This window comes from Pseudomonas sp. CP-1 (genome assembly GCF_021213715.1).
Taxonomy (GTDB): Bacteria; Pseudomonadota; Gammaproteobacteria; order Pseudomonadales; family Pseudomonadaceae; genus Pseudomonas; species Pseudomonas aeruginosa.
Genome location: NZ_JAJQKY010000013.1, coordinates 1 through 55,839, shown reverse-complemented (window position 1 = coordinate 55,839; position 55,839 = coordinate 1). Strand labels below are relative to the sequence as shown.

Annotated in this window: 53 protein-coding genes (1 of these 53 only partly in view); 32 read left to right on the top strand and 21 right to left on the bottom strand. The window is 67.9% G+C overall.

The annotated features are described in order from the left end of the window. The 6 genes in view from glgX to glgA are tightly spaced (at most 12 nt apart) and all read right to left on the bottom strand, a layout consistent with a single transcriptional unit that may run on beyond the window. On the bottom strand, nt 1-2,020 hold the 5' portion of the coding sequence (gene glgX / locus LT948_RS22930; RefSeq protein WP_003132147.1) for a glycogen debranching protein GlgX. The gene continues 131 nt to the left of window position 1, outside the view; only the first 2,020 of its 2,151 coding nucleotides appear in the window; it begins with the start codon at nt 2,018-2,020; its stop codon lies beyond the left edge, outside the window. Nucleotides 2,021-2,032: 12 nt separating this feature from the next. Beyond that, complete coding sequence (locus tag LT948_RS22925; protein ID WP_003088948.1) at nt 2,033-2,338, bottom strand: DUF2934 domain-containing protein; 306 nt, start codon at nt 2,336-2,338, stop codon at nt 2,033-2,035. Next, nucleotides 2,335-5,115, bottom strand: coding sequence for a malto-oligosyltrehalose synthase (locus tag LT948_RS22920; protein ID WP_218816326.1), 2,781 nt, complete (start codon nt 5,113-5,115; stop codon nt 2,335-2,337). The genes LT948_RS22925 and LT948_RS22920 overlap by 4 nt, the downstream gene beginning before the upstream one ends. Further along, nucleotides 5,108-7,162, bottom strand: coding sequence for a 4-alpha-glucanotransferase (malQ, locus tag LT948_RS22915; protein WP_033993713.1), 2,055 nt, complete (start codon nt 7,160-7,162; stop codon nt 5,108-5,110). Before malQ ends, LT948_RS22920 begins: the two co-directional genes overlap by 8 nt. Beyond that, entirely contained in the window at nt 7,155-8,906 is a 1,752-nt protein-coding gene (gene treZ, locus LT948_RS22910; protein WP_003132140.1) for a malto-oligosyltrehalose trehalohydrolase, read from the bottom strand. The genes malQ and treZ overlap by 8 nt, the downstream gene beginning before the upstream one ends. After that, nucleotides 8,906-10,447, bottom strand: coding sequence for a glycogen synthase GlgA (gene glgA / locus LT948_RS22905; protein WP_023657445.1), 1,542 nt, complete (start codon nt 10,445-10,447; stop codon nt 8,906-8,908). Before glgA ends, treZ begins: the two co-directional genes overlap by 1 nt. A gap of 367 nt (nt 10,448-10,814) precedes the next feature. On the opposite strand from glgA, the gene LT948_RS22900 reads away from it, so the two are divergent. From LT948_RS22900 to LT948_RS22865, 8 genes are all read left to right on the top strand, one after another. Next, nucleotides 10,815-11,180, top strand: coding sequence for a DUF3509 domain-containing protein (locus tag LT948_RS22900; protein WP_003088957.1), 366 nt, complete (start codon nt 10,815-10,817; stop codon nt 11,178-11,180). A 328-nt stretch (nt 11,181-11,508) separates the two neighbouring features. Next, complete coding sequence (locus LT948_RS22895) at nt 11,509-12,606, top strand: DUF3182 family protein (protein ID WP_073657400.1); 1,098 nt, start codon at nt 11,509-11,511, stop codon at nt 12,604-12,606. After that, nucleotides 12,603-13,379 carry an alpha/beta hydrolase family protein gene (locus tag LT948_RS22890; RefSeq protein ID WP_003110771.1) on the top strand — a complete coding sequence of 259 codons (777 nt, stop codon included), beginning with the start codon at nt 12,603-12,605 and terminating at the stop codon, nt 13,377-13,379. The genes LT948_RS22895 and LT948_RS22890 overlap by 4 nt, the downstream gene beginning before the upstream one ends. A gap of 125 nt (nt 13,380-13,504) precedes the next feature. Further along, nucleotides 13,505-13,957 carry a ferritin-like domain-containing protein gene (locus tag LT948_RS22885; RefSeq protein ID WP_003088965.1) on the top strand — a complete coding sequence of 151 codons (453 nt, stop codon included), beginning with the start codon at nt 13,505-13,507 and terminating at the stop codon, nt 13,955-13,957. Between the two features lie 201 nt (nt 13,958-14,158). Beyond that, nucleotides 14,159-14,629: a hemerythrin domain-containing protein gene (locus LT948_RS22880; protein ID WP_003088967.1), complete on the top strand. Its 471-nt coding sequence runs from the start codon at nt 14,159-14,161 to the stop codon at nt 14,627-14,629. A 3-nt stretch (nt 14,630-14,632) separates the two neighbouring features. Then, nucleotides 14,633-15,709, top strand: coding sequence for a M42 family metallopeptidase (locus LT948_RS22875; RefSeq protein WP_003088971.1), 1,077 nt, complete (start codon nt 14,633-14,635; stop codon nt 15,707-15,709). A gap of 26 nt (nt 15,710-15,735) precedes the next feature. Beyond that, nucleotides 15,736-16,086, top strand: coding sequence for a YgaP family membrane protein (locus LT948_RS22870; RefSeq protein WP_003088973.1), 351 nt, complete (start codon nt 15,736-15,738; stop codon nt 16,084-16,086). A gap of 55 nt (nt 16,087-16,141) precedes the next feature. After that, nucleotides 16,142-16,363, top strand: coding sequence for a hypothetical protein (locus tag LT948_RS22865; RefSeq protein ID WP_003088976.1), 222 nt, complete (start codon nt 16,142-16,144; stop codon nt 16,361-16,363). A gap of 31 nt (nt 16,364-16,394) precedes the next feature. Here the strand turns inward: LT948_RS22865 and LT948_RS22860 are convergent, their stop codons facing one another. The 3 genes from LT948_RS22860 to LT948_RS22850 form a co-directional block, all read right to left on the bottom strand. Then, on the bottom strand, nt 16,395-16,703 hold the full coding sequence (locus tag LT948_RS22860; RefSeq protein WP_073657401.1) for a hypothetical protein: 309 nt from the start codon (nt 16,701-16,703) through the stop codon (nt 16,395-16,397). 284 nt (nt 16,704-16,987) lie between these two features. Continuing rightward, nucleotides 16,988-17,335 carry a hypothetical protein gene (locus LT948_RS22855; RefSeq protein WP_003110770.1) on the bottom strand — a complete coding sequence of 116 codons (348 nt, stop codon included), beginning with the start codon at nt 17,333-17,335 and terminating at the stop codon, nt 16,988-16,990. 12 nt (nt 17,336-17,347) lie between these two features. Next, nucleotides 17,348-17,938 (bottom strand): hypothetical protein, encoded by a 591-nt coding sequence (locus tag LT948_RS22850; RefSeq protein ID WP_003088985.1) that lies wholly within the window; start codon nt 17,936-17,938, stop codon nt 17,348-17,350. Nucleotides 17,939-18,167: 229 nt separating this feature from the next. On the opposite strand from LT948_RS22850, the gene LT948_RS22845 reads away from it, so the two are divergent. Further along, complete coding sequence (locus LT948_RS22845; protein ID WP_003162797.1) at nt 18,168-20,120, top strand: hybrid sensor histidine kinase/response regulator; 1,953 nt, start codon at nt 18,168-18,170, stop codon at nt 20,118-20,120. A 3-nt stretch (nt 20,121-20,123) separates the two neighbouring features. Here the strand turns inward: LT948_RS22845 and LT948_RS22840 are convergent, their stop codons facing one another. Continuing rightward, the gene (locus tag LT948_RS22840; protein ID WP_003123473.1) at nt 20,124-20,732 is read right to left on the bottom strand and encodes a Yip1 family protein; all 609 of its coding nucleotides are present in this window, start codon (nt 20,730-20,732) and stop codon (nt 20,124-20,126) included. A gap of 161 nt (nt 20,733-20,893) precedes the next feature. Between LT948_RS22840 and LT948_RS22835 the strand changes: the two genes are divergently transcribed. Next, nucleotides 20,894-21,115 (top strand): hypothetical protein, encoded by a 222-nt coding sequence (locus LT948_RS22835; RefSeq protein ID WP_009876384.1) that lies wholly within the window; start codon nt 20,894-20,896, stop codon nt 21,113-21,115. On the opposite strand, the gene LT948_RS22830 is transcribed toward LT948_RS22835, so the two are convergent. Next, nucleotides 21,099-22,049: a methyltransferase gene (locus LT948_RS22830; protein WP_009876385.1), complete on the bottom strand. Its 951-nt coding sequence runs from the start codon at nt 22,047-22,049 to the stop codon at nt 21,099-21,101. The genes LT948_RS22835 and LT948_RS22830 overlap by 17 nt on opposite strands. Continuing rightward, a complete protein-coding gene (locus tag LT948_RS22825; protein WP_073657403.1) occupies nt 22,033-23,409 on the bottom strand; it encodes an iron-containing redox enzyme family protein in 1,377 nt (458 codons plus the stop codon). The genes LT948_RS22830 and LT948_RS22825 overlap by 17 nt, the downstream gene beginning before the upstream one ends. A gap of 185 nt (nt 23,410-23,594) precedes the next feature. Between LT948_RS22825 and LT948_RS22820 the strand changes: the two genes are divergently transcribed. From LT948_RS22820 to LT948_RS22810, 3 genes are all read left to right on the top strand, one after another. After that, nucleotides 23,595-24,809: a carboxylate-amine ligase gene (locus LT948_RS22820; protein WP_003132111.1), complete on the top strand. Its 1,215-nt coding sequence runs from the start codon at nt 23,595-23,597 to the stop codon at nt 24,807-24,809. 27 nt (nt 24,810-24,836) lie between these two features. Then, a complete protein-coding gene (locus LT948_RS22815; RefSeq protein WP_003089012.1) occupies nt 24,837-25,259 on the top strand; it encodes a low affinity iron permease family protein in 423 nt (140 codons plus the stop codon). A gap of 156 nt (nt 25,260-25,415) precedes the next feature. Next, on the top strand, nt 25,416-25,970 hold the full coding sequence (locus LT948_RS22810) for a ClpP family protease (protein WP_003089015.1): 555 nt from the start codon (nt 25,416-25,418) through the stop codon (nt 25,968-25,970). A gap of 105 nt (nt 25,971-26,075) precedes the next feature. Here LT948_RS22810 and exoY read toward each other — a convergent pair whose 3' ends face one another. Then, complete coding sequence (exoY, locus tag LT948_RS22805) at nt 26,076-27,212, bottom strand: type III secretion system adenylate cyclase effector ExoY (protein ID WP_023097635.1); 1,137 nt, start codon at nt 27,210-27,212, stop codon at nt 26,076-26,078. A 381-nt stretch (nt 27,213-27,593) separates the two neighbouring features. On the opposite strand from exoY, the gene hcnA reads away from it, so the two are divergent. The 9 genes from hcnA (at nt 27,594) to LT948_RS22760 (ending at nt 36,376) form a co-directional block, all read left to right on the top strand. Further along, nucleotides 27,594-27,908, top strand: a complete 315-nt coding sequence (hcnA, locus tag LT948_RS22800) for a cyanide-forming glycine dehydrogenase subunit HcnA (protein WP_003132108.1) — start codon at nt 27,594-27,596, stop codon at nt 27,906-27,908. Next, on the top strand, nt 27,905-29,299 hold the full coding sequence (hcnB, locus tag LT948_RS22795; protein WP_073657404.1) for a cyanide-forming glycine dehydrogenase subunit HcnB: 1,395 nt from the start codon (nt 27,905-27,907) through the stop codon (nt 29,297-29,299). Before hcnA ends, hcnB begins: the two co-directional genes overlap by 4 nt. A gap of 2 nt (nt 29,300-29,301) precedes the next feature. Next, nucleotides 29,302-30,555, top strand: coding sequence for a cyanide-forming glycine dehydrogenase subunit HcnC (hcnC, locus tag LT948_RS22790; protein WP_031756010.1), 1,254 nt, complete (start codon nt 29,302-29,304; stop codon nt 30,553-30,555). A gap of 152 nt (nt 30,556-30,707) precedes the next feature. Then, on the top strand, nt 30,708-31,292 hold the full coding sequence (locus tag LT948_RS22785; protein WP_003132102.1) for a TetR/AcrR family transcriptional regulator: 585 nt from the start codon (nt 30,708-30,710) through the stop codon (nt 31,290-31,292). 130 nt (nt 31,293-31,422) lie between these two features. Further along, entirely contained in the window at nt 31,423-32,460 is a 1,038-nt protein-coding gene (locus tag LT948_RS22780; protein WP_031686626.1) for an NADP-dependent oxidoreductase, read from the top strand. Continuing rightward, nucleotides 32,457-32,801, top strand: coding sequence for a putative quinol monooxygenase (locus tag LT948_RS22775; protein WP_031640608.1), 345 nt, complete (start codon nt 32,457-32,459; stop codon nt 32,799-32,801). Before LT948_RS22780 ends, LT948_RS22775 begins: the two co-directional genes overlap by 4 nt. A 5-nt stretch (nt 32,802-32,806) precedes the next feature. Further along, a complete protein-coding gene (locus tag LT948_RS22770; protein WP_073657405.1) occupies nt 32,807-33,682 on the top strand; it encodes an NAD(P)-dependent oxidoreductase in 876 nt (291 codons plus the stop codon). Nucleotides 33,683-33,770: 88 nt separating this feature from the next. Then, a complete protein-coding gene (locus tag LT948_RS22765; protein ID WP_073657406.1) occupies nt 33,771-35,366 on the top strand; it encodes an EAL domain-containing protein in 1,596 nt (531 codons plus the stop codon). Between the two features lie 125 nt (nt 35,367-35,491). Next, the gene (locus LT948_RS22760; protein WP_003132094.1) at nt 35,492-36,376 is read left to right on the top strand and encodes a DUF1911 domain-containing protein; all 885 of its coding nucleotides are present in this window, start codon (nt 35,492-35,494) and stop codon (nt 36,374-36,376) included. A gap of 15 nt (nt 36,377-36,391) precedes the next feature. Here the strand turns inward: LT948_RS22760 and LT948_RS22755 are convergent, their stop codons facing one another. From LT948_RS22755 to LT948_RS22720, 8 genes are all read right to left on the bottom strand, one after another. Next, nucleotides 36,392-37,069 (bottom strand): amino acid ABC transporter permease, encoded by a 678-nt coding sequence (locus LT948_RS22755; RefSeq protein ID WP_003089043.1) that lies wholly within the window; start codon nt 37,067-37,069, stop codon nt 36,392-36,394. Between the two features lies 1 nt (nt 37,070). After that, nucleotides 37,071-37,787 (bottom strand): amino acid ABC transporter permease, encoded by a 717-nt coding sequence (locus LT948_RS22750; RefSeq protein WP_003110997.1) that lies wholly within the window; start codon nt 37,785-37,787, stop codon nt 37,071-37,073. A gap of 80 nt (nt 37,788-37,867) precedes the next feature. Continuing rightward, nucleotides 37,868-38,674 carry an ABC transporter substrate-binding protein gene (locus LT948_RS22745; protein ID WP_003124678.1) on the bottom strand — a complete coding sequence of 269 codons (807 nt, stop codon included), beginning with the start codon at nt 38,672-38,674 and terminating at the stop codon, nt 37,868-37,870. Between the two features lie 297 nt (nt 38,675-38,971). Next, the gene (locus LT948_RS22740) at nt 38,972-39,448 is read right to left on the bottom strand and encodes a hypothetical protein (RefSeq protein WP_003089049.1); all 477 of its coding nucleotides are present in this window, start codon (nt 39,446-39,448) and stop codon (nt 38,972-38,974) included. 81 nt (nt 39,449-39,529) lie between these two features. Next, entirely contained in the window at nt 39,530-40,477 is a 948-nt protein-coding gene (locus LT948_RS22735) for a LysR family transcriptional regulator (RefSeq protein ID WP_003089050.1), read from the bottom strand. 67 nt (nt 40,478-40,544) lie between these two features. Further along, on the bottom strand, nt 40,545-42,065 hold the full coding sequence (locus LT948_RS22730; RefSeq protein ID WP_003089051.1) for a tripartite tricarboxylate transporter permease: 1,521 nt from the start codon (nt 42,063-42,065) through the stop codon (nt 40,545-40,547). Continuing rightward, the gene (locus LT948_RS22725) at nt 42,062-42,592 is read right to left on the bottom strand and encodes a tripartite tricarboxylate transporter TctB family protein (RefSeq protein WP_073657407.1); all 531 of its coding nucleotides are present in this window, start codon (nt 42,590-42,592) and stop codon (nt 42,062-42,064) included. The genes LT948_RS22730 and LT948_RS22725 overlap by 4 nt, the downstream gene beginning before the upstream one ends. A 27-nt stretch (nt 42,593-42,619) precedes the next feature. Continuing rightward, nucleotides 42,620-43,633 carry a Bug family tripartite tricarboxylate transporter substrate binding protein gene (locus tag LT948_RS22720; RefSeq protein ID WP_016254174.1) on the bottom strand — a complete coding sequence of 338 codons (1,014 nt, stop codon included), beginning with the start codon at nt 43,631-43,633 and terminating at the stop codon, nt 42,620-42,622. A 266-nt stretch (nt 43,634-43,899) separates the two neighbouring features. Between LT948_RS22720 and LT948_RS22715 the strand changes: the two genes are divergently transcribed. The 10 genes from LT948_RS22715 to LT948_RS22670 all read left to right on the top strand — a co-directional run. Beyond that, the gene (locus LT948_RS22715; protein ID WP_009315749.1) at nt 43,900-45,225 is read left to right on the top strand and encodes an MFS transporter; all 1,326 of its coding nucleotides are present in this window, start codon (nt 43,900-43,902) and stop codon (nt 45,223-45,225) included. Then, entirely contained in the window at nt 45,218-46,177 is a 960-nt protein-coding gene (locus tag LT948_RS22710) for an amidohydrolase family protein (protein WP_033995514.1), read from the top strand. Before LT948_RS22715 ends, LT948_RS22710 begins: the two co-directional genes overlap by 8 nt. Next, the gene (locus LT948_RS22705; RefSeq protein WP_023126000.1) at nt 46,174-47,187 is read left to right on the top strand and encodes a 4-hydroxythreonine-4-phosphate dehydrogenase PdxA; all 1,014 of its coding nucleotides are present in this window, start codon (nt 46,174-46,176) and stop codon (nt 47,185-47,187) included. Before LT948_RS22710 ends, LT948_RS22705 begins: the two co-directional genes overlap by 4 nt. A 172-nt stretch (nt 47,188-47,359) precedes the next feature. Continuing rightward, nucleotides 47,360-48,610, top strand: coding sequence for an OprD family porin (locus tag LT948_RS22700; RefSeq protein WP_023125999.1), 1,251 nt, complete (start codon nt 47,360-47,362; stop codon nt 48,608-48,610). Nucleotides 48,611-48,798: 188 nt separating this feature from the next. Further along, complete coding sequence (locus LT948_RS22695; protein WP_023091831.1) at nt 48,799-50,121, top strand: MFS transporter; 1,323 nt, start codon at nt 48,799-48,801, stop codon at nt 50,119-50,121. A 30-nt stretch (nt 50,122-50,151) separates the two neighbouring features. Continuing rightward, nucleotides 50,152-51,327 (top strand): L-lyxonate dehydratase, encoded by a 1,176-nt coding sequence (locus LT948_RS22690; RefSeq protein ID WP_003111006.1) that lies wholly within the window; start codon nt 50,152-50,154, stop codon nt 51,325-51,327. A gap of 27 nt (nt 51,328-51,354) precedes the next feature. Next, nucleotides 51,355-52,350, top strand: a complete 996-nt coding sequence (gene araD1 / locus LT948_RS22685; RefSeq protein ID WP_023125997.1) for an AraD1 family protein — start codon at nt 51,355-51,357, stop codon at nt 52,348-52,350. A gap of 128 nt (nt 52,351-52,478) precedes the next feature. Further along, nucleotides 52,479-54,062, top strand: a complete 1,584-nt coding sequence (locus LT948_RS22680; RefSeq protein WP_033995513.1) for an aldehyde dehydrogenase (NADP(+)) — start codon at nt 52,479-52,481, stop codon at nt 54,060-54,062. Between the two features lie 661 nt (nt 54,063-54,723). After that, on the top strand, nt 54,724-55,344 hold the full coding sequence (locus LT948_RS22675; RefSeq protein WP_003144230.1) for a paraquat-inducible protein A: 621 nt from the start codon (nt 54,724-54,726) through the stop codon (nt 55,342-55,344). After that, nucleotides 55,337-55,839, top strand: a 503-nt coding sequence (locus LT948_RS22670; RefSeq protein ID WP_232197121.1) for an MlaD family protein, incomplete at its 3' end; no start/stop codon positions are given. The genes LT948_RS22675 and LT948_RS22670, both read left to right, overlap by 8 nt.

Below are 55,839 nucleotides of genomic sequence, written 5' to 3'. Positions count from 1 at the left end.
AGGACCAGCCGCTGCCTTCGGCCACCTCGGGAAGACGGAAGGACACCGCGTCGTGGTAGGCATTGAGGATCAGCAGCAGGGTGGCATCCTCACCGCTGCGCAGGATCCCGGTGGGTTGCGCGCGGCCATCGAGGAGCACGCCGAGACAGCGGGCGTGCTCGTCGTGCCAGTGTTCCTCGGTCATCTCCTCGCCGCCGGGCGCCAGCCAGGTGACGTCCTTGACCCCCAGCGCCTCGTTGTACTCGCCGACCAGGAAGCGCCCCCTGCGCAGGATCGGATAGCGTTGGCGCAGGGCCAGCAGGCGCTGGGTGAAGGCCAGCAGCGAACGGCCCTCGTCGTCCAGCCGCCAGTCGATCCAGCCCAGTTCGTTGTCCTGGCAATAGACATTGTTGTTGCCCTGCTGGGTGCGGCTGAACTCGTCGCCGGCGACCAGCATCGGGGTGCCCTGGGACAGCAGCAGGGTGGACAGCAGGTTGCGCATCTGGCGCAGGCGCAGGGCGCGGATCTCCGGGTCGTCGGTGGGGCCCTCGCAGCCGTGGTTCCAGGACAGGTTGTGGTCGCTGCCGTCGGCGTTGTTCTCGCCGTTGGCCTCGTTGTGCTTGTGATCGTAGGAAACCACGTCGCGCAGGGTGAAACCGTCGTGGGCGGTGACGAAGTTCACCGACGCGTAGGGCCGCCGTCCACGCTGGTCGTAGAGATCGCCGGAGGCGGTTAGGCGTCGCGCCAGTTCCGGCAGCATGCCGTCGTCGCCGCGCCAGTAGGCGCGCACGCAATCGCGGAAACGGTCGTTCCATTCCGCCCAGCCGGGCGGGAAGCCGCCTACCTGGTAGCCGCCGGGGCCGCAATCCCAGGGTTCGGCGATCAGCTTGCACTTGCTCAGCACCGGGTCCTGGCGGCAGGCGACGAGGAAGCCGTGGCGCTCGTCGAAACCGTCCGGATGGCGGCCGAGGATGGTCGCCAGGTCGAAGCGGAAGCCGTCCACGCGCATCTCTGTGGCCCAGTAGCGCAGCGAGTCGGTGACCATCTGCAACACGCAGGGGTGGCTGAGGTCGAGGGTGTTGCCGGTGCCGGAATCGTTGATGTAGTAGCGGCGCTGGTCGGGCATCAGGCGGTAGTACGAGGCGTTGTCGATGCCACGCATGCACAGGGTCGGACCCAGCTCGTTGCCTTCCGCGGTGTGGTTGTAGACCACGTCGAGGATCAGCTCCAGCCCGGCGTCGTGGAGGTGCGCGACCATCTCCTTGAACTCGTTGACCTGGCCGCTGGCGAGGTAGGCCGGGTGCGGGGCGAAGAAGGCGATGCTGTTGTAGCCCCAGTAGTTGCTCATGCCGTTTTCCAGCAGGTGCTTGTCGTCGACGAAGCCGTGGATCGGCAGCAGCTCGACGCTGGTCACCCCGAGCCGGCGGATGTGCGCCAGCAGGTCGGCGTTCATCAGCCCGGCGAAGGTCCCGCGAACCGCCTCCGGGACCTGCGGATGGCGCATGCTGAGCCCGCGCAGGTGGGCTTCGTAGATCACCGTGCGGTCCCAGGGGACGCGTACCGGCGGGCGCTCGGCCCAGGTGAAGGCCGGATCGATGACCTTCGACTTGGGCACGAAGGGCGCGCTGTCGCGCTCGTCGAAGCTGAGGTCGGCGTCGGCCGAGCCGATGGTGTAGCCGAACAACGCCTCGGACCAGCGCAGGCGGCCGACCAACTGCTTGGCGTAGGGATCGAGGAGCAATTTGTTGGGATTGAAGCGGTGGCCGGCATCCGGCTCGTAGGGACCGTGCACCCGGTAGCCGTAGATCTGCCCCGGGTGGGCGTCGGGCAGGTAGCCGTGCCAGATCTCGTCGGTGTACTCGGGCAATTCGATGCGCTCGATCTCCTTTTCCCCGCGCGCGTCGAACAGGCACAGCTCGACCTTGGTCGCGTGGGCCGAGAACAGCGCGAAATTGACGCCGAGGCCGTCCCAGGTGGCGCCAAGGGGGAAGGGGTGCCCTTCGCTGATCCGCGAAGGGGCGGGGCTACGCTTTCTGCTCATGCACTGGACTCCTCATTCGCCCGCTTCGGGCTTGCGGCGGCTGCGCGGCTTGGCCGCCGCCGGTTTTTCGCTGGCGGGCCGCGCCGGGGACGTGGCCCTCGGCTTGCGCGGCTTGGCGGCCGGCGCTTGCAGCAGGGCCGGGGTTTCCTTGGCGGCCTTGGCCCGACCGCGGGTCTTCTTCGGTGCCGCTGCGGCGGCTTCCGCTTCGGCCAGTTGCCGGGCCATGGCCCAGTGGCGTTCGGCCTGGCCGTCGGGGCAGCCCTCGGATTCCCAGATCTGGTAGGCGAACTCTCGTATGCGTTTTTCGTCGGCGCTCATGGGGTGTCCTCCTGGGCGAGGCGGTAAAGCAGGTTGACGGGAAAGTCGGCGAGCACTTCGGACAGGCTCAGGTGCCCGTCGCTGGGCAGCGGCATGGTGGAAAACAGGCCGCTGTAGGTGCATTCGGAGAGACTCGGCGGCAGCAGCAGGCAGGTGTCGCCCCAGGCCTCGGCCGGCACCTGCGGCTGCGTGGCGTGGCCGAGCAGGGCGCAGGCCAGGCGCGGGACCACCACCAGCAGGCAACCGTGACGACTGCGCCGGGCGAAGGCCAGGACCCGCTCGGCATGCTCGCCGCTGACCTCCAGGGGCAGGTAGTCGCCGTCGCGGAACAGGCCCGGCTGCATCCGCCGCAGCCCCAGCACGCGGGCGATCAGGGTCTGCTTGATGCGACCGTCGCGCCAGTGCTCCAGCAGTTCCGGGAAGGGCGTCGGCGCGGCCAGGGCGGCGGCGTGCCGGGCGAAGTCCACCGGCCTCCGGTTGTCCGGGTCGACCAGGCTGAAGTCCCAGTCCTCGCGCCCCTGGTAGAGATCGGGGATACCCGGGCAGGTCAGGCGCAGCAGGCATTGGGCGAGGCCATTCAGGGCCCCGGCCGGCATCAGTCGCGCCGCCGCGTTGCCCAGCGACTGGCGCAGGGCCTGGGCCAGTGGCGCGCGCAGGAGTTGTTCCAGATAGTCGGCGCAGGCGCGCTCGTAGTCTTCGTCGGGCGCGGTCCAGCGCGTGCGCAGCTTGGCTTCGCGCAAGGCCTTGCATTGCCATTCGCGCATCCGCGCGAGGAACGCTTGGTCCAGGGCGGCGCCGTCGCAAGGCGCGTCGAGCGGCCAACTGCCGAGCAGGGCCTGGAACAGGATCAGCTCGTCGCCGGGACTCGGCGCCGGCCCCTCGGCGAGGTCGCGGCGTAACGGCGTGGCCAGGCTTTGCCAGTGCTCGACGTTACGCGCGAACCAGGGCGCCAGTTCACTGAGCGCCGCAAGACGGGCGCGGGCGTCCTCGCCGCGCTTGTGGTCATGGCTGGCGGTGGCCAGCAGGGCGCGCGGGCTGGCCAGGCGCCTGGCTTCGCAGGCGGCATGGAATTCCTCGGCGGAAGCGGCGAAGCGCTGCGGGTCGAAGCCGACGTCGTTGCGCGAGAGCAGGGCCGCCGAGCGATAGCAGGCGGTATCCTCCACGGCCTTGGCGGCGGTCGGCGAACTCAACTGCTGGAAGCGCGCCAGCAACTCGCCGCGCAGGCGCCGCAGCGGACCGGGCGGCAGCTCGCGCAGCGGCTGCCCGCCGAGCCAGCGTTCGAGATGGTCGAGGACCGCCCGGTCGGCTTCGTCGAGATCCTCGCGGGCCGCCTCTGCGGCATAGCGGAACACCTCGCGATCCTGCACCGAGCGACCGCAGGCCCCGGCGTAGGTACGGTAGACCGGAAAGCGCGCGAGCAACTGGAACAGCGCGCGGCGGATACCGCCCAGGGTCAGGTCGCGGCTGGCCAGGTCGGCCCGCGCCACCCGCAAAAGACCCTGGGCGAGGTTCTCCAGGTCACCGGCGAGGCTTCCCGCCAGGACCAGTTGGCGAGCCTGGTAGACCTCGTCGAGAAACGCCTCCGGGCGTCCGCTGACCCGCTGCCAGAGTTCGCGCAACGGTCGTTCGCCGCGCGGATCGTGCTGCAACAGGCTGACCTGGTTCATGAAGTCGTAGCCGGTGGTGCCGTCGCACAGCCAATCCTCGGGCAGGCGCTCCTCGCCACCGAGGATCTTCTCAACGTACAGCAGCATCGGCGCGCCGCCGCGACGGGCGCGGATCCGCTCGCTGCGGCGGCGCAGGCGTCGGCAATAGCCGCGCGGATCGGCCAGGCCGTCGACGTGATCGATGCGCAGGCCATCGAGCAGACCGTCCTCGAGCAACTGGAAGACCTTGCCGTGCACGGCCTCGAACACCTCGCCGCGCTCGACCCGCAGGCCGACCAGTTCGCTGATGTCGAAGAAACGGCGCCAGTTGATGTCGTCCGCCGCGGTGCGCCAGCTGGCCAGGCGGTAGTGCTGCGCCTCGAGCAGGCGGTGCAGGCGTTGGCGAGCCTCCTCGTGGCGTTCCTGGAGCTTGCCCAGCGTGCGCTCCAGGGCGGCGCGCGGAGCGCTCTCGGCGAGCGCAGCCGCCAGTCGACGCTGCATCTCGCGCAAGGTCTCGCGGTCCTGCTGGCACTCGCGGAAACCGCCGGCCAGGTCTGACAGGCGCGGCTCGCCGCTGTCTTCCAGCAGCTCCGGGTAGCTGCCCGGCCAGAGGGGGAAGCGCTGCTCGCCGTGGCTCGCCAGCAGGCGGCCGGCCTCGCGGTCCAGGCTCAGGCCGATCTCCCCGGCAGCCAGGACCTCGCCGTAGTCGCTGCGCAGGAACGGCAGCAGCACCTGGCCGCGCAACGCGGCGTCGTGGGATTCCCACTGGATGTCGAAGAAACTCGCGTAGGGACTCTCGCGCCCCCATTCGAGCACGTCCTGCCACCAGGGATTGGCGCCGCCGCCGATGCCCATGTGGTTCGGCACTATGTCCATGAGCAGGCCCATGCCGCGTTGCCGCAGCCCCTGGATCAGGCGCAGCAGCGCCGGCTCGCCGCCCAGTTCCGGATTGATCCGGGTCGGGTCGACCACGTCGTAGCCGTGGCTGGAGCCGGGCCGCGCGCGGAACAGCGGCGAGGCGTAGAGATGGCTGATGCCCAGGTCGGCGAAATAGTCCAGCCAGGGCAGGGCATCGTCGAGGGTGAAGCCGGCGTGGAATTGCAGGCGCAGGGTAGCGCGGGGCTCAATCATGGGCGGCCTCCTCGGCATCCCGGCGGCTGCGTTCGAGCAGGCGCAGGCGCCGGTCGACCTGCGGCGTTCCGAGCATCTGCGCGGCGTTTTCCGGCCAGCGCCGCCGCCAGTTCGGGTGGGCGTCGCCGGGGCCGGGCAGGTTCGGCTGCTCCAGGCTGCCCAGGGCGTCCTCCAGGGGCAGTAGCACCAACGGCGCGGGGGTTGCCCCGACATAGCCGATGCAGGCGTCCAGCGGCACTTCGGCGGCGGGGTCGGGATCGACCGGCGGTTCGAGGCTGGCGGCCAGCGCCCGGCGCTCCTCGGCGCGCAGTTCCAGGTCGGCCGCGCATTCCTCGGCGCTGCGGTGTCCGGCGCGGCCGCGCCAGTGGATGTCCTGGCCCCGCCACCAGCCGGACAGGCTCGGCAGGTCGTGGGTGCTGGTGGTGGCCATGGCGTCCGCCGGCCATTGCGCCGGGGGCACGAAGCGTTCGCCGCGCCGCTCGAAGAGCAGCACGCGGGTACCCAGCACCTGGCGGCGTGCCAGTTCCTCGCGCAGGCCTTCGGGCACGGTGCCGAGGTCCTCGCCGATGACCAGCGCCGAGGCGCGACTGGCCTCCAGCGCCAGCAGGCGCAGCAGCTCGCGTTGCGGGTAGCGCAGGTAGGCGCCGGCGTGGGGCGGCTGGCCGCGCGGGATCAGCCAGAGACGTTGCAGGCCCATCACGTGGTCGATGCGTAGCCCTCCGGGCCAGGCCAGGTTGGCCCGCAGCATCTCGCGGAATGCCCGGTAGCCGTGGCGGCGCAGGCCTTCGGGATTGAACGCGGAAACGCCCCAGTCCTGTCCGGACTGGTTGAGGATGTCCGGCGGCGCGCCGACATTCACTTCGGCGAGCAGCTCTTCCTGCCGCGACCAGGCCTGGCTGCCGCCGCCGTCGGCGCCCACCGCCAGGTCGGCGACCAGACCGATGGCCATCCCGGCCTCGCGCGCCTGGCGCTGGGCATGTTGCAGGCAACGTTGGGTCAGCCACTGGCCGAAGGCGCGGAAGTCCACTTCCTCGGCGTGATCGGCGCAGAATGCGGCCACCGCCGGCTCGCCGGGGCGGCGCAGCGGCTCCGGCCAGCGTCGCCAGTCGGGGCCAGCGCCCAGGTGCGCCTGCAGGGTCTCGAAGCGGCAGTGGTGCAGCAGCGCCTCGCCGGCTTCGCGGCGGAATTCGGCGAGGTCGTGGCGCAAGGGACTGGCGCGCTCGGTGAAGTCGCGGTGGAGTTGGCGCAGCAGGCGCATGCGCAGGTCCGCCGCCGCTGTCCAGTCGATCAGCTCCAGGCTCTCCAGGCGGGCCATCTCCGCGGCCAGGCCGGCGCGACGGATCGCCTGTTCCACCGCCGCCGCGCCGAGAATGCTCGCCGGCGCGGCGTGCAGGACATTGAAGAACAGCCGGCTGGACGGCGAGTAGGGGCTGTAGGCATGTCCGTTGGCCTCGGCGAGGGCGTGCAGCGGGCTGATCGCCAGCGCGTCGGCGCCATGCCGCGCGGCGCTGCGCAGCAGGTCCTCGAGGGCGGCGCTGTCGCCCAGGCCGCCGTCGCCGGGGCGGCGCAGGGCATAGACCTGGGCGGCCAGACCCCAGCGACGCGAGCGACCCGGGGCGAGGCTGGCCAGGGACGGACAGCTCGGCGGCGCCATCGCCACCGCCCATTCCCGCTGCTCCAGCGACAGCTGCGCATAGCCGCTGCGGGCCTGCGCCGGCAGGCGGCCTTCGGCGTCCAGGCGCAGGGCGATCCGCGTGCCGTCCTCGTAGACCAGTTCGCCCGGGGTGCCGGCGGGGCCGAGCGCTTGCTCCAGCGGCTGGCCGCATTCGCCGACCAGCAGTCCGAGGTTGGCGCTGTCCTCGCGCAGCCGGGCCAGCGCGGCCAGGCTCTGTTCGATCTGTTGCGGACTCTGCGCCGGATAGCCGAGTGCTTCCAGCAGGCCGCGCTGGACCTCCGGGTCGACCCGCTGCGGCCGTCCGTTGGCGTCCTGCCAGTCGAGTTGCAGGCCCACGGCGGCGGCCAGTTCGGCCAGGCGTGCGTCACTCATGGGCGGGCTCCAGGCTGACCGCGATGCTGCGGGGACTTAGGCGGCCGCGGCGATACTCGGCACAGGCGAGGTTGTCGAGGAACAGCACCTGGGTGGCGGCCGCCGGCGGCTCGACTTCCGCTTCGAGCGGAGAAGGGTTGAAGTCGATTCGCCAGTCACTGCCGTCACCGAGTCGCCAGCGCGCCGACAGCGCGGCGCCGGCGATGGTGGTCACGCCCAGCGAACGGGCGCCGCGCAGGCGCGGGATCAGGTGTTCGTGACGGATTTCCAGCAGTTGCCGGTAGAAGCCGCGCCAGGCCGGGTCGCAATCGGCCAGGCCGGGACGCGAGCGCTCGAAGGTCTCCACCGCGTTGGGATCGGGGAGCGAAGCCAGGGTGGCGCCGTCGCCGAAGCGGCCGAACTCGCCGAACTCCTTGCGTCGTCCCTCGCGGACCGCGTCCGCCAGTTCGCCCTGGTGATCGGTGAAATACAGGAACGGTTCGCGCGCGGCGCATTCCTCGCCCATGAACAGCAGCGGGATCATCGGCGCGAGCAGTTGCAGCGCTATCGCCAGGCGCAACGCCTGGGGTTCGGCGAGAACGCTGAGACGCTCGCCGAAGGCGCGGTTGCCGACCTGGTCGTGGTTTTGCAGGAACAGCACGAAGGCGTCCGGCGCCAGGTCGGCACTCGGTTCGCCGCGCGGCCGGCCGTGGCGGTTGGCTTCGCCCTGGTAGACGAAGCCTTCGGCCAGGCAGCGCGCCAGGCACCGCAGCGGCTCGGGGTAGTCCTGGTAGTAGCCGTCGTTCTCGCCGGTGAGCAGGACGTGCAGCGCATGGTGGCCATCGTCGTTCCACTGTGCGTCGTAGCCCTGGCGCAGCAGGCTGGCGCGGTTGTCGTCGTTCTCCAGGACCAGGTGCAGATGGCGCTCGGGGCCGGCGGCGCCGCGCAGGCGGCGGGCCATCTCGACGAGGAACGCGCTATCGGGAATCGCGTGCACGGCATCGAAGCGCAGGCCGTCGATGCGATAGTCGAGCAGCCACATCAGGGCGTTTTCATAGAAGAACTCGCGGACTTCGCCGCGACGGAAATCGATGGCCTGGCCCCAGGGCGTCTGCCGGTCGTCGCGAAAGAACGCGGCGGCGTACTGGGCGAGGTAGTTGCCGTCCGGGCCGAAGTGGTTGTAGATCACGTCGACGAAGACCATCAGGCCCATGCCGTGTGCGCTGTCGATCAGATGTTTGAGCTGCTCGGGCGTGCCGTAGGCCGACGCCGGGGCGAACGGCAGCACGCCGTCGTAGCCCCAGTTGCGGCGACCGGGAAACTCGCCCAGCGGCATCAGCTCCACGGCGGTCACGCCCAGTTCCACCAAGCGCGGAAGGAAGCGCTCGACCTCGGCGTAGGAGCCGAACAGGCCGACGTGCAGCTCGTAGATCACCGCTTCGTGCCAGGGCCGCCCGCGCCACTCGTCGACGCGCCAGGCGTAGGCGTCATGGTCCAGCACCTGGCTGTGGCCATGCACGCCGTCGGGCTGGAACTGCGAGGCCGGGTCCGGCACCCCGGGGCGGCCATCGATGCGGTAGCGGTAGCGGGTGCCGGGCGGACAGGGCAGGGTCGCCTCGAACCAGCCGCTGTCGCTGCCTTCCAGCGGCCAGTCGCGGCCGTCGGCGGTCTCGACCCGGACCTCGCGGGCGTCCGGAGCCCAGAGGCCGAAGCAGGTTCGGCCGTTGCCTTGGAACTGGGCGCCGAAGCGGCGCCGGATCGCCATCATTGGCGTACCCCGCGCAGGGCCGGAGCGGTATTCCTCAACAGGCGCCGGTACAGGCGGTTGTAAGGCTCCACCGAGTCGCTCCAGAACATCGGCGCGGCCATCGCCTTGCAGCGCATGGCGTTGAGCAGCGAGGGACAGTGGTAGACGTTGATCGCGCGCATCACCGCGTCGAGGTAGCTCTGCGCGGTTTCCTCACGGAACAGGAAGCCGGTGACCCCGTCGACGATGGTATCGGCGAGGCCGCCGGTGCAGCGCGCGATCGGCAGCGAGCCGAAACATTGCGCATAGAGCTGACTGAGCCCGCAGGGCTCGTAGCGCGAGGGCATGAGCAGGAAGTCGCTGCCGGCGTAGATACGGCGGGCCTCGGTCTCGTCGAAACCGATATGCACGCCGACCTGGCCGGGATGACGCCGGGCGAGCTCGAGCATGGCCTTCTCCAGGTTCGGCTCGCCACGGCCGATGCTGACCAGGCGGCCGCCGGCCTGGAGCAGGGCATCGCTGATCTCCAGGGTCAGGTCGATGCCTTTCTGCTGCACCAGGCGCGAGACCACCGCGAACAGCGGCCCCTTGCCCGGCTCCAGGCCGAAACGCTCCTCCACGTAGCGCGTGTTGGCGCGCTTGCCGGCCCATTGGCGGGCGCTGAAGCCGGCCACCAGGTGTGGATCGCAGTGCGGCTGCCAGCTATCGTCGATACCGTTGACGATGCCGCTGAGCTGACGCTTCTCGACCTTGCACTTGAGGATGCCGTGCAGGCCGCAGCCGTATTCCGGGGTAGTGATTTCCTGGGCGTAGGTCTCGCTCACCGTGGTGATGTGGTGGGCATGGGCGATGCCGGCCTTGAGGAACGACAGGCGCCCGTGGAATTCCATGCTTTCGTGGCTCAGCGCTTCGTCGGGAAGACCCAGCTCGGCGCTGCATTGCAGGTCGCAGAGGCCCTGGTAGGCGAGGTTGTGGATGGTGAACAGGCTCGGCGTGCGCACGCCGTTCCAGGCCATGTAGGCCGGGGTCAGCGCCGACGGCCAGTCATTGGCGTGCACCAGGCCCGGCTGCCAGCCCTGGGCGCCGCGGCCGCCGGCGATCTCGGCGGCGGCCAGGCACAGGCGGGCGAAGCGCAGGTGGTTGTCCGGCCAGTCATTGCCCTGGTCGTCCATGTATGGCGTGCCCTCGCGCTCGTAGAGCAGCGGGCAGAGCACCAGCATGACTTCCAGGCCGTCGTCGAGGGTCACCAGGCCGATCTCGCAGGGCGGGATCGCCGCCTGGCCGGGCAGGCTGCCGATGATCCGCAGGTCGCGGCAGCGCTCCAGCACCTGGCGGTAGCCGGGCAACAGGACCCGCACCGAATGCTCGCGCTTGAGCACCCGCGGCAGCGCGGCGGAAAAGTCGCCGAGTCCGCCGACCTTGACGAAGTCGCTTAGCTCGGCGGTGACGAAGAGTATCCGATCCCTCTGTTGCGGCGGGTCCTGCGGGTGCAGCAGCGACGGAAAAGCGGTCAGTACCGCGGGTTCTTCCAGGCAAGCGCCTGCAACAGAATGTCCCATGTCATCCTCCGGTCGTACGTTGTCCTTGGCGTTGGTCGGTCGGACTCCGTCGCGCCGTGGCATGGGCGAAGTCCTTGCTAGGGGTGACCGGAGGGGAGCGGCGGAAGTTTAGTTTTTTTTACCGGCGGCTCGGCTTGCGAGAGGCCTCGCCAGGGGGTTGCAGGCGAGACGACGGGCGCGGCGGGTTGCCGAATGCAAGGCTTGCCGGGGGCTTTCTTGCAAAATGCAAATATCAATTCGCCGGCTTGTTTTTCAACTTATTGATTTATAAGAATTTTATTTTCCAGAGAAATTGGTACGCCTTCTGCTCGGCAGAGATACGCCTGATTACCGGCGTCAAAGAATCTGATGAGACAGGAGGCCAGCAATGCTAGAGACCGATGAAAACCTGGTTGAGTACCTGGAAGAGCATTTCAAGGATGTGCGCGTCAGTTGCCAACCTCGGCCTGACGGCGCGTTGCTGGTGACCTTGCGTAACGACCAGGGCAAGCGCCTGGTGAGCCGGGCGATCTCCGACCAGGAGCAGAGCAACCCGCTGTTGCTGAACCAGGTGCTGGAGCGTATCCGCCGGGACCTGATCATCGACCAGGGGCCGCTGCAGATCCGCGACAGCGACTATTTCCGCAAGCGTATCGACCTGCTCACGTTCCGCGATAGCGACAACCAGCATCTCACCCACCGCAAGGTCCTGGTCGCCGGCGGCAAGCTGCGCACCATGAGCCTGGCTCGCTGAGCCGGCTGTTTCAGCGCCGGGGCGGCCAGGCGCCGACCCGGCCTTCCGACGCATGGTCCGAACCAAATCCGCTCTCGTACCCTCCATCTAGAACTCATACCAACGATGGAGGCGGACATGCGTTTTTCCATTTCTGCATCATCGGGTGCGCCAGCGACGAGTCCACGCAACCCATCCGGGGACCCGGACGAATACCCGGTTCCTGACCACGAAAGCCACGTCCCCCAGGAGTTCCCGGAAGAAGTTCCGATGGAACGGCCCGACGAAGAGTCCCTCTCGCCCATACCGGAGCCCTGAACGCCGGGTCTCCATCCAGGAGGAGCGGAACATGAGCGCAGACCCTCGGCAGAGACTGGTGGTGGCCCATAGCGTCGATCCCGCGGCCGCCGAACATGAAGTGCAGGGCAACCTGGCCCTGGCGCGCTGGCTGGCGGAAGTCCAGAAGCTGGAGTTCGGCGGCCGCTACGAACCCGAATTGCACCAGCGAGGCCCCCTCTACCTGGTCCCGACCCGCACCCTGGTCGGCAGGGAGACCGCCGTGCGCCTGGGCGTGAACAGTGACGAAGATCTGCTCGGCGGTTTCGTCGAGCACGCGCTCATCGCCGGCAAGGCCATCGTCCATCCGCTGCCGCGCGGCGGCGTGGCGCCGGAAGGCTGGAACCCGCTGTTCGCGGAGAAGGTCCGCGACGTCGTGCTCAACGGCGTCAGCGTCTTCAGCCTGGCCGACGCACACCGCGCCGGCGCCCGCCTGCTCGCCGAAGGACCGGTGCGGGCCAAGCTGGCGGAGGCCTGTGGCGGCCTCGGCCAGTACGTGGCGCACGACCTCGACGAACTGGACGGCTGGCTCGGCGGGCTGGAGGAGCGCCAGTTGGCGCAGGGCCTGGTACTGGAAGCCAACCTGGACGGGGTCGTTACCCATAGCGTCGGCCAGCTCCGGGTCAACGGCTTCCTGCTGAGCTACCACGGTCAGCAGCACCAGACCCGCAACGCGCGCGGCGAACTGGTCTACGCCGGCTCTGACTTGCTGGTGGCGCGCGGTGGCTATGCCGAGCTGCTGACCCTGGACCTGGCCCGCGAGGTGCGCCAGGCCATCGAGTACGCGCGGATCTTCGACACCGCCGCGGCGATCTTCTTCCCCGGCTGCTTCGCCTCGCGGCGCAACTACGACATTGCCCAGGGCCGGGACGGCAACGGTCGGGAGCGCTTCGGCGTGCTCGAGCAGTCCTGGCGGGTCGGCGGCGCGAGCAGCGCCGAGATCGCCGCGCTGGAGGCCTTCCGCGCCGACCCGGGACTGCCCGCGGTGCGCGCCGCGTCGTTCGAGATCCACGAAGACAAGCGCCTGCCGGACAACAGCCGGGTGATCTATCGCGGCCCCGACGAACACGGCGACTTCCTGCTCAAATATGCGATGACGGGGGAGGCATGACGGCGAACAGCGAACGCATCCGCATCGGGGTCGGCGACGACCGGATCGAAGGCACCTTCCTCAGCCCCCGGGCGAAGGTCCCCGGCGTGCTCTTCGTGCACGGCTGGGGCGGCAGCCAGCAGCGCGACCTGAAGCGCGCCCAGGGCATCGCCGGGCTCGGCTGCGTGTGCCTGACCTTCGACCTGCGCGGCCACGGCGCGGAAAGCGGGCGCCAGGCGCTGGTGACGCGCGAGGACAACCTGCAGGACCTGCTCGCCGCCTACGACCGGCTGGTGGCCCACCCGGCCATCGACAGCCAGGCGATCGCGGTGGTCGGCACCAGCTATGGCGGCTACCTGGCGGCGATCCTCAGCCAGTTGCGCGCGGTGCGCTGGCTGGCCTTGCGGGTACCGGCGATCTACCGCGACGAGGACTGGCTGACGCCCAAGCTGCTGCTCGACCGCGAGGACCTCATCGAGTATCGCGGCAGCCTGATCCCGGCCGCCAGCAACCGAGCCCTGCAGGCCTGCGCGGGATTCCGCGGCGATGTGCTGCTGGTGGAGTCGGAGTTCGACAGCTATGTGCCGCACTCGACCATCATGAGTTTCCGCGCCGCCTTCCAGCAGACCCATTCGCTGACCCACCGGATCATCGACCACGCCGACCATGCGCTCAGCAGCGAGGCGGCGCAGGACGCCTATACCTCGATCCTGGTGGACTGGATCACCGAGATGGTGGTCGGCGAACGTCTCAGCATCACCCCGGCCTACGCCACCATCCATCCGGCTTTCTGAACGCTCCGCGACGGCGAGCCTCCCACCTTCCGTGGGCGCTGGTTGCTGCCCACGTTCCGTGCCGGCAGGCGCCGGCGCCGACAGACGCGAGAACTCCCGGACAGCTCCGGGCCAAGGAGAGCGAAATGAACCAGACCAACCTCGACGACACCCTCGACGTACTCAACGACCTGCTGCAAACCAGCAAGGATGGCGAGGCCGGCTTCCAGGCCTGCGCCGAAGACCTGCGCGATCCGCAGTTGAAGGCGGCGATGCTGGAGCAGAGCCGCGACTGCGCCGCGGCTGCCGACGAGCTGGAGCGGATCGTCCTGGAACTGGGTGGCAAACCCAAGGACAGCACCAGTTTCGCCGGTGACCTGCATCGGCGCTGGGTCGACCTGAAGTCACTGGTCACCGGCAAGGACGAAGAGGCGGTGCTCAACGAATGCGAGCGCGGCGAGGATGTCGCCAAGCAGCGTTACCAGGCGGCGCTGGAAAAACCGCTGCCGGCGGAGATCCACCAGGTGATCGAGCGCCAGTACCAGGGCGTGCTCCGTCACCACGACCGGGTCCGCGCCCTGCGCGACGCCCGCGCCTGAGGCCCGGTGCCGCGAGGGGAATGCCATGAGGCGGTCCCGGGCCTTGCTGCGCGACGGCCAGGAACCGCGCTCATTGCGGATCTCCGCGTTTCCGCTGATCGAGGCGACCGCCCGTCCTCGTGACTGAACTCGGCGGAGGAGCGCGTGCTCAGCCAGAGAGAGTGCCGGAGCACTCGGATAACAAACCGATGAGGAGCGACCATGAACGCCATCGAATTGCTGGTCCATGACCACGAGACCGTGAAGAAACTGCTCAACGAACTCAGCGAGACCACCGAACGGGCGCTGAAGAAGCGCAGCGAGCTGCTGGGCAGGCTGGAGCTGGAACTGGTGCTGCACACCGCCATCGAGGAAGACATCCTCTATCCGGCGATCAGGGACAGCGGCGGCAAGGAAGAGCTGAAGATGTACTACGAGGCCAAGGAGGAACACCGCACGGTGGACTCCCTGGTCCTTCCCGACCTCAAGCGCACCCGCCCGGACACCGTGCAGTTCGCCGGCCGGGTCAAGGTGCTCAAGGAACTCCTGGAGCACCACATCGAGGAGGAGGAGGGCGAGCTGTTCCCGCGCGCCCGGCAATTGCTCGACGCCGCCGCCCTCAAGCAACTCGGCCAGGCCATGCAGCAGCACAAGAAAGAGCTGAAGGCGCGCCTGGAAAAACGGGCGGCCTGAGGCATGCGCGAAGAAGACCGCGCCTTGCTCGAGGAACTGCTGCTGGCACGTGGCCCCGGTGGCCAGGAAGACGAGGTCAGGGCCATCTGCCAGCGGGAACTCGAGGGCTGTTGCGACGAGGTCGGCAGCGATGCCGCCGGCAACCTGGTCGCGCGCATCAGCCCGCCGCACCTGCCGCGCGAGCAGGCGCGGCGGGCCGCGGTGCGGCTGCTCGCGCACCTCGACGAGATCGCCATGATCGTCAAGCGCGTCGAGGCCGACGGTACCCTGCGCGTAGTGGCGCTCGGCGGCGCCCAGCCGGTGAGCTTCGGCGTCTGTCCGGTACAGATCCTGGCCGGCGAGGCGGTACTCGACGGCGTGCTGTCCTACGGCAGCATGCATGCTACCGGCGAGTCGCCGCAGGGCTCCGACGTGCTCTCGGGCGCGGTGCACTGGCGCGACGTACACGTGGTCACCCGGCGCAGCGCCGAGGAACTGGCGAATCTGGGCGTGCGACCGGGTACCCGCGTGGTGCTCAACCGTCTGTGGCGGCGCCCGTTGTACTTCCAGGATTGCGTCGCCGCGCACTTCCTCGACGACCGCGCACCGCTGCTCGCCGTGCTCGGCGTGGCTCGCGAGATCGCCCGGCGCCGCGACGAGTTGCACGGCGACCTCTACCTGGTGCTCACCACCATGGAGGAGGAGAGTAACGCCGGCGCGCTGTTCGCCGCGCGCCGACTGCCGGGCGACATCAGCATCGCGGTAGAAGTCGGCCCAACGGTAGCCGAATACGGCACCCGGCTGTGCCGCGACCCGATCGTCAACAGCGGCGACTCCAAGGGTTATTACAGCCGCCATGTCACCGACCGCCTGTTGCGGGCCGCCGAACGCTGCCAGTACCAGCCGCAGGCGGCGCTGCTGGTGGACTTCGCCTCGGACGCCAGCGCGCTGCTGAGCCACGGCGAGGCCGCGCAGGTCGGCTGCATCGGCATTCCGACCGAGAACACCCACGGTTTCGAGATCGTCCTGGAAGAGGGCATCGAGGCTTGCCGGCGGACGCTGGTCGAGTTCCTCGTGCAACCGCCGGACGACGAAGCCTGACCGATAACCGAAGCAAGGAGAATTCCATGAACGAATACCTGCCGACTTCGACGGCCAATGGCCTGCCGCACAACCTGCAGCGCGGCGAGCGACTCGCTTCCATCGGCGCCGGACTGGTCCTGGCCGGCTTCGGCCTGGCCCGCGGTGGCTTGCCCGGCGCCTGCAAGGCGGTCGCCGGCGGCCTGCTGGTCAGCCGCGGGTTGAGTGGGCATTGCCATGTCAAGGGCCTGCTCAATGAACCGCGGGAAGAGTTGCAGTTGCTGCGCGAAGAGGTGCAGCACCTGACCCGCCGCCTGCAGCGCCTGCAGGAGCGCCAGCGCGACGACTCGCGGCAGGACGCTGCGCTGGACGCCGAGCTGCCGCCGAACCTGCCGTGATAGCCATGGGCCCTGCGCCTGGCGCAGGGCCCACCGAAGAGAGGAGGGCGAGACGATGGCCAGCCAGCTGTTCCTGATCAGCTACATCCTCGACGACCAGCCGATGACCTGCGAATTGCACAGCGAGGCGGAAACCCTCAGCCGCGAGGAGGCCCGCCGCCACTTGGAGGCACTGCATCGACCGCACGACGCCGAGGCGATCAGCGATATCCAGGTCAGCAAGGTGGAACGTACCCATGAACCGGGCACCACGCCGGGACACTACCAGCAGCCCTGACGGCGGGAGGGAAAAAGAAGGGGGGAGGGGCTCAGCCGGTGCCGGTCTGGAGTTCCGCCTCGAACTCGCCGAAGCGCGTGATTTCCTCGCGCAGGTTGAGGATGAAGGCGCTGAGGTCGCTGAAGCTGCTGCTCTTCAGGAAGTCACTGTTGGGCACGATGTAGAGCGCGCCGTGGGGACCACCCACGCGGCAACTGATGGTCACCGTGAAGTCGGGGTTCAGTTGGCACTGGCAGTCGTGGTCGCGCAGTTCCTCCTCGAGGATCTTCTTCAGGTACAGGTAGGAAAGGTTCATCTGGCCAGCTCTCCCCGGTTTGCGCAACGCAAGAAAAAAATCCACTCCGTCCCTGGAGCGGGATTAGCCTGAATCAGAGAGAAACCGTCGATACATGCCAACGGTACGGATAACTATAGGTGCCGCGAGGCCGAAATGCCGGCAACATCCAGAATCTGCGGGATAAGCTGCATCCCGCATGGCGCGCGGGATGCAGAATGCAAGAGATCGTGCAGAACGCTGATGCCGGAATGCAATCATCGCGGGTGAAAAGCCCGTTCGGCACTCCTTATAAGCATCTGGAAAATTCGCAACGCCATCGGGTTATATGTGTTTTCTCGATATCTCCGCTACGAACCTCGCCGATTCACCGGCGAAGAAGCCGATCTTTTTTGCCGGGTTTCCCGCATCGCCCGCCGCAATCCCCTTGCCACCCCGTAACCGAGCAGGCAGCCGAGCAGGGTAGCGCCGACCTGCAAGACCAACCCCAGGGCATTGGCCAGGCTCGGCGAGCGTGCGAGTACGCCGGCTTCGGGCCAGAACGCCAGCCATACCGCGACGAAGGCGAGCACCAGGTCGTACCAGGCGCCGCTGACCCCGCCCGGGCGGTAGCCGCGAACGAAAACGATGAAGGCGCTGAAGGCCAGGGCCAGCAGCAAGGTGCCGAAGGCCTGGCTGAGGGTATCGGGGCCGGACATGGCGGGTTCTCCTCAGGGCGCCAGGCGCAGGCACTGGCGCTTGTGCAGGCCGAGACGGACTTCGTCGAGCAGCGCTTCGGCGCAGGCGAATACCCTGGCGGCCTCCACTTCCGCGACGTCGCCGGCGCGGCTGAAATCGTCGATGCGCAGGCCGGCGGGCAGGCTCGGGACCTCCACCAGCGTCCAGTCCAGGCCGCTGACCGTGAGGCTGCGCTCGAGCCCGGCACCCAGTTGCTCCTCGCCGGCGTCGCGCGGCGCCACCAGCCATTGCCAATGGCCAAGCAGGAACAGGCGCGGTACCTCGGCGCGCAGGGCGCCATCGATCAGCGCGGCGCAGATCGGCGGCAAGGCTTCGGCGGCGTAGTCGGACAACGGCGCGAACAGCAGGTCGAGACCGGCAGCCGCCTGGCTGACCTCGATCGACGACGCCAGGCTGGCTGGCTTGCAGCGCAGCCCGGGGCGCGCCTGCAGGCTGTTGAGATCGGCTTGCAAGGCGCTGACTTCGATCTGTCGCTGCAAGGCGGCGGCGATCAGCGCCTGGCTCAGGCTGTCGTGGGGATGGAATATCCCCAGCTTCAGGGTTGCGGTTTCCAGATTGCGCATGGGAACTCCGGGGTCGGTGCGGTGGAAAGGAGATGTCCCTACCTGCATATCGAAAGCCATACTCCGCACAAGGTTCCGGCGAATGGAATTCGCCGGCCGCGCCGGGGTCTTCCGAAAGGTCGGCCAAGTTCCTGGGGCGAGCCAGCGAGCGGCCGGAAGACGTTCTTCGTACTACCTTGCTGGGTGTGCCTTGCAGCCCGGGTCGAGCAGCCGACGAGTGAACACGTCCATGAAAACCACAAGAAAACCGAAAGTCCCCTTGAACCAGGCCACGCGCAACCGCCTGCTCGACGAAGCGGTCGACGACTACGCGATCCACACGCTGGACAGCGCTGGCCGTATCGCCAGCTGGAGCGCCGGCGCGGCGCGCCTGTTCGGCCACGACGCGAGCGAGATCCTCGGCCGCGACTACGCCTGCTTTCATACCCGCAAGGACCGCGACGCCGGCGTTCCGCAACAGGCGCTGCGCCAGGCGGATGCCGAGGGCCGCTTCGAGACCGAGGGCTGGCGGGTGCGCAGCAACGGCAAGCGCTTCTGGGCGCAGGTGGTGATCGACGCCATCCGCGACAGCCAGGGCCAGTTGCTCGGCTTCGCCCAGCTGATCCACGACCTCAGCGAAGGGCGCGCGGCCAAGGAGGCGCTGCGGCGCAGCCAGGAGCAGTTCCGCCTGCTGGTGCAGAGCGTTACCGACTACGCCATCTACATGCTCGACCACCGCGGGCGGATCACCAACTGGAACCTCGGCGCCCAGCGGATCAAGGGCTACCTGCCGGAAGAGGTGATCGGCCGGCACTTCTCCTGCTTCTACACCCCCGAAGACCGCGAGGCCGGCGAACCGGCCCGCGGCCTGGCCGCCGCCGAACGCGAAGGGCGTTTCGAGAAGGAAGGCTGGCGGGTGCGCAAGGACGGCAGTCGCTTCTGGGCCAACGTGGTGATCGATCCGATCCGCGACAGCGATGGCCGGCTGATCGGCTTCGCCAAGGTAACCCGTGACATCACCCACCGGATCGAAGCCGAACGCGAACTGGAACGGGCCCGCCAGGAGCTGTTCCAGGCCCAGAAGATGGAGTCCCTGGGGCACCTCACCGGCGGCGTGGCCCACGACTTCAACAACCTGCTGACGGTGATCATCGGCAGCCTCGGGCTGCTGAAGAAACGCCTGCCCGGCGACCAGCGCACCGCCGACCTCTTGCAGAACGCCCTGGAGGCCGCCCAGCGCGGCGCCAACCTGACCCAGCGGATGCTTTCCTTCGCCCGCAAGCAGCGTCTCGATCCGCAGCCCTGCGCGATCCCCGACCTGCTGCGCGGGATGACCGACCTGCTGATCCATTCCCTGGGACCGAGCGTATCGATCGAGACGCGCTTTCCCCTGGATCTCGACCTCGGCCTGACCGACGCCAACCAGCTCGAACTGTCCATCATCAACCTTGCCACCAACGCCCGCGACGCCATGCCCAACGGCGGGCGCATCGTCTTTTCCGCGAGCAACCAGCGGGTGCCGGCGGACAATCCCCATCGCCTCGCACCGGGCAACTATATCTGCCTGAGCATCAGCGACACCGGCAGCGGCATGGACGAGGAAACCCTGCGCCGTGCGGTGGAACCCTTCTACACCACCAAGGGGGTGGGGCGTGGCACCGGGCTGGGCCTGTCGATCGTCGACGGCCTCGCCGAGCAGCTCGGCGGCCGGCTCACCCTGGAGAGCCAGCCGGGCGTCGGCACCACCGCGAACATCTGGATACCCGCCGTTCCGCGAACCCCGGAAAGCGCCCGTACGGGCAATGGCGCGACGCCGCAGGCGCCCAGCGAAAGCGAGCGGGTGCGCTTGTCCTGTCGAGTACTGGTGGTGGACGACGATCCGCTGGTGTTGAACAACACCGCGGCGATGCTGGAGGACCTCGGTTGCTCGGTACTCAAGGCCGACTCCGGCAGCCTGGCCCTGGAGATTCTCACGGCGACGCCGGAGCTGGACATCCTCCTGACCGACCAGGCGATGCCACGGATGAACGGCAGCCAGTTGGTGGAGCGGGTCATGGCCCAGGGCCGGCCGCTGAAGATGGCCCTGGCCACCGGCTTCGCGGAAAAGATCGAAGGCGCGGCGGCACAGTTGCCCAAGCTGGCCAAGCCGTTCGGCCAGGAAGAGTTGTACCTGTTCCTGACCGGCACGCTGAAGGCCGGCTGAGCCTCAGCGCAGGTACTCGCCGCTGCCGGCCAGGCTTTGCCCCCAGAACTCGATGAAGATGAAGGCGGTGGTCAGCAGGGTCAGGAAGCCGACGCCGAGGATGCAGAAGGCGTAGAACAATGTCTGCCGCTCCTGCATGCGCATGAACAGCGGCAGGCCGGTGAACAGCAGGCGTACCGAGTAGGCGCAGGCAGCCGCCGCGGCCAGCAGCAGGAGGATCCGCCAGGGCACCAGGGCGACGATCCCGGCGAGCATCAAGGGCACGGCGATCGCCGTGGTGAAGGTCAGGCTGCCCGGTACGCTGGGGCGCGACGGCGTGCGGAACAGCACCCAGCGTACGAAGAAGCCCATGATCACCACGCCGGCGACGAAGCCCAGGTAACACATCGTCGCCAGCAGCAGGGCGCTGCCGCTGGAGAGGTGTTGCACGCTGTCGTTGCCCGGCAGCGACCAGCCGACCTGGGTAGTGCCGATGAACAGGCAGGCCGCCGGCAGCAGCGGCAATAGCAACAGCGGAACGAGGAAGGCGAAAGGGTGATGGTCGTAGTCCTGGCGCAGACGAGGCCAGGCATTGGAGGGACTGATCAGTAGCCGAGCCATTTCGCGGGTCATGACGGGCACCTCTTTTCTGTGGCGTTCAGGAGTCTGGACCGGCCCGGCGCGAGGGGGTTCAGGTGGCGTGCCGGGCGGTCCGCGACCGCCCATCCAGGGCCTTGAACCGGAAGACGCGGGGAGCGCCGAAAGACAAACGTCCCTGTCTTCCGGAGGAGCCCATGACCACCTACGAAATCCAGCACATGCGCGGCTGGCGGCGTTTCGCCCGCACCGTGCGCGCCGCCAGCCGGGCCGAGGCGGAACGCCTGTGCCTGCCCTGGGAGTGGGTGGATGGCGAGGTCCTCGCGGTGATTCCGGCCGAGGCCGAGGTGGCCGAGCGCTGGCAGCGCCTGAACGAGGATCTGGTGGAAGGCCTGGAGCGCCTCAGGCGGGACGAGTGACCCGCAGGCCGACCACGGCGATCCGCTCGGCTTCGCGGTAGGCGGGGCTGTCCAACTCTTCGGCGAACACGTCCGGGTCCAGTTCCTGGTAGTCCCAGTCCCACTCCCGAGACGCCAGGCGTTCGCGGATGCGGGCGAGGAACGGATCGCCGCCTTCGACCATCGCCACGCCGGTATACAGCAGCAGGCTGCCGCCGGCTTCCAGGCGCTCGAGGGCGGCATCGACGATTGCCAGCGAGAGCCCGGCGCCGAGCATCCCGCCACCATGCCGGTAGGCGCGCTCCGAGGCATCCAGGAGATAGGGCGGGTTGGCCACGATCAGGTCGAAGCGACCGGGCGCCTGGCTCAGCAGGTCGCTACGCGCCAGGGTCAGGTTACCGACCCCCGCCAGCGCCGCGTTGACCCGCGCCAGGTCGAGCGCCGCCGGATTGATATCCAGCCCGTGTACTTCGGCGTCCGGGCAGGCCATGGCGATGCGGATCGCGCCGGGGCCGGCGCCGCAGCCGATATCCGCCGCACGGCGGATGCGTGCCGGATCGGACGATGCCAGGTGGCTGCGGATCAGCCGGTCGAAGCGGTAGGTGTCGGGTCCGAAGAACACCGCGTCGGCGGCCAGGGTAGGGAAGGCCGAATGGACGAACAGTTGCTCGCCGAGGCTGGAGACGCGCACCTGGCTGCGCCAGCCGTCCGCCTCGCGGCGGATCAGGTCGGCGCCGGCAAGAAGGGTCAGCCAGTCGGCCGGCAGGCTTTCCCCGGCGAATGCCCGGCTCCAGCCGAAGATGCCGGCCAGGTCCCGGGCCATGCGGTTTTCCGGGCGGGCGTTGACGCGCTCATGGGTAGCCGGGGTGACGGTGACGAAACGGTAGTCCTGGCCTCGCAACCAGTTGCCGAGGCTGACCAGGACGTCCAGGCGCGGATCATTCAGGCTGGGCATGGGCGGCCCTCCAGCGCTGGCTGAACATCCGCGTGGCAAGGAGACCGGCGGGTCCGTGGTGGAGGTGCGGGGCCATCAGTTCGAGAAGGCGTGCGACGCCCTGCTCGGGGGATAGCCGCAGCAGCTCGCGTCGCAGCGCGACCTGCTCGGCGTCCACGTCGCTGCCCGCCGTCGCCGGCTCCGCCAGCGGCGCAAGCGGGTCCCTGTCCGCCGGAGCGGGGGCTTGCCAGTCGCCAGCGATCCAGTCGTACAGCAACTGCCGCTCGTAGGGAGTGAAGACTCCGAACATCGCCGCCCGGTCGCCCTCGATCAGGCTCCAGAAACGGCTGCCGCGCGGATCGGCATGGCGCCGGATCCAGCCCTCTTCCTCCAGGCAGGCGAGAAACGCCGGGAACCGCCCGGGCACCGCCAGCCACTGGTTCACCGTGCGCCCGCCGATCCGGCAACGATCCGAATGCATACCGGCGGCGTAGGGGCGCTTGCGCTCGAACATGGCCAGCAATTCTTCCTCGAGATCGAAGCCGTCGATCACCTGCTCGGTGCTCAGGCCGACCTCGTTCAGGCGGTAGCCGTTCCTCACCCGTTCGAGGAAGGCCGCGCGCCCGCCAAGCTGCGGCAGGTTGTCGTAGAGCGCGCGCAGGGCCTTGCGCGCATGTCCGCTGGCGGCGTTGTCGATGGTCACGTGCAACTGGAAGTAGTAGGAGTCGAAGCCCAGCTCGCGCAGCTCCTGAGTGGTGATCAACAGGTGCAGCGGCGGTTGCTCGTAGCCGAGGTTGTAGCCGATCACTTCGGGCAGGTAGTCCGTGGCGAGGTGGCCGAGGGCGAGTTGCTGGGTGCCCTGCAGGTAGTGCAGGTCGCTGAGGCCTTCGACTTCCTCGCTGCCGATGCTGGCCAGCAGGCGCCGGTAGAGCAGGACGTGGTTGCGTGCCGGGACGCCGTCGCCGAGTTCTTCGAGGAAGGTCTCCAGCAGCGGCCGCAGGCGTTCCTCGCCATGATGCGGCAACAGCCCATAGAGCCAGGCGCCATCGACCAGCTTGGTCGGGGCCACGCTGCGAATGAAGTGCATCGCCTGGGAGGGAACCTGGAAGTAGCGTCGCCCTTCGCCGCGCCGACGTGCCCGGAGGTATTCGGCATGCGCCTCGGCGGTGCGCCGGGCCCCGGCATCGAGCCAGGCCGGCCAATCGGCGGGGTCCTCCGGCAGGTCGTCGTCATGGGTGGCGGCCAGGCTCAATTGCTGGTCGAGGAACTCGCCGGCGGCTTCGAGGTGCTCGCGGGGCTCGTCGAGCAGGGCGTGGTACAGGTCGCGGACCCTGGGCGAAGGGCTTGCACTGGAGGCAGGGAGGGGCGAAGACAGGCTCATGTCGCGTTCCTTGTCGTGGGTTTGCGGGGGCGGCCGGGGCGACCACACATATGGGTGCGAGTGACACCAGGGGAAAAAGGTTTCACTGGCAGGATCGGTGGCGCGCCGGGGAACCTCACGGCGGAAAAAACGAACCTCGACGGCACTCCGGCGTCTTCCCGAGACAAACCCCGGGAGCTGCGCCGATGACCCACGACCTGGCCGCCAGCGGCCTTCGCTTCGGCATCGAGGAAGAATTCTTCTTGCTCGATGCCTCCGACCTGGACATCGTCCGCTCCGCACCCGCCGGATTCGTCGCGGCCTGCCGTGACACGCTCGGCGAGCATTTCGCCGAGGAGATGTTCGAATGCCAGGTCGAGGTGGCCAGCCCGGTGTTCTCCACCCTGGCCGAGGCCGCGCGCTTCCACGGTCAGGCCCGGCAACGCCTGGCGCATCTGGCCATGGAATTCGGCCTGCGCTCGCTCTGCGTCGGCACCCACCCCTTCGCCGACTGGCGGCGGGCGCGAAGCAACCCGGCGGCGCACTTCGCCCGCCTGTTCGAGGACCAGGGGCGGGTGGCCCGGCGCAGCCTGGTCTGCGGCCTGCACGTGCATGTGGAGATACCGCCGAGCCACGACCGCATGGCCGTGCTCCAGCGCGTGTTGCCGTGGCTGCCGCTGCTGCTGGCGTTGAGCGCATCCTCGCCGTTCCGCGGCGGCCGGCGCAGCGGTCTGGCGAGCTATCGACGGGCACTCTGCGGCGAGTGGCCGAGGATGAACATTCCTCCGGCCTTGCCCGACGAGGACGCCTATCGCCGCCACCTGGCGCTGCTGCGCGAGGCCGGCTGCATCCGCGAGGATGGCCAGGTCTGGTGGATGATCCGGCCGTCTTCCCATGTGCCGACCCTGGAGCTGCGTATCTGCGACGCCTGCCCGCGCCTGGCCGACGCGCTGAGCCTGGCCGGGCTGTTCAGGGCGCTGGTGGGCGAAGCGCTGGGCGCGGGCCCGCGTGCGTTGCCGGTCGCGCGCGACGCCTGCCTGGAGGAAAACTATTGGCAGGCGCTGCGTTACGGTTGCGCCGGCCGCTATCTCGTCGACGGCCGCTGCGTAGGTGCCGGGGACTGGCTGGAAATGGCCTGGCGACAGTGCCGGCCGCAGGCCCGCCAGGGCAACGAATGGGCCTACGAGCATGCCCGTGGATTGCTCGGAGAGACCTCCGCCAGTCGCCAGTTGCGGCGCTACCAGACATTGCGCGCAGCGGGCCAGGAACGGCACGTGGCGCTGCGCCGGCTGGTGGAAGAACTGCTGGAGGAGAATCTCCAGCCGGCCTTGGCCGGTCCGGCCGGCAAGCGCGCCCACGAAGGCGGCCGGTCATTCCGTCCGGCCGCTGGAGCGCCGATGTCAATCCGCGGTCAGGAGTAGGGAGAACGTCACAGGGGGTTCGCCACCATGAGCTTTTCCCGATTCGCCCAACGCCTGTCCAACTGGAGCGGCCGGCCGCCGACCTTCGTCATCGCCCTCGGATTGATCCTGGCATGGGCGATCAGCGGGCCGTTCTTCGACTTCAACGATACCTGGCAACTGGTGATCAATACCTCGACCACCATCGTTACCTTCCTCATGGTCTTCCTCATCCAGAACACCCAGAACCGCGATACCGATGCGCTGCACATCAAGATCGACGAACTGCTGCGCAGCACCCGGCGCGCCCACAACGCGCTGCTCGGACTCGACGACCTGGACGCCGACACCTTGCGCGAACTGCGTGAGCGCTACCAGCGGATGGGTGAGCGGGATGGAGATACGCCGCAGGGCGTAGCCAGCGAAGAAGCCCGCGAATGCGCCTGCGAGGAACGACAGCGCGACGCCTGAAGCCTCCCTGCGTAAGGCAGCCGCGTGCTCATCGTGCCTGGTTCCTGGCCGGCACTGCCATTCGTCGCGCCGATGGCTCGCGGCGCAGGCGCGACAATCCTCTGTAGGGAAACCCGTGCAGACCGTCGAGGAACCGATACGGAAAGAGAGGCGAGCATGTCCAAGCAGCACATCATCCATTTCACCGGGCCGATCAATTCGTCCACCTGCGGCAATCTGATCAACACTTGCGCCAAGGTCCTGCAACAGGAGGCCGAGGAGTTGCGGATCAATATCGCCACCATGGGCGGGGAATGCAGCTACGGCTTTACCCTGTACAACTTCCTGCGCGCGCTGCCGGTGCCGATACATACCCACAACCTGGGTACCGTCGAGTCGATGGGCAACATCCTGTTCCTCGCCGGCGAGCGACGCAGCGCCAGTGCCCACAGCAAGTTCCTGTTCCATCCTTTCCACTGGACCCTGCATGGCGCGGTGGACCATGCGCGGATGGCGGAATATGCGATGAGCCTCGACTACGACCTGGAGCTTTACGCCCGGATCGTCGCCGAGAACACCCGTGATGCGCCGGAACGCCTGGACATCCCGAGCTACCTAATGGCCTATCCGCGCATCCTCGGTCCGGAAGACGCCCTGGCTTGCGGACTGATCCATACGGTGGACGATTCGCCTATACCCGCTTCCGCCTGCCAGTGGAGTATCCATTCCTAGCTTCCCCGCGCCGCCCAGCATATTCCGGCAAGCGGAAGGCCTTGGACAGGCGGCAGGATGCCCATGCCGCCGGGGAAAGCGGGCTTTGCCAACGACCTTCGCGCATCAGACCTTACGTTGGAAAAAGTCGAGCGCCTCCTGGAAGCTGGGCCGCAGCGGCACGTTCCAGTCGGGATGGGCGGTGAAGTGATAGCCGTTGCCCTTGATGCACTCGACCAGCAAGGAAAAGCTCTTCCGATCCGCCACCACGCAGACCTCGTCGAAGCGAACGGACTCTTCTCCGAGCCGATGCTCCATGGCCCGGGGAAGGTAGAAGGTGGCCGGGAAGTTGTCACCCATATGGGAGCCTGGGTTGCCCGCATCGTCGCTGTGGTGAAACATCTCCCTGTGCTCCCCCCGGCCCAGGCAGTCATTGAGGGCGTCCACCAGTTGCCGCGTGCGCGGAGTGATGTTTCCCCTGGCCATATCCTCCCTGCCATAGAATCCGTCCTCGCTCAGGGGATCCTTTGCACCGAGAGGGGTGTATCTGACCGCGGTATTCCTTCTTGCATCGAGACCACCACTGCCATGCGCCTCGATCGAGGGCGCTACCAGGAAGAGGTCATAATCGGCGGTCATCGCCAGCCCGCAAGCCGGGCTGGCCAGTACCTGCACCGCTTCCGACCGCCCCAGGCGGCTGATCCTGTAGAGACCGTCCGGCTCCTGGCGGGCCTCGAACTCATAGCGTTTGCCGCTGGGGCCCTGCGCGGTCAGGAGGCGAACCGGCCCGACACCGTCTGCCACCAGGCCGAAATTCCGCACCAGCTCCGCAAGGCGTTGCTGAGAGATACGCAGGTCGGTCTGGGTATAGGCTCCGCCATCCATTCCCTTCGCCACAGCCAGGTTCAGCTTGCGTATTTCCGCCGTGTCGCGGTTTTCCCGCTTGCTGAGATGCTGGTCGACACAGATGAACCCCGCCTGCGGACCCCAGTTCGAGCTTTTCCCCTTCACCGAGAAGCCCTTGGTCGGGAAACCCTCTTCGATCAGCGTAGTGACGATTCTTTCAACCGGGCGAATGCCAAAGACGGTATTCGTCTGCCTGGCCACCGCCTGCATGCGCAAGGCATGTTCGACGGGAACCCCCACCCCCTGCGCATCGAACAGGTCCTGTAGAGCCCGTGCCTGCATATCCGCAGGGCGCAGTAGCGGTCCGGGCTGTGCCGTTGCGTTAGAAACCACCTGACGATGACCGTCGATACGCATGGTTCGTTTTCCCGCATATGCCAAAGAAGGAGTCGAGAATAAGAATCCGGGCAGCGGCGAGATATCAGAAAACGCGGGCAAATTTTTTGTTTTCCGCACGCTGCCCGCGCGAGCGCTAGGTAGATGGCTGCGACGCCGGGAAGAAACTTCGAACTCCCCGCGCGCAATTCAGGGAGAACCACATGGGGCCTCCACGGGTGGGCCGGATTTCCTGCTTGGCACCCTGGGGTAGGCGCGGGTTCGACTTTTCCGCGCGAACGCCTGCACCCCACCTACCAGAATTGGCAGGGGAAGATACCCACCTGTCATGGATCAATGTCCGCGCCCGGCCCGACTCCTAGTGTCGCCGGCTCCCGACTCTCTCTCACGGATGAAAGGGCAATGCACCTTCTTGAACGTCAACACGATATCCAGCCCCTCTCGCGGGCAGACATGACCATCCACCTCAATGGCCAGCCCGTCGCGGCGGCTGCCGGTGAGACCGTGCTCAACGTGCTCAATGCCGTGGGCCTGCGCCGGCTCGCGCGCAACGACCATGGCCAGGCCAGCGGCGCCTTCTGCGGCATGGGCGTATGCCACTGCTGCCTGGTCGCCATTGACGGCCGGCCCAAGCGCCGCGCCTGCCAGACCGTCGTCCGGCCGGGCATGCGGGTGGAAACCGAATGCAACCGCTTCGACCGGGAGGAACGGCCATGAACCTGCGCCCGGCGATCGTCGGCGGCGGCTCGGCCGGCATGGCCGCAGCCATCGAGCTGGCCAGGCGCGGGGTCCCCTGCGTCCTCTTCGACGAGGCCTCGCGTCCCGGCGGGGTGGTCTATCGCGGCCCCTTGCGGGCCGGCGTCGATCCGGCCTACCTCGGCGCGCGCTACACCCGGATGCTGGAAAAACTGCGGCGCGATTTCTCCGCCTGCGCCGGGCACATCGACCTGCGCCTGAACAGCCGCGTGGTCGGCGGCGACGGCCAGCGCCTGATGGTCCTCGACGAGGCGGAACGGCTGCACGAGGTGGAGTATTCGCACCTGCTCCTGGCCACCGGCTGCCATGAGCGCAGCGTGCCGTTCCCCGGCTGGACCCTGCCCGGGGTGATGCTCCTCGGCGGCCTGCAATTGCAGATCAAGAGCGGCGTGGTGAAGCCCCTGGGCGATACCCTGATCGCCGGCAGCGGCCCGCTGCTGCCACTGGTGGCCTGCCAGCTGCATGCGGCCGGGGTACGTGTCGCCGGGGTCTACGAGGCCTGCGCGTTCGGCCGCATGGCCAGGGAAAGCCTGGCGCTGCTGAACAAGCCGCAACTGTTCCTCGACGGCCTGAGCATGCTCGGCTATCTCAAGCTCAACGGCATTCCGCTGCACTATGGCTGGGGCGTGGTGGAGGCCAGCGGCGAGGGGGAACTGACGGAAGTGACGGTAGCGCCCTACGACGAAGAGTGGCGGCCCGACCTGGAAAACGCGCGACCGGTGAAGGCCAGCACCCTGGCGGTCGGCTATGGCTTCATCCCGCGCACCCAGCTCAGCCAGCAGTTGGGCCTGGAGCACGGCTTCAGCGACGACGGATACCTGCGCGCGGAATGCAACGTCTGGCAGCAGAGCAGCCAACCGCACATCCACCTGGCCGGCGACATGGCGGGTATCCGCGGCGGCGAGGCGGCGATGATCGGCGGGCGCATCGCGGCCTTGTCGATCCTCCTGCAACGCGAGGCCATCGCGCCCGCCGAGGCCATCGAACGCCGAGAATCCCATCTCGCCCGCCTGGAGGCGATCAAGCGCTTCCGCGCCGGAGTCGAGCGCTACACCCAGCGCGGCGCCCGCCAGGTCGAACTGGCGCGGGCCGATACGGTTATCTGCCGCTGCGAACAGGTCACCCGCGGCGACATCGAGCGCGCGCTCGAACAGGGCGTGCAAGACATCGCCGGGCTGAAGATGCGCACCCGCGCCGGCATGGGCGACTGCCAGGGGCGGATGTGCATCGGCTACTGCAGCGATCGCCTGCGCCGCGCCACCGGACGCCACGACGTCGGCTGGCTGCGACCGCGTTTCCCGATCGATCCGATCCCGTTTTCCGCATTCCAGAACCTCGGTACGGAAGCCTGAACATGAACAGAACCTATGACATCGTGATTGCCGGCGGCGGCGTGATCGGCGCGTCCTGCGCCTACCAACTGTCCAGGCGCGGCAACCTGCGCATCGCCGTGGTCGACGACAAGCGACCGGGCAACGCCACCCGCGCCTCGGCCGGCGGCCTCTGGGCCATCGGCGAATCGGTGGGGCTGGGCTGCGGGGTGATCTTCTTCCGCATGATGTCCTCCCGCAACCGGCGCGAGGCCCAGGGCGCGGCGGTGGCGGTGGACGCGAGCACGCCGCACATCCTGCCGCCGGCGTTCTTCGACCTCGCCCTGCAATCCAACGCGCTGTACCCGGAACTGCACCGAGAACTGATCGAACGCCACGGGATGGACTTCAAGTTCGAGCGCACCGGCCTGAAATACGTGATCCAGGACGACGAGGATCGCCAGTACGCCGAGCACATCGTGGCGCAGATCCCGCATCTGGCCGAGCAGGTACGCTGGCTGGACCGCGAAGAACTGCGTCGTGCCGAGCCGGCGGTCAGCCACGCGGCCCATGGCGCGCTGGAATTCCTCTGCGACCACCAGGTCAGCCCGTTCCGCCTGGCCGACGCCTACCTGGAGGCGGCGCGCCAGAACGGCGTCGAGCTGTTGCTGGGAACCAACGTCACCGGCGTGCTGCGCCAGGGCCGGCGGATCAGCGGAGTGCGCACGGACAATGCCGGGGTACTGCATTGCCGCACCCTGATCAACGCCGCCGGCGCCTGGGCCGCCGAACTCAGCGAGCTGGCCACCGGCCGGCGCATCCCGGTGAAACCGGTGAAGGGCCAGATCGTCCTCACCGAGCGCATGCCGCGACTGCTGAACGGTTGCCTGACCACCAGCGACTGCTACATGGCGCAGAAGGACAACGGCGAGATCCTGATCGGCAGCACCACCGAGGACAAGGGCTTCGACGTCAGCAACACCTTCCCGGAAATCGCCGGCCTGGTGCAGGGCGCGGTGCGTTGCGTGCCGGAGCTGCAACAGGTCAACCTCAAGCGCACCTGGGCCGGCCTGCGCCCGGGCTCGCCGGACGAACTGCCGATTCTCGGTCCGGTGGCGGAGGTGGAGGGCTACCTGAACGCCTGCGGGCATTTCCGCACCGGCATCCTCACCTCGGCGATCACCGGGGTGCTGCTCGACCGGCTGGTCCACGAAGAGACGCTGCCGCTGGACATCGCGCCGTTCCTCGCCGCGCGCTTCCAGCCGGAGCCTGCCGCCGTGGCGGTCGCGGCCTGCTAGGTCCGCGAGGGGTAAATCCGCGGAGCGGGGCGGGCGCCGGACCGGCGTCCGTTCCGCACGGTTCCCGACAGCGGCGCAGTTGCCGTCGGCGCTATACTCATGGCTCCGAATCATTTCTAGACGACTGGTCTAATTCAAGCTACCGTGCGCCCATGAAACCCAGCTACGACGACACCCGCCAGCATCTGCTCGATACCGGATACCGGATCATGGCGGTCAAAGGCTTCTCCGGCGTTGGCCTCAACGAAATCCTGCAGACCGCGGGCGTTCCCAAGGGCTCGTTCTACCACTACTTCAAATCCAAGGAGCAGTTCGGCCAGGCCCTGCTGGAGGACTATTTCCGCGTCTACCTGGCGGACATGGACCAGCGCTTCGCCGCGCCAGGGCTGAATGCCCGCGAACGGCTGATGAGCTACTGGCAGAAGTGGCTGGACAACGCCTGCCCGCCCTGCGACGAGCAGCGCTGCCTGGTGGTCAAGCTCAGCGCCGAGGTGGCGGACCTTTCGGAAAGCATGCGCATCACCCTGCGCGACGGCTCCGACGGGATCATCGAACGCCTGGTCGGCTGCCTCGGGCAGGGCCGCGACGACGGCTCCCTCGCGCCCTGCGATGCTCGGCACATGGCCAGCGCGCTGTACCAGTTGTGGCTCGGCGCGAGCCTGCTGAGCAAGCTGCACCGCAGCCCGGGACCGCTGGAGACAGCCATGCAGACCACCCGCAGCCTGCTGGAAATCTGAGGTACCGCCAGGAAATACCCGCCCCACAAGAGGCGGGTATTTTTTCGACCCGTCAGTAGTTGACTGGTCTAATTTGCCCGGCGCACGGTATGAGCCGTTCGCCACATGCGTCAGACAGAGGAGTCTGGAAATGTCCCAATCCACGCAGGTCAACCGCCGCATCGTCCTCGCCTCACGCCCCCACGGCGCCCCGACCCGGGATAACTTCCGCATCGAGCAGGTTCCGCTTCCTGAGCCCGGCGCGGGCCAGGTGCTGCTGCGCACCGTCTACCTGTCGCTCGATCCCTACATGCGCGGACGGATGAGCGACGCGCCGTCCTACGCGCCGCCGGTAGAACTCGGCGCGGTCATGGTCGGCGGCACGGTCAGCCGGGTGGAAGCCTCGAACCATCCCGGGTTCAAGGTCGGCGACTGGGTACTCTCGGCCAACGGCTGGCAGGACTACGCGCTTTCCGACGGCAGCGGCCTGGCGCGCCTGGGCGAGTCGCCGGAGCATCCGTCCTACGCCCTGGGCCTGCTCGGCATGCCCGGCTTCACCGCCTACATGGGCCTGCTCGACATCGGCAAACCCCAGGCCGGCGAGACCCTGGTGGTGGGCGCCGCCACCGGGCCGGTCGGCGCCACCGTCGGACAGATCGGCAAGCTCAAGGGCTGCCGGGTGGTCGGCGTCGCCGGCGGTGCGGAAAAATGCCGCCACGCCGTGCAGGTGCTCGGCTTCGATGCCTGCCTCGACCACCATGCCGCGGACTTCGCCGAACGACTGGCCGAGGCCTGCCCGGACGGCATCGACATCTATTACGAGAACGTCGGCGGCAAGGTCTTCGACGCCGTCTTTCCGCTGCTCAACGCCAAGGCCCGGATCCCGGTCTGCGGTATCGTCGCCCACTACAACGACACCGACCTGCCGCCCGGGCCGGACCGCTTGCCGGCGCTGATGGGCACGATCCTGCGCAAGCGCATCAAGGTGCAGGGCTTCATCATCTTCGACGACTACGGCCATCGCTACGATGAATTCCAGCGCGACATGTCGAAGTGGTTCGCCGACGGCCTCATCCAGTACCGCGAAGAGCGGGTCGAAGGCCTGGAGAATGCCCCCGAGGCCTTCTTCGGCCTGCTCCAGGGACGCAATTTCGGCAAGCTGGTGGTGCGCGTCGGAGCCGACGCATGAACCAGGCGATCCGCGTGGTAGCGCTGTTGCAGGCGCGCGAGGGCAGGGCGGCGGAGGTCGAGCGACTGCTGCTGGCCTGCGTGCAGCCGTCGCGGGCCGAGGACGGCTGCCTGTCCTACGTCCTGCACCGGAGCCTCGACGAGGCCGGGCGCTTCGTCTTCGTCGAACGCTGGGCCGACCGCGACGCCATCGAGCGGCACCGACGGATGCCGCACTACAGGGCGATGACCGAGGCCGTCGCCGATCTCCTGGCGGACCGCCAGGTGTTCCTTCTCGAGGAACTGCCAGCGGCCAGCCTGTCTCCGGTAGATCCGGAACCTACAAGACCCCATGAGGAGTGAAACGGATGAAAGTCGGATTTCTGGGCCTGGGCGGCATGGGCGCCGCCATGGCCACCCGCCTGGTGCAGGCGGGACTCGAAGTGACGGTGTGGAACCGTTCCGCGGCGGCCTGCGAGCCCCTGGTGGCGCTGGGCGCTGCCAGGGCGGAGGAGGTCGGCGAGCTGTTCGGCCTCGACGTGGTCATCAGCATGCTGGCGGACGACCAGGCGATTCGCGGCGTGCTGCTCGACAGCGGCGCGCTCGAACGGGCGAGGCCGGGTCTAATCCACCTGAGCATGTCGACCCTGTCGCTCGATTGCGTCGAGGCGCTCGACCAGGCACACCAGCGCCAGGGCATCGCGTTCGTCGCCGCGCCGGTGTTCGGCCGCACCGACGTGGCCGAGGCCGGCAAGCTGAACATCGTCGTCGGCGGTCCGGAGGAAGCCATCGAGCAAGTCAAGGCACTGCTGGAAATTATGGGACAGAAGACATGGTTTTTCGGAAAAGACCCGCGCAGCGCAATGGCGGTGAAGATCTCTGGTAACTTCATGATCGCCAGCGCCATCGAAAGCATGGGCGAAAGCGTCGCCCTGGTGAAGCGCCTGGGCGTCGAGCCCGGCCGGTTCATGGAACTCATGTCCTCGACGCTTTTCGATGCGCCTGTCTATCGCAACTACGGCCCGCAGATCGTCGAGCAGCGTTTCACCCCGGCCAAGTTCCGCCTGGTCCTTGGGTTGAAGGACGTCGACCTGGCGCTGTCCGCCGGCAAGCGCCACAACGTGCCGCTGCCGCTGGCCAGCCTGTTGCACGACGTGTTGCTCGAAGCCATCGCCCATGGCGACGGGGAATCGGACTGGACGGCGCTGGCGAAGGTAGCGTTGTCACGATCGGGACAAATCTGAAAAGGTTCTGCGCACGGCCCGACAGGGCCCGTGAAGCTGTTCGGCAATCTGGCGTGCTTTCCATGAACTCTTTTGACGGGAAGAAGGTATGTCCGAGCGTGAAACGGCTGCCGCGGGTCGGATCAACTGGCGGCGGATCCTGCCGATACTGCTCACCACGTCGTTGGTGGGCAGTGTCTGCGGGATCTTCGTGATCAACGAACTGGATCGCCAGCACGACGGGGCGCACCTGGCGTCCTACACCGAAATGGCCCTGGAGCGGGCGCTGGAGATTTCCTCCGCGGCCGAGCAGATGCTCCACGAGATGAACGCCGGCGGCCCCGCGGCCTGCAGCGACCAGGACCTGGAGGCGCTGCGCTCCATCGTGCTCGAATCGCGCTTCATGAGCGACGTCGGCCGGGTCAGCGGCAATCGCATCGTCTGTACCGGCGTCCGCGGCCGGCTACGATCGCCGTGGGGGCTGGCTGCGCCCGACCGGATCGACGCCAGAGGCACCCGCTTCTGGTCGGAGGGCATGCCCTTGCCCCTGCAGATGCTGCCTTCCGGCCTGGTCGGGCGCGGCAACGCCATCCTCTTCATCGCCCCGCATGCCTACTTCGATGTCGACCACCCGGACCCGGGCATCTCGGCGGCGGCCGTCAGCCGCGGCGGCGACTACATCTACCACCGTTTCGCCTGGGACGACGACCAGCCCCTCGAGGCGCTCGGCCGGCCCGGCTGGCCGCGCTTCATCGGCGCCCGGCAGATAAGCCTGTGCGACCCGACGCAGGACATCTGCGTGGTCTCCCTTCTCCGTGAACGCGGCCTGCTTGGCACCGAGCCCGGACGCGCGGCCATGGCCGCGGCGATCGGCGGCGGGCTGTTGTTCGGCGTCATGCTGCTGCTCAGCTACCTGTTCGGCTTCCTCAACGACGAAAAACTGCCGGCCAGGCTGCTGCGCGCGTTGAAGCGCGAGGCCCTGGAGGTGCACTACCAGCCCATCGTGCGCCTGGCCAGCGGCCGCTGCGCCGGGGTCGAGGCCCTGGCGCGCTGGACCGATAGCAGCCTGGGGCGGGTTTCCCCGGATGTCTTCATCGGCGCCCTGGAGGAGAGCGGCGACATCGAACTGCTGACCCGTTTCGTCTTCCGCCGCGCCCTGAAGCAGCTCGGGCCGTTGCTGAGGGAGCAGCGGAGCTTCTACGTCAGTGTCAACGTCACCGGCAAGGACATCGCCGACCCCGGTTTCATCGATTTCGCCATGCGCCAGATGGCCAGGGAAAGCGTGCGCCCGGAACAGGTCGCGCTGGAACTGACCGAGCGCACCACCGAGGCCCAGGGCTGCCTGCTGGCCGGGATGAACCGCCTGCGCGAACTCGGCCTGAAGATCTACGTGGACGATTTCGGCACCGGCCATTCGAACCTGGTCTACCTGGCCAACCTGCCGGTCGACGCGATCAAGATCGACAAGGTCTTCACCCAGTCCATCGGCGACAGCAGCGCCGTCGAACTGATCTTCGACAAGCTCTGCTCGATGGCCGAGCACCTGGAGATCGGCGTAGTCGTCGAAGGGATCGAGACACAGGCCCAGGCCGACCACGTGCTGCGCCGCTCGCCCGAGGCCCTCGGCCAGGGCTGGCATTTCGGCAAGGCACTGCCGCTGGAGGCCTTCCTCTGCTACTACCGGAACCAGCCGACGGGCCGCTAGGGCGGGCCTTTCGCAGGGGCGTCGCGCTGCGCTAGCATCGGCCGTCCATACCGGACGCGGCCTGGACGGCCGCACTCCGGATCGCACGGATCGGCCGGAAACGGCCGCGATCACCACAGGCCGCCATGCACGCATTCCCCTTCACCCTGGACAACCGACTCGCCGAAGCCCTGCCGCTATGGCGCAACCTGGCCCGCACCGACCGGGCGCCGCGAAGGAACATCGACCTCGCCGACTGGAAAGCCGACTGGCGCGAACTGATCGCCGCGCTCGACAGGTTTTCCCGGAGCCACGGCTATCGCCAGCCATTCGCCGCGCAAGGGCACGCAGCCCTGGAAAACGCCTGGGCCTGGGGCCAGGCCGCGGAAAACGCCAGCACGCTGCTGCTCAAAGCCATCGACCGGGGCCTGGCCGGCGCCGAACTGCGTTCCATCTACCTGGAGACCGCCGCGCTGTGGCTGGACTACAGCCGGCTGCTCGGCGCCGCCCGCGACAGCCTGCGCGAGCAGGGCGAGGTCGACTTCGAGACGGCGCCGGCCCTGGCGCCGCGCACCGGCCAGTACCCGTTCGCGCTGCAACTGCTCGCCATGGGCGTGCTGCTCGACGCCCAGGAGCTAATCCCGGCGCTGGTCGAGGAGGTCCTGCAGTTCGATACCGACCGCCTGCTCGACTATCTCGGCGCGGCCGCCCTCGGCCTGACTTCCGCCAGCGAGGAAACCTTCCATCCACGGCCGTTCGGGCAGTTGCGGGCGTTCTTCGAAGAGGCGGACGGCAGCGACGCCCAGGCGCTGGCGCCTTACCTGCAAAGCCAGTACCGGGAGTTCTTCCAGCTTTCCCCCAAGGCGCAGAAGAAGACCCGCCGCCTGACCGGCCCCTACGCCTGGGGCTGGTGGGCCATGGAGGTGTCGGCGCTGGGCGTGCTCTACGGCTGGGACGATGGCGTCCTGCGCGCCTCGCCGCATTACCTCGGCGACCTGGTCGACTACGCGCGGGCGCGCGGCGACGCCTGAGCCGCCCGCCGCCGCTCAAGCCCGCCGGCGGCGGGCGAGGAACGCGGCGGCCAGGTCGAGGCTGGTGCAGAGCAGGAAGTAGAGCAGGGCGACGAACAGGAAGATCTCCGTCGGGTGGACCATCACCCGGTTGCTCACCTGGGTGGCGACGAAGGACAGCTCGCCGACGCCGATCACGTAGGCCAGGGAAGTGTCCTTGATCAGCGACACCCACTGGTTGAGGAAGGACGGCAGCATCACCGGCAGCGCCTGCGGCAGGATCACCAGGCGCAATACCTGCCACGGCCGCAATCCGAGCGCGCGGGCGGCCGCCCACTGTCCGGCGGGGAGGCTGTGGATGCCGGCGTACACCGAGTGGGCGAGGTAGGCACCGCCGATCAGCGACAGCGCACAGACCACGGTGGCCAGCGCCGGTACGTCGACATGGAAGACGATCGGCAGCAGGAAGTAGGTCCAGAAGATCAGCATCAGCACCGGGATTGCGCGGAAGAAGCCGAGCAACGTCACCAGCAGCAGGCGCGGCTTGCCGGGCAGCACCGCGAGGGCCACGCCGAGGACCAGGCCGAGCACCGCCGAAGCCAGCCCGGAGAGCGACGCCAGCAGCAGGGTCAGCGCCGCTCCGCCGAGCGGGCCGTCCGGGTAGGCGCCGAGCAGCAGGTAGGACAGGTTGTCCGAGATGACCGAGAAATCCATCTCAGGCGCCTCCCTGGCGGTAGCGGCGGGTCTGCTGCAACGCCTGGCCGAAGGCTTCGATCAGGGCGATGGCGCCGATGTAGAGGAGGGTGGCGATGCCGAAGGCCTGGAAGGTCTTGAAGGTCTCGGTTTCCACCTGGCGCGAAGCGTAGGACAGCTCGGCCAGGCCGATGGCCATCGCCAGCGAGGAGTTCTTCAGCGCATTCATGTACTGCCCGAGCAGCGGCGGCAGGGCCGTGCGCAGGGCCTGCGGCAGCACCACCACGCGCCATACCTGGCGCTGGGTCAGCCCCAGGGCGAGGCCGGCGGCACGCTGCTCGGGGCGTACCGAGGCGATGCCGGCGCGGAACTCCTCGGCGACGAAAGCCGAGGTATAGAGGGTCAGCCCCCAGGCAGCGGCGAGGAACTCGAAGGACGGCCAGTCGAGCAAGGGCGTCTCGTGCGGCGTGTTCAGCCAGCTCACCAGCGCCTCCGGCAGCAGCGCGGGAACGCCGAAGTACCAGAAGAACAGCTGCACCAGCAGCGGGGTATTGCGGAACAGCGCCAGGTAGGCGCGCGCCGGCCAGGACAGCAGGCGCCGGCGCGACAGCCGGGCGATGGCCAGGGGGGCGCCGATCAGGGTGGCGAGCAGGCAACTGAGCAGGGCAAGACCGAGGGTCAGCAGGAAGCCGTCGAGCAACCAGCGCAGGTACTGCGGGGCGAGAAGTTCGCCGAACATGTGCGGGATTCCGTCGGGTAGAACGAAAAACGCGCCTCAGCGAAGTGAGGCGCGCGGGTCGTGCGGGCGAAGCGGGCCGCTCAGCTCTTGTCGCCGATCTTGTACAGGCGCGCCAGCGGGGTCTTGGTCTGCGGACCGAACCAGGTGTCGTAGATCTTCTGCGCCTGACCGTCCTGCTCCAGCTCGCGCAGGCTCTTGTCGACGAACTCGGTCAGGGACTTCTCGCCCTTGGGAATACCGACGCCGATCAGGTCGTTGGAAATGGTGAAGGGCGGCACTTCGTACTTGTCGCGGTCGGGCACGTTGGCCAGCAGGCCGATCAGCTTCGGACCGTCCTGGGTGATGGCCTGGACCTGGCCGTTGCGCAGGGCGGTGAAAGCGAAGGGCGTGTCGTCGTAGGCGATGACCTTGGCGCCGGGGAACTTCTCGCGCAGCACGCCTTCGTTGACCGTGCCCTTGTCCACGCCGACCCGCCACTTGTTGAGGACTTCCGGCGAGGTCAGGGTGCCTTTCTTGACGATGAACTGCTGGCCGGAGGAGAAGTAGGGGATGCTGAAGTCCACCTGCTGCGCACGCTCCGGGGTGATGGTGAAGTTGGCCAGGACCAGGTCGACCTTGTTCGCCGTCAGCAGCGGGATGCGGTTGGCCGGGTTGGTCGGCAGCACTTGCAGCCGGACGCCCAGCTTGTCGGCCAGGGCCTTGGCATAGTCGACGTCGAGGCCTTCGATCTGCTTGCTCTTGGCGTCGACGAAGCCGAACGGCGGGTTGCTGTCGAAGGACGCGACGCGCAATACGCCGGCCTTGCGGATGTCCTCCAGGCGGTCGGCCTGGGCCAGGCCGGAGATCAGGGCGAGGGCGAGGGCGGTGATGGCGGGGAGTTTCTTCATGAAAGTTCCAGCTCCTTGTCGGCCGCGATCGACGATCAGGGCCTTGCAATGTGGGGCGGACATTCCGGATGGGAATGCCGCCATGTCGGCGCGGGGGTATCCCGTGGCGAAGGGAGTTTGGCAGGGGCCAAGGGTCGGGAGAAAAGAATGAATCGATCTATCTTATTTCCAGACGAAATAAGAGGTATGAAAACAAGGATTCAAGGAAATAAAAACGATAGCGTAACGCCATGGTCCGCAGGGCTTCCGCGTCGGGGGTTCGTCGTCGAGAAGGAAGGCCGGGGCCCGGCGGCCCCGTCAGCGGCTGTCCCGGCAGTCGATCACGCTGGCGTTGGTGATGATGTCCCGGCTGTCGGTGTACAGGGTGATGCTGCAGAAATAGTCGAGGATGGTCTCGTTCTCGTAGTAGCCGGTCTTGCGATAGACCGCCTCGCTGCTCACCGGCGCCATGCCGGCGACCCCCTGGCCACCGACACCGACCCAGGTCTCGCGCTGGCCGACGTACTCGGTGCCGGTCTGTATGAAGACCTTGTCCGGCCCCATGTGGGTCCGCACGCGGTTCCAGGCGTAGAAGCCGCCGCTACCGTAGGACGAAGGGCCGAGGCCCTGGTCGGGCTTGCCGAACAGTTCGAAGGCCTTGCCGGCGGGCTGGCCGATGAGCTTCTGCGCGGCGACCTTGACCTCGTTGTCGCGATTCCCCGACTGACCGAGGGAGGCGCAGGCGCTGAGACCGAGGACGAGCAGGGCGAGACCGAAGGGCTTGATCGAGGGCATGGCATTCACTCCGTTGAAATGCCCGAGGATGTTAGAGGTCCAGCCGGCTCGCGGCTATTAGCTCATTTGTGCTAGTGCCGCTCACTTCGCCAGGTGCCGCGCCTGTTCGGCATGTACGCTGGCCATGAAGGTCTGCATGGCCGAGGAGTGGACCCGGTTGCGTCGGGTGATCAGGCCATAGGGCGGCAGGCGCGGCTCCAGCTGGATCGGCAGGATCGCCAGCAGGTGCTTGCCCGGGTAGTCCTCGATCACCGAGCGTGGAGTGATGCCGATCATGTCGGTCTGTTGCAGCAGGGAGAGCAGGGTCATGATCGAGGTGGTCTCGACGATACTGCTCGGCAGGTCGATGCGCGCATTGTGGAAGGCCTGGTTGACGATCCCGCGCATCGGGCTGGGGTGCTGCTGCAACACCCAGGTCAGCTCCTGCAACTCGCCCCAGTCCAGCTTGCGTGCCTGCGACAACGGGTTCTGCGCGCCGACCACCACGCAGAGCTCTTCCTCGCCGAGGCTGTCGAACACCAGGTCGTCGGTGCGCGCGCCGCTGGGGATGCGTCCGAGCACCACGTCCAGCTGGTCCTGTTGCAGGGCCTGGACCAGCACGTCGCTGGTGTCCACCTGGATGCTCATCGACAGCCGTGGATGACTCTGCTTCAGGGTCGCGATGGTGCGCGTCAGCAGGCTCGAGGCCAGCGCCGGGATCGCTCCGACGGTGACCCGGCCGAGGTTGCCGGATTCCAGGGCAACCAGTTCCTCGCGCATCCCGGACAGCTCGGCGAAGATCATCCGCGAGTAATAGATCAGCGTCTCGCCGAAAGGCGTCGCGCGCATGCCGCGCGGCAAACGCTCGAACAACTCGACGCCGAGCAGGTCTTCGGCCTCGTGGAGCATCTTGGTCGCCGCCGGCTGGGTCATGCCGATCTCGTCGGCGGCGCGGCGCAGCGAGCCGAGTTCCTCCAGGGCCAGCATCAGGCGCAACTGGCGCAGGCGCAGGCGGCTGTGGATGATGCTGGCGTCGGGAATCCGGGACATGGCGTATCTCGCTGGCGGCGGGGAGACCCAGGGTGACAAGAAATCCACCCCGCCGCCAGACGCAGGCTCAGGCGGCATGCCGGAGACTCCGCCGGCCACGCCGGAACAGCGCCCCGGCGCACCGCGCCAGCAACGGCCAGAGCAGCATCGCCAGCGCCGCGCCGGTCAGGCTGGCCACAAGCGGGTTGGACCAGAACACCGAGAGTTGCCCGTCGGAGAACAGCATCGACTGGCGGAACGCGTCCTCGGCCTTGTCGCCGAGCACCGCGGCGAGCACCAGCGGGGCGATGGGGTAGCCGAGTTTCTTGAACAGGTAGCCGAGCGCGCCGAACAGCAGCATCAGGACCACGTCGAGCATGGCATTGTGCACCGAGTAGGCGCCGATGGCGCAGACCATGACGATGATCGGCGCGACGATGGCGAACGGAATCCGCAGGATCGAGGCGAACAGCGGCACGGTCGCCAGTACCACGATCAGGCTGACCACGTTGCCCAGGTACATGCTGGCGATCAGGCCCCAGACGAAGTCGTGCTGTTCGACGAACAGCGTCGGCCCGGGATGCAGCCCCCAGATCATCAGGCCACCGAGCATCACCGCGGCGGTCGCCGAGCCGGGGATGCCGAGCGTCAGCATCGGCAGCAGGGCGCTGGTGCCGGCGCTATGGTCGGCAGTCTCCGGAGCGATCACGCCTTCCACCTCGCCCTTGCCGAAGTTCTCGCGGTTCTTCGAGAAGCGCCGCGCCAGGCTGTAGCTCATGAACGAGGCTGCGGTGGGGCCGCCCGGAGTGACGCCCATCCAGCAGCCGACCAGCGCGCTGCGCAGCCAGGTCAGCCAGTAGCGCGGCAGCCTGGCCCAGGTACGCAGGATCACCATCGGCGTGATGCGTGCGCGCTCGCCGCGAAACACCAGGCCTTCCTCCACCGTGCAGAGGATCTCGCCGATGCCGAACAGGCCGATCACCGCCACCTCGAAACTCAGCCCGGAAAGCAGCCAGGGCTGGTCGAAGGTCAGGCGCAGGTCGCCGGACACGGTATCCATGCCCACGGCGGCCATGGCGAAGCCGATGGTCATCGCCACCAGGGTCTTCAGTGGCGGGTTGCGGCTCATGCCGATGAAGGTGCAGAACGCCAGCAGGTAGACGGCGAAGAACTCGGGCGAGCTGAACGCCAGGGCGAAGCGAGCGATATGGGTGGACAGGAAGGTCAGCAGCAGCACGCCGACCAGCGCCCCGAGGAGCGCCGAGGTGAAGGCGGCGGTCAGCGCTTCGCCGGCCTGGCCGTTGCGCGCCATCGGGTAGCCGTCGAAGGTGGTGGCCACCGACGAGGGCTCGCCGGGGATGTTGAACAGGATCGAGGTGATCGAGCCACCGAACAACGCGCCCCAGTACATGCAGGAAAGCAGGATGATCGCCGACACCGGCGACATGCTGAAGGTCAGCGGCAGCAGCAGCGCCACCCCGTTCGGCGCACCGAGGCCCGGCAGCACGCCGACCAGGATGCCGAGCAGCACGCCGATCACCATCAGGCCGAGGTGATGGGCGCTGAGGACCAGGCTCATGCCCTGCATCAGGGAATCGAATTCGCTCATGGCCTGGCGCTCCCGACGAAGGCCGCGAGGTCGGCCAGTATTCCGGCATCCAGCGGCACCTTGAACCAGACGGCGAAGACCAGGTAGCTGGCCAGCGCCGCGCCGCAGGACAGCGTGACGATCAGCGGCACGCCGTAGGGTTTGTCGCGGCTGCGGTCGCGCCACATGAACCAGGCGATGAACAACGCGGAGGCGAGGTAGATCCCGGCGAACGGCATGGCCGCCACGTAGGCGGCGATCGGCAGGAACACCGCAAGCACCCGGCGAAAGGCCGCGCGGGCGACGAACGAGGTACCCAGCGCCCGCCAGCGGCACAGGGCCATGAGCTGGTTGCCGAGGCTGGCGGCGCTCAGCAGCAGGCCGATGTAGAAGGGGAAATAGCCGGCCTCGGGGCCGCTGTCGCCCCAGCCGATGCCGATATCCTGGCTGCCGTACATGACGATCGCGCCGAGCGCGGCGGTGAACAGCGCCAGGCCGATCTCCACCCAGCGGGTGGCGACCAGCGGCGCATTGGATGAGCTGGACATGTTCGTCTCCTGGTCGCGCTACGCGGGTTACTGGCGAAGCCAGCCGGCTTCCTGGAACAGCGGGATGACGCGCTGGCGGTCCTTCTCGATGTAGCTCACCAGGTCCTCGCCAGCGAGGAAGGTCGGCGCCAGCGCCGAGCGTTCGACATAGTCCCTGAACTCGGCGGTCTGGCTGACCTTGCGCATCAACTCGACGTAGAAGGCGCGCTGCTCGTCGCTGACTCCGCCGGGCAGGAACACGGTGCGCGGGAAGCGGTACTGGTCGATGCCCAGGCCCTGTTCGTGGCAGGTGGGGATGTCCGCCCAGGACTGCTCGGCAGCGACCTTGGCGGTGTAGATCATGCGCTCGTGGCTGAACACGCAGAGCGGCCGGACCTGGCCGCCGCGCCACTGGCTGAGGCTTTCCGCCGGGTTGTTGAGGTTGGCGGCGATGTGCCTGCCGGCCAACTGGATGGACGCCTCGCTGCCGCTCTTGAAGGGGATGTAGGTCAGCTTGCCGCCGACCTGCTTGCCGAGCAGCAGGCTTAGAGTCTGGTCGACGTCCTTCGACTGGCTGCCGCCGAAGCGCATGCCTGCCGCGTCCTTCTTCAGATCGGCGAGGAACGCCGCGGCGTCCGCCCACGGCGCCGCCTGGTAGGTCCAGAGGATGAAGTCGTCCTCGGCCACCGCCGCCACCGGCGTCAGGTCGGTCCATTGGTAGCCCAGCCGGGCCACCAACGGCAGCAGGTAGACATTGTTGGTGCCGATCACCAGCTTGTGCGCGTTGCCCTTGGCCAGCTTCAGGTCGAGGAAGGCTTCGGCGCCGTTGCCGCCGCCCTTGTTCAGCACCACGGTGTTGACCTCGAGCAGCTTGTTCTGGCTGATCGCCGACTGGACCAGACGGGCGAGTTGGTCGGTGCCGCCACCGGGACCGCCGGCGACGACGATCTCCAGGTTCTCTTCGGGTTTCCAGGCAGCCGCCAGGGCGGGCAGGGCGGTGCAGCAGAGCAGGGCGCAAGCGGCCAGGAAGGAGGGGACGGAGCGCGCATATGCGGTACGCATGGAGGACCTCTGGTTGTCATTGTTGTTATGGGTAGAGCGGAGTGTGCGAAGCGCACCGATAAGCGTCCACTCAAAATAAGGCATACACCGATAGCCTGGGGTTATGAGTGGAAGCGGATGTCGGACATCTGGAGCGATAACCGTAGGAAATGGCCGTATGAGCAGCTTTGATTAGACGGTTATCGATGGAAAGCCGGATAGTGGGCCTGCCGGACCTGCCAACCCAGTTCCGCAGCACAAGAACAACAATAAAAGAGGTACGACCCATGGCTCAGGCACAGACTGCCGTGCTCCAGGCTGATCCTGCCCAGGACAAGGCCACTGCCGCAAAACCCAGCAACGTCCGCTGGCGCATCTTCGCCATCGTCTTCGCCCTGACGGTGATCAACCTGGTCGACCGGGTCTCGCTGTCCATCGCCATGCCCACCATCGCCGGTGAATTCCAGCTCACGCCGAGCATGCAGGGGCTGATCCTCAGCAGCTTCTTCTGGGCCTACGCGCTGTTGCAGATTCCCGGCGGCTGGCTGATCGACCGCTACGGCCCGCGCCGGGTGATCGGCTGGTCCACCGGCCTCTGGGGAGCCTTCCAGACCCTCGCGGCCTTCGCCAGCGGCGGCCTGTCGCTGATGTTCGCCCGGGTCGCCCTGGGCGCGGCGGAAGCGCCGCTGTTCCCCTCCGGCGGCAAGCTCAACTCGCTGTGGCTGGGCTCCAGCGAACGCAGCCGCGGCGCCGTGCTGATGGACTGCGGAGGGCCGCTGGGCGTCGCTCTCGGCGGACTGGTCATCGCCTACCTGATCGCCGTGCTCGGCTCCTGGCGCAGCGCCTTCTTCATCGCCGGCATCGCCACCCTGGCCATGGCCTGGCTGGCCTGGCACTACCTGCGCGACGACCCGGCCGAGCATCCCGGGGTCAACGCCGCCGAGCTGGACCGGATCAACGCCGACCGCTCCACCCCGCTCGCCGAAGCGGACTGCCAGGCCGGCGGAAGACTGGGCATCGCCGGCCGCTCCCTGGTCGGTATCGTCCTCGGCCGCGCCAGTTGGGCCATGGTGTTCTTCGGCCTGCTGACCTGGGGTCCTAGCTACCTGGCGCAGGCGCGCGGCTTCGATATCAAGGGTATCGGCGCCGCGACCTTCGTCATCTTCCTCTGCGGCGCCGTCGGTTCCCTGGTCGGCGGCTTCCTCTGCGACCTGCTGATCCGCAAGGGCGTGCGCCGCGGCCTGGCGGCCAAGGGCCTGCTGACGGTCTCGGGCCTCGCGGCGCTGGTCGCCTTCCTGCTGTTGCCGAGCCTGGAAGATGCCTATGCCGCCGTGACCCTGCTGGCGCTGACCGCCTTCTTCCTGATGTGGGGCAGCCTGTACTGGAGCTTTCCGGCCTTGCTCGCCGCTCCGGCCCGGGTCGGCCTGGTCGGCGGGGTGATGAACATGGCCGGCAGCCTCGGCGGCATCGCCGTGCCGATCCTGGTCGGGCTGCTGCTGCAACACCTGGGCGGATATGCCGCGGTGCTGGGCTTCTTCGCCCTCTGCTCGGCAGCCTTCATCGCCGGCACCCTGCTGATTTCCCTGGACAAGACCGAGGCAAAGCATGGCTGAGCTGTACGACGGGCCGATCGTCGACGCCCATCATCATTTCTGGGACCCGCAGGCGAACTACCACCCCTGGCTCGCGGAGGACGCCAAGATTCCGTTCCGCTACGGCGACTACAGCGCGATCAAGCGCCGCTACCTGCCGGCGGACTACTTCGGCGACGTCGGCGCACACCGGGTGGTCGAGACGGTCTACGTGGAAACCGAGTGGGACCCGCGCGATCCGCTCGGCGAAACCCGCTTCGTGCATCACCTCGCCGAACGCCATGGCGCGCCCCACGCGGTGGTGGCGCAGGCCTGGCTGGACGCGCCGGACGCCGCCGAGGTGCTGGCGGCGCAGGCGGGCTTCGCACGGGTCCGCAGCGTCCGCCACAAGCCCGGCGGTCCGCAACGCCCGCAACAGGTCGGCGAGCTGCGCAGCCTGATGAGCGACGAGCGCTGGCGTCGCGGCTATGCCGAGCTGGCCCGGCACGGCCTGCACTTCGACCTGCAGACACCCTGGTGGAACCTCGCCGAGGCCGCATGCCTGGCGCGCGACTTCCCCGATACGCTGATCGTGCTCAACCACGCCGGCCTGCCGTCCGATCGCAGCGAGGAGGGGCTGGCCGCCTGGCAACGGGCCATGGCGCGCTTCGCCGAATGCCCCAACGTGGCGTTGAAGATCTCCGGCATCGGCCAGGCCGGCCGGCGCTGGAGCGTCGAGGACAACGCCTGGATCGTCCGCGAAAGCATCGCCCTGTTCGGCATCGAGCGGGCGATGTTCGCCAGCAACTTCCCGGTGGACAGCCTGTGCGGCTCGTTCGACGACATCTATGGCGGTTTCAAACGCATCGTCGCCGACCTGCCGTACGCCGACCAGGAACGGCTTTTCCATAGCAACGCGCGGCGCATCTACCGCACCGTACCCGACACCGTGCGCCTGCAGCAGGCGTCGCCCGACCCGAGGACTTCCCCATGAACGCTCCATCCCTACCGCGACTGGCCATGGTCCTGGGCGATCCGGCCGGCATCGGCCCGGAACTGATCGCCCGCCTGCTGGCCGACACCGAGGTGCGCGAGAAGGCGCACATCGTGCTGATCGCCGACGAAGCGGAAATGCGCCGCGGCATGCGCATCGCCGGCTGCGAATTCCCCTACCGGCGCATCGACGCGCTGGAGAGCCTGGATTTCGCCGACGCCACGCCACTGCTGCATCCCTGGCACGGCCAGGGCGAGGGCGAGTTCCCACGCAGCGAAGCGAGCGCCGTCGGTGGCCGCTACAGCCTGGAGACCCTCGCGCAGGCCCTCGAACTGACCCGCAGCGGCAGGACCGACGCGATCCTCTTCGGCCCGCTGAACAAGACCTCGCTGCACATGGCCGGCATGGACCACAGCGACGAGTTGCACTGGTTCGCCGAGCGCCTGGGGTTCGGCGGCCCGTTCTGCGAGTTCAACGTCCTCGACGACCTCTGGACCTCGCGGGTGACCTCCCACGTAGCCCTGGCCGAGGTGCCGGGCCTGCTCAGCCAGGAGCGGGTAGGGGAGGCGATCCGCCTGATCGACGACGCGCTGCGCCGCAGCGGCCTGGCGCGGCCGCGCATCGGCGTCTGCGGACTGAACCCGCACAACGGCGACAACGGCAGCTTCGGCCGCGAGGAGCTGGACATCATCGCTCCGGCGGTGCGGAAGGCGCGCGAACAGGGGATCGCCGCCGACGGCCCGTATCCCGCCGACACCATTTTCCTCAAAGTGCAGGGCGACGCCCGTGCCTTCGACGCGGTGGTGACCATGTACCACGACCAGGGGCAGATCGCGATCAAGCTGATGGGATTCTCCCGCGGCGTGACCGTCCAGGGCGGCCTGCCGATCCCCATCGCTACGCCGGCCCACGGTACCGCCTTCGATATCGCCGGGCAGGGAAGGGCCGACGTCGGCGCCACCCGCCAGGCGTTCGAGATCGCCTGCCGGATGGGCAGGCGCAAAGCCTGATCGCCTGCATGCGACGCGACAACCAGAGCGCCGCCCCTTCGTAACGCGCTCCCTGGCGCCTCCCTGTACCGTCGCGGCGGGGCAGGAGGCGTCGCACCTTCGACGAGAGACACATCGCCTGGAGCCGCAGCGCTCCACGGCTCGCCTCGGCCTGGGAAAAGGAAAAACAACAATGACCCGTTCCGCTCCGAACCTGCTGAAATCCGCCTCGCTCGCCCCGGTCCTGCTGGCCGGCCTGCCGTCGCTCGCCGGCGCCGAGGGCTTTATCGAAGACGCCAGCGTCAGCCTCGGCCTGCGCAATCTCTATTTCAATCGCGACTTCCGCCAGCCCGGCGCGGCGCAGTCGAAGCAGGAGGAGTGGGCCCAAGGCTTTCTCCTACAGGCGAAGTCCGGCTATACCCAGGGCACCCTGGGCCTGGGCGTCGAGCTGATCGGCCAGCTCGGCCTGAAGCTCGACAGCAGCCCTGATCGTGCTGGCTCCGGGCTGCTGCCACGCCACGCCGACGGACGCGCAGCGGACGACTACGCGCGACTGGGCGTGGCGCCGAAGCTGAAGCTGTCGAATACCGAGCTGAAGCTCGGCGAACTGCTGCCGGAACTGCCAATCCTCCTGCGCAACGACGGCCGCCTGCTGCCACAGACCTTCCAGGGCGGCATGCTGACCTCCAGGGAAATCGCCGGCCTGACCCTGCACGGCGGGCAGATGCGCTCGCTCAGCCAGCGCAACTCCAGCGACCACCAGGACCTCTCGGTGGATGGGCGTGGCGGGGCGTTCTCCGACCGTTTCGACTACCTGGGCGCGGAATACCGCTTCAATGCCGAGCGCAGCCAGGTCGGGCTGTGGCAGGCGCGGCTGCAAGACATCTACCGGCAGGACTACTACAGCCTGAGCCACAAGCAGAGCTTCGGCGGCTGGCGCCTGGGCGCCAGCGTCGGGCTCTTCGACACGCGCGACGAAGGTGCCGCGAAGCTCGGTGAACTGGACAATCGCGCGCTGACCGGTTTCTTCAGCGCGACCCGCGGCGGCCACAGCCTCGGCGCCGGCTACCAGCGCATGTACGGCGACGACGGGATGATCTACATCGCCGGCACCAGCACGCCGTTGGTCAACGACATCCAGGTGCGCAACTTCACCAGCGCCGGCGAGCGCTCCTGGCAACTGCGCTACGACTACGACTTCGTCGCCCTGGGCATTCCCGGGCTGACCGCCATGGCCCGCTACGCCAGCGGCGCCCATGCCCGGACGAAGGCGATGGACGACGGCCGCGCCTGGGAACGCGACGTGGACGTCGCCTACGTGATCCAGAGCGGCCCGCTGAAGAACCTCGGCCTGCGTTGGCGCAACGCCATGCTGCGGTCCAACCATGCCGCCGATGTCGACGAGAACCGCCTGATCCTCTCGTATTCCCTGCCGCTGCTCTGAGCGCAGGGCCGCTCTCGCTGCTGCCCGATAACCGGCGATTGGCTGATTGGTGAAAAGGTATTGCCTGGGGTTATCGATGAATGCGCAGAAGTGATTATCCGCGCGGGAGCGGCCTGGCTACAGTCGGCCCAACGCAAGCGGCCATGCCGCCTCCGCGTCGAACAACAACAACAAGAAGGAAGCCCTCCATGAGCGCCATGAACGACCACGCCAGGCTGCTGTCCTCGGCGATCGCCACCAGCCGCCTGCGTCTCCTGCCTTTCCTGGTCCTGATGTATGTACTGGCTTTCATCGACCGGGCCAACGTCGGTTACGCGCGGGCCTTCCTGCAAGCCGACACCGGCCTCGGCGATGCCGCCTTCGCGTTCGGCGCGAGCATCTTCTTCATCGGCTATGCCTGCTTCGAGGTACCCAGCAACCTGATGCTGCACCGCCTCGGCGCCAGGGTCTGGCTGTGCAGGATCATGGTCACCTGGGGCCTGGTCTCGGCGGCGATGATGTTCGCCGACGACGCCATGACTTTTTATGTCCTGCGCTTCCTGCTGGGCGTCGCCGAGGCGGGCTTCTTCCCCGGCATCATCCTCTACCTCACCTACTGGTTCCCGCAGCGCAGCCGTGCCCAGGCGCTCGGCCTGTTCTATTTCGGCCTGCCGCTGGCGCTGGTGCTGGGCGGTCCGCTGTCCGGCTGGCTGCTGGAGTTCCACGGCATCTTCGGCCTGGCCAACTGGCAGTGGCTGTTCGTCACCGAGGGACTGCTGGCCTCGCTGGTCGGCATTGCCGCCTACTTCTACCTGGTCGACCGCCCGCGCGATGCCGGCTGGCTGAGCGACGAGCAGAAGCGGGCGCTGGAAGGCGAGCTGGCCGAAGAAGACACCCGCAAACAGGCACGCGGCCCGCACGGCTTCCTCAGCGCTCTGCGCAGCGGCCAGGTGCTGAAGTTCTGCCTGGTCTACTTCACCATCCAGATGAGCGTGTACGGAGTGGTGTTCTACCTGCCGACCCGCATCGCCAGCTTCCTCGACGGCCAGGTCGGCCTGAACGTAGGCCTGATCACCGCGATTCCCTGGGTCTGCGCCCTGGTGGTAACGCGCCTGGTGACCCGCCAGGCCGATCGCAGCGGCCTGCACCGCCAGCTCGCGGTGGCCATGCTGGGCATGGCCGCAGCCGGCATCGCCGCCTCGGCGCTGGCCGGCAACCTGGGCCTGGCGGTGATCGCCTTCTGCTTCGCCGCGTCCGGCTTCGTCTCGGTGCAGCCGCTGTTCTGGACCCTTCCCACCGGTTACCTGAGCGGTGCGGCCGCGGCCAGCGGCATCGCCCTGATCAACTCCCTGGGCAACCTCGGCGGCTTCGTCGCGCCGAACCTCAAGACCCTCATGGAAAGCCAGTTCGCCGACCCGCGCGCCGGCATGTTCGCCCTGGCCGCCGTCGGCCTGCTCGGCGCCTGCCTGCTGGCCCGGCTGAAGACCTCCGGATCGCCGTCCGTCCCGCTGCGAGCGCGGCAGGCCGGCTGACCCACACTACGCACCGATAGGAGCTGCGACATGAAAATCAAATCCGTCCGTACCCGCGTCTTCGAATGGAAGGGCAAGGTCGTCCCGCCGCAGGCGCACTTCTGCACCAATGCCAGCGACATCCTGTTCGAGAAAGGGGACGCCATGGGCTCGTTCCGCTTCCACGGCTGGCTGGTGGTGGAGATCGAGACCGACGACGGCCTCGTCGGCATCGGCAACTGCGCCCTGGCGCCGCGCGTGGCGAAGGAAATCGTCGACCTCTACCTGGCGCCGATCTGCATCGGCGAAGACCCGTTCGACAACGAGTACATCTGGCAGAAGATGTATCGCCGCACCCACGCCTGGGGCCGCAAGGGCATCGGCATGGCAGCCATCTCGGCGGTGGACCTGGCGATCTGGGACATCATGGGCAAGGCGGTGAACAAGCCGGTGTTCAAGCTGCTCGGCGGTCGCACCAAGGAGAAGATCTGGACCTACGCCTCGAAGCTCTACGCCAACGACAACCTCGACGCCTTCCTCGAAGAGGCCCAGGGCTACCTGAACCAGGGCTTCACCGCGCTGAAGATGCGCTTCGGCTATGGCCCCAAGGACGGCCCGGCGGGCATGCGCAGGAACATCGAGCAGGTCCGCGCGCTACGCGAACTGGCCGGGCCGGACATCGACATCATGCTCGAATGCTACATGGGCTGGACCCTGGAATACGCCCGGCGGATGCTGCCGAAGCTCGCCGAGTTCGAACCGCGCTGGCTGGAGGAGCCGGTGATCGCCGATGACATCGAGGGCTACGTCGAGCTGAAGAAGATGGGGATCATGCCGATCTCCGGCGGCGAGCACGAATTCACCGGCCACGGCTTCAAGGACCTGCTGGAGCGCCGCGCGGTGGACGTCATCCAGTACGACACCAACCGCGTCGGCGGGATCACCGCCGCGCGCAAGATCAACGCCATGGCCGAGGCCTGGTCGGTGCCGGTGATCCCGCACGCCGGACAGTTGCACAACTATCACCTGACCATGGCCAGCACCGCCTCGCCGATGGCCGAGTTCTTCCCGGTGTTCGACGTCGAGGTCGGCAACGAGCTGTTCTACTACGTGTTCAAGGGCGAGCCGCAGCCGGTCGACGGCTATATCCAGCTGGACGACCACAAGCCCGGCCTGGGCCTGGAGATATCCGAAGAGCACCTCAAGGATTTCATCATCATCGAGTGATAGTCGGAGCCCACAGGAGGAGCCGAGATGCGGCTGATTCAATTCGAGGACCGGGCAGGGCAGCGCCGGGTCGGCGTCGTCGAAGGCGCCGGGATACAGGTGCTGCGCGGCGTGCGCAGCACGCGCGAACTGGGGCTGGCGGCGATTCGCGCGGGCATCGGCCTGCACGACGAGGTGCTGCGCCGAGGCAGCGAGCCAGGCCCGGACTATGCCGGGTTGCTGGAGGAGGGAAGGGTGCTACCGCCGCTGGATCATGACGACCCGGCCCATTGCCTGGTCAGTGGCACCGGCCTGACCCACCTGGGCAGCGCCGCGACGCGCGACCGCATGCACCAGCAGAACCAGGGCGACGAGACCGCGCTGACCGACACCATGCGCATCTTCAGGTGGGGCCTGGAGGGCGGCAAGCCGCCGGCGGGCCAGGTCGGCGCGCAGCCCGAATGGTTCTACAAGGGCGACGGCGGCATCGTCGTGCGCCCCGGCGCGGACTTCCCGCTGCCGGCCTTCGCCGAGGATGCCGGCGAGGAGCCGGAGCTGGTCGGGCTCTACCTGATCGGCGATGACCGCCGGCCTTATCGGCTCGGCTACGCCCTGGGCAACGAGTTCTCCGACCACCTGATGGAGCGCCGCAACTACCTGTACCTGGCGCATTCCAAGCTGCGCGCCTGCTGCTACGGGCCGGAGCTGCGGGTTGGCGAACTGCCGCGCCACCTGCAGGGCGAGAGCCGGATCCTGCGCGACGGCGAAGTGCTCTGGCAGCAGGCGTTCCTTTCCGGCGAGGACAACATGTGCCACAGCCTGGAGAACCTCGAGTACCACCATTTCAAGTACGCGCAGTTCCTCCGTCCGGGCGACGTCCACGTGCATTACTTCGGTACCGCCACGCTGTCCTTCGCCGACGGGATCAAGGCTGCTCCGGGGGATGTCTTCGAGATCGCCATGGCCGAGTTCGGCGCGCCGCTGCGCAATGGCATCGCCGCCGTCGAGACCGCACTGACGCCGGGGCGGGTGGTAGCGCTCTGAAGCCCCACCGCCGTGCATAGGCCGGAGCTCCACGAGAGACCCGCGGCACGGTTTCCTTCATTCCTGCGGAGCCTCGGCTCCAACCCCGCCGGCCATCCCCGGCGGGGCTTCCCCTGTATGAGGTCGACATGACAGCCATCCTCGGACACAACTTCATCGGCGGCGCCCGCAGCGCGGCCGGCACGCTCTTCCTGCAAAGCCTCGACGCCGCCAGCGGTGAGGCGCTGCCGTACCGCTTCGTGCAAGCCACCCCGGAAGAAGTGGACGCCGCCGCCGAAGCCGCCGCCAGCGCCTACCCGCACTACCGGCAACTGCCGGCCAGCCGCCGCGCGGAATTCCTCGATACCATCGCCGCCGAACTCGACGCACTGGACGATGATTTCGTCGCCATCGTCTGCCGTGAAACCGCGCTACCGGCCATGCGCATCCAGGGCGAACGCAGCCGCACCAGCGGCCAGCTGCGCCTGTTCGCCGAAGTCCTGCGGCGCGGCGACTTCCATGGCGCGCGCATCGACCGCGCCCGGCCCGAACGCAAGCCGCTGCCACGCGTCGACCTGCGCCAGTGCCGGATCGGCCTCGGCCCGGTGGCGGTGTTCGGCGCGAGCAACTTCCCCCTGGCATTCTCCACCGCCGGCGGCGATACCGCCGCGGCCCTGGCCGCCGGCTGCCCGGTAGTGTTCAAGGCACACAGCGGACACATGGCCACCGCCGAACGGGTCGCCGCGGCGATCCTCCGCGCGGCCGAGCGCACCGGCATGCCGGCGGGCGTGTTCAACATGATCTACGGCGGCGGAGTAGGGGAGCGGCTGGTCCGCCATCCCGCGATCCAGGCGGTCGGCTTCACCGGTTCGCTGAAGGGCGGCCGCGCCCTCTGCGACATGGCGGCCGCCCGGGCGCAACCGATCCCGGTGTTCGCCGAGATGAGCAGCATCAACCCGGTGGTGCTGCTGCCGGCGGCGCTGAAGAAGCGCGGCGAGGCCGTGGCCGACGAACTGAGCGCCTCGGTGGTGCTCGGCTGCGGCCAGTTCTGTACCAATCCCGGGCTGGTCATCGGCATCCGCTCTGCGCAATTCTCGGCGTTCCTCGAACGCTTCGCCGCCCGCATGGACGACCAGCCGGCGCAGACCATGCTCAATGCCGGCACGCTGGCCAGCTATGAAAAAGGCCTGGCGGCGCTGCACGCCCACCCGCGCGTCCGCCACCTCGCCGGGCAGCCGCAGGAGGGCCGCCAGGCCCGGCCGCAACTGTTCCAGGCGGACGTCAGCCTGCTGCTGGAGGGCGACGAGTTGCTGCAGGAAGAAGTCTTCGGCCCGGCCAGCGTGGTCGTCGAGGTCGCCGACCACGCCGAACTGAAGCGCGCGCTGCATGGGCTACACGGGCAGCTCACCGCGACCCTGATTGCCGAAGCGGAAGACCTGGCGTCCTTCGCCGACCTGGTACCGCTACTGGAACAGAAGGCAGGGCGCCTGCTGCTCAACGGCTATCCGACCGGCGTGGAAGTCTGCGACGCGATGGTCCACGGCGGCCCGTACCCGGCCACCTCGGACGCCCGCGGCACCTCGGTGGGCACCCTGGCCATCGACCGTTTCCTGCGCCCGGTGTGCTACCAGAACTACCCGGACGCGTGGCTGCCGGAAGCGCTGAAGGATGGCAACCCATTGGGGATTGCGCGGTTGGTGGACGGGGTTGAGACGCGGGCGGCGATTGACTGAAAGAGGAACCGGGCAAAGACGAGGGTCGGAGGATATCGGAGCCTCAGAGGTGTGCAGCAGGACACTGGAGGAGCCCCGGAAGAGGCCCGCCGGTGTTCCTGCCTGTACCCCGAATGAGCAAAGCGAGTATCGATCCAGGGCTACCCGAGTGCTCCTATCGTCCCATGCCTGGACGCGGAAAAGCCGCTTCTCGGTGTCGAGGGATTCTCGGCCGATACCGCCACTTGCATCGGCATGAGACAGGAGGCGCGCCACAATCTCTCCGGGGGTCCTTCCTTCCGTGGCGAATGCCATGATGCCCCCCTGGCAGGATCGCCGCTTGGCTCCGTATAGCGCGATGGTGAAAAACACATGAGACAATATTGACTCATGTGAACTATATAAGCATCATGCGATCCCAGCGCTCGATCGTCGTCCAAGCGGCATGAATAGCGAGTCCGGCCCAGCCTGGCCAGATCGAGCCGAGCGGACAACTGATGCGCGTGAGTGGCCGAACCCATGCCATCGCTGTAACGCCCCGAACAGAATCGTCTTCCGACGGCAGCCTCCCCCGACAGGTGGTTTCCCCGTGCCCATTCCCTGCCGGGCAAGGCACAGGTTGGCCGCCGCGCTGGACGACGACAAACCATCACCGTCCCGGCAGAGATCCTGGAGAACGACAATGCGTGCGATCGATGCCGGCATTCTGGTCTGCGGCGAGTGCCACCAGTTGAATCGCGCCGACGGGAACGAGCATCCGCGTTGCAGTCGCTGCGGCGCGAAGCTGCATCCTCGGCGGCCGAGCAGCATCGCCCGTACCTGGGCGTTGCTGATCTCGGCGATGATTCTCTACGTTCCCGCCAACCTGTTGCCGATCATGACCGTCAACATGCTCGGCAAGGGCTCCCCGGCGACCATCATGGGCGGGGTCGTGACCCTGATCCAGGCCGACATGTTTCCCATCGCCCTGGTGGTGTTCGTCGCCAGTATCGTCGTCCCCACCTTCAAGCTGGTCGGCATCGCCCTGTTGCTCTATTCGGTGCAGCGGCACCAGCCGATGTCGGCCCGCCAGCGAATCATGATGTACCGCTTCATCGAATGGGTCGGGCGCTGGTCGATGCTCGATATCTTCGTCATCGCCATCCTCGTGGCGCTGGTCAATTTCGGCAACCTGGCGAGCATCGAGGCCAATCTCGGCGCCGCCGCCTTCGCCAGCGTGGTGGTGCTCACCATGCTCGCCGCCGTGACGTTCGACCCCCGGCTTATCTGGGACAACACCAATCTGGACGACGAGAATGAGTGATTTGCCAAGCCCGAAGAAACACAAGACCTCGAACTGGTCGGCGATCTGGGTGCTGCCGCTGGTGGCCCTGGCTATCGGGGCCTGGCTGGGCTGGCGCGCCTACGACCAGGCAGGGGTGTTGATCCAGGTGCGCTTCGAGAGCAGCGATGGCATCCAGGCGAAGAAGACCGAGGTGCTGTACAAGGGCATCGCGGTCGGCAAGGTCGTCGCGCTGGATGTCAGCGAAGATATCAAGGGCGTGGTGGCCACCATCGAAATGGACAAGGAGGCGCGCCAGTACCTGAGCAAGGACACCCGCTTCTGGCTGGTCAAGCCGCGGGTTTCCCTGGCTGGCGTCACCGGCCTGGAAACCCTGGTATCTGGCGTCTACATCGCGGTCGATCCGGTGAAGGGCGAGAAGGAAGAACGCAACTTCACCGCGCTGAAGCAGCCGCCCCCCCTTTCCGACAGGCTGCCCGGCCTGCACCTGACCCTCAAGGCCGATCGCCTGGGCTC

What these genes read in the sequence shown, in the direction of transcription:
- LT948_RS22885 (WP_003088965.1), top strand. Translation starts at nt 13,505, where the DNA reads ATGAACCAGACCAACCTCGACGACACCCTCGACGTACTCAACGACCTG.
- LT948_RS22900 (WP_003088957.1), top strand. Translation starts at nt 10,815, where the DNA reads ATGCTAGAGACCGATGAAAACCTGGTTGAGTACCTGGAAGAGCATTTC.
- LT948_RS22725 (WP_073657407.1), bottom strand. Translation starts at nt 42,592, where the DNA reads ATGTCCAGCTCATCCAATGCGCCGCTGGTCGCCACCCGCTGGGTGGAG.
- LT948_RS22730 (WP_003089051.1), bottom strand. Translation starts at nt 42,065, where the DNA reads ATGAGCGAATTCGATTCCCTGATGCAGGGCATGAGCCTGGTCCTCAGC.
- LT948_RS22755 (WP_003089043.1), bottom strand. Translation starts at nt 37,069, where the DNA reads ATGGATTTCTCGGTCATCTCGGACAACCTGTCCTACCTGCTGCTCGGC.
- LT948_RS22710 (WP_033995514.1), top strand. Translation starts at nt 45,218, where the DNA reads ATGGCTGAGCTGTACGACGGGCCGATCGTCGACGCCCATCATCATTTC.
- LT948_RS22895 (WP_073657400.1), top strand. Translation starts at nt 11,509, where the DNA reads ATGAGCGCAGACCCTCGGCAGAGACTGGTGGTGGCCCATAGCGTCGAT.
- LT948_RS22810 (WP_003089015.1), top strand. Translation starts at nt 25,416, where the DNA reads ATGTCCAAGCAGCACATCATCCATTTCACCGGGCCGATCAATTCGTCC.
- LT948_RS22715 (WP_009315749.1), top strand. Translation starts at nt 43,900, where the DNA reads ATGGCTCAGGCACAGACTGCCGTGCTCCAGGCTGATCCTGCCCAGGAC.
- LT948_RS22745 (WP_003124678.1), bottom strand. Translation starts at nt 38,674, where the DNA reads ATGAAGAAACTCCCCGCCATCACCGCCCTCGCCCTCGCCCTGATCTCC.
- LT948_RS22750 (WP_003110997.1), bottom strand. Translation starts at nt 37,787, where the DNA reads ATGTTCGGCGAACTTCTCGCCCCGCAGTACCTGCGCTGGTTGCTCGAC.
- araD1 (WP_023125997.1), top strand. Translation starts at nt 51,355, where the DNA reads ATGCGGCTGATTCAATTCGAGGACCGGGCAGGGCAGCGCCGGGTCGGC.
- LT948_RS22880 (WP_003088967.1), top strand. Translation starts at nt 14,159, where the DNA reads ATGAACGCCATCGAATTGCTGGTCCATGACCACGAGACCGTGAAGAAA.
- LT948_RS22780 (WP_031686626.1), top strand. Translation starts at nt 31,423, where the DNA reads ATGTCCCAATCCACGCAGGTCAACCGCCGCATCGTCCTCGCCTCACGC.
- hcnB (WP_073657404.1), top strand. Translation starts at nt 27,905, where the DNA reads ATGAACCTGCGCCCGGCGATCGTCGGCGGCGGCTCGGCCGGCATGGCC.
- LT948_RS22920 (WP_218816326.1), bottom strand. Translation starts at nt 5,115, where the DNA reads ATGATTGAGCCCCGCGCTACCCTGCGCCTGCAATTCCACGCCGGCTTC.
- LT948_RS22705 (WP_023126000.1), top strand. Translation starts at nt 46,174, where the DNA reads ATGAACGCTCCATCCCTACCGCGACTGGCCATGGTCCTGGGCGATCCG.
- treZ (WP_003132140.1), bottom strand. Translation starts at nt 8,906, where the DNA reads ATGGCGATCCGGCGCCGCTTCGGCGCCCAGTTCCAAGGCAACGGCCGA.
- hcnA (WP_003132108.1), top strand. Translation starts at nt 27,594, where the DNA reads ATGCACCTTCTTGAACGTCAACACGATATCCAGCCCCTCTCGCGGGCA.
- LT948_RS22835 (WP_009876384.1), top strand. Translation starts at nt 20,894, where the DNA reads ATGACCACCTACGAAATCCAGCACATGCGCGGCTGGCGGCGTTTCGCC.
- exoY (WP_023097635.1), bottom strand. Translation starts at nt 27,212, where the DNA reads ATGCGTATCGACGGTCATCGTCAGGTGGTTTCTAACGCAACGGCACAG.
- LT948_RS22695 (WP_023091831.1), top strand. Translation starts at nt 48,799, where the DNA reads ATGAGCGCCATGAACGACCACGCCAGGCTGCTGTCCTCGGCGATCGCC.
- LT948_RS22680 (WP_033995513.1), top strand. Translation starts at nt 52,479, where the DNA reads ATGACAGCCATCCTCGGACACAACTTCATCGGCGGCGCCCGCAGCGCG.
- LT948_RS22785 (WP_003132102.1), top strand. Translation starts at nt 30,708, where the DNA reads ATGAAACCCAGCTACGACGACACCCGCCAGCATCTGCTCGATACCGGA.
- LT948_RS22720 (WP_016254174.1), bottom strand. Translation starts at nt 43,633, where the DNA reads ATGCGTACCGCATATGCGCGCTCCGTCCCCTCCTTCCTGGCCGCTTGC.
- LT948_RS22845 (WP_003162797.1), top strand. Translation starts at nt 18,168, where the DNA reads ATGAAAACCACAAGAAAACCGAAAGTCCCCTTGAACCAGGCCACGCGC.
- LT948_RS22890 (WP_003110771.1), top strand. Translation starts at nt 12,603, where the DNA reads ATGACGGCGAACAGCGAACGCATCCGCATCGGGGTCGGCGACGACCGG.
- LT948_RS22675 (WP_003144230.1), top strand. Translation starts at nt 54,724, where the DNA reads ATGCGTGCGATCGATGCCGGCATTCTGGTCTGCGGCGAGTGCCACCAG.
- LT948_RS22740 (WP_003089049.1), bottom strand. Translation starts at nt 39,448, where the DNA reads ATGCCCTCGATCAAGCCCTTCGGTCTCGCCCTGCTCGTCCTCGGTCTC.
- hcnC (WP_031756010.1), top strand. Translation starts at nt 29,302, where the DNA reads ATGAACAGAACCTATGACATCGTGATTGCCGGCGGCGGCGTGATCGGC.
- LT948_RS22770 (WP_073657405.1), top strand. Translation starts at nt 32,807, where the DNA reads ATGAAAGTCGGATTTCTGGGCCTGGGCGGCATGGGCGCCGCCATGGCC.
- LT948_RS22850 (WP_003088985.1), bottom strand. Translation starts at nt 17,938, where the DNA reads ATGCGCAATCTGGAAACCGCAACCCTGAAGCTGGGGATATTCCATCCC.
- LT948_RS22865 (WP_003088976.1), top strand. Translation starts at nt 16,142, where the DNA reads ATGGCCAGCCAGCTGTTCCTGATCAGCTACATCCTCGACGACCAGCCG.
- LT948_RS22760 (WP_003132094.1), top strand. Translation starts at nt 35,492, where the DNA reads ATGCACGCATTCCCCTTCACCCTGGACAACCGACTCGCCGAAGCCCTG.
- LT948_RS22735 (WP_003089050.1), bottom strand. Translation starts at nt 40,477, where the DNA reads ATGTCCCGGATTCCCGACGCCAGCATCATCCACAGCCGCCTGCGCCTG.
- LT948_RS22875 (WP_003088971.1), top strand. Translation starts at nt 14,633, where the DNA reads ATGCGCGAAGAAGACCGCGCCTTGCTCGAGGAACTGCTGCTGGCACGT.
- LT948_RS22690 (WP_003111006.1), top strand. Translation starts at nt 50,152, where the DNA reads ATGAAAATCAAATCCGTCCGTACCCGCGTCTTCGAATGGAAGGGCAAG.
- LT948_RS22925 (WP_003088948.1), bottom strand. Translation starts at nt 2,338, where the DNA reads ATGAGCGCCGACGAAAAACGCATACGAGAGTTCGCCTACCAGATCTGG.
- LT948_RS22840 (WP_003123473.1), bottom strand. Translation starts at nt 20,732, where the DNA reads ATGACCCGCGAAATGGCTCGGCTACTGATCAGTCCCTCCAATGCCTGG.
- LT948_RS22870 (WP_003088973.1), top strand. Translation starts at nt 15,736, where the DNA reads ATGAACGAATACCTGCCGACTTCGACGGCCAATGGCCTGCCGCACAAC.
- malQ (WP_033993713.1), bottom strand. Translation starts at nt 7,162, where the DNA reads ATGAGTGACGCACGCCTGGCCGAACTGGCCGCCGCCGTGGGCCTGCAA.
- LT948_RS22825 (WP_073657403.1), bottom strand. Translation starts at nt 23,409, where the DNA reads ATGAGCCTGTCTTCGCCCCTCCCTGCCTCCAGTGCAAGCCCTTCGCCC.
- LT948_RS22700 (WP_023125999.1), top strand. Translation starts at nt 47,360, where the DNA reads ATGACCCGTTCCGCTCCGAACCTGCTGAAATCCGCCTCGCTCGCCCCG.
- LT948_RS22765 (WP_073657406.1), top strand. Translation starts at nt 33,771, where the DNA reads ATGTCCGAGCGTGAAACGGCTGCCGCGGGTCGGATCAACTGGCGGCGG.
- glgA (WP_023657445.1), bottom strand. Translation starts at nt 10,447, where the DNA reads ATGGGACATTCTGTTGCAGGCGCTTGCCTGGAAGAACCCGCGGTACTG.
- LT948_RS22855 (WP_003110770.1), bottom strand. Translation starts at nt 17,335, where the DNA reads ATGTCCGGCCCCGATACCCTCAGCCAGGCCTTCGGCACCTTGCTGCTG.
- LT948_RS22830 (WP_009876385.1), bottom strand. Translation starts at nt 22,049, where the DNA reads ATGCCCAGCCTGAATGATCCGCGCCTGGACGTCCTGGTCAGCCTCGGC.
- LT948_RS22815 (WP_003089012.1), top strand. Translation starts at nt 24,837, where the DNA reads ATGAGCTTTTCCCGATTCGCCCAACGCCTGTCCAACTGGAGCGGCCGG.
- LT948_RS22775 (WP_031640608.1), top strand. Translation starts at nt 32,457, where the DNA reads ATGAACCAGGCGATCCGCGTGGTAGCGCTGTTGCAGGCGCGCGAGGGC.
- LT948_RS22820 (WP_003132111.1), top strand. Translation starts at nt 23,595, where the DNA reads ATGACCCACGACCTGGCCGCCAGCGGCCTTCGCTTCGGCATCGAGGAA.